The sequence below is a fragment of the Sporosarcina sp. P32b genome (assembly GCF_002743335.1).
GTDB lineage: Bacteria > Bacillota > Bacilli > Bacillales_A > Planococcaceae > Sporosarcina.
This window is the reverse complement of sequence record NZ_PDZB01000005.1, coordinates 1-56,551: the sequence shown is the minus strand read 5'-3', so window position 1 is coordinate 56,551 and position 56,551 is coordinate 1. Positions and strand designations below refer to the sequence as shown.

The following is a 56,551-nucleotide window of genomic DNA, read 5'->3' as shown; positions in this document are numbered from 1 at the left end:
CGGTCGTAATCAAGACGAGGACCAAAAACCGGATAGATATGAATATACCCATTCGCAGTCCTTCTTCATAAATTTTGATAAACTTCCACTCAAATATAATGGGACCTTCACGTGTGAAGAAAATATGTAATAGGAGAGTGAAAATGATCAAAAAGATGACCGGTTTTAACCCGTTGATCAAAAAATAAGGTCTGATTCTGGCAAGCGCAATGACAAATGCCGTGAATCCAAGCAAAATGGAATAGGACACTACGTTATTAGCCAAGAACACCGCTACGACGAACAGAAAGACAAAGAGCAATTTGGAACGCGGATCCATTCGATGCACAATGGAAGTACCAGGAATAAAACGGCCAATAATCATTTTTTCTAACATGGCCGCTCCTCATTTCTCGCAATGGCTTTTGCTAACTCTTGTGCCAATACGTCTTCTGTTAGTGCAATGCGATCAAAACGCTGTCCACTCATCTTTTCTATCTCTCGCTGAAAACGCACGGAACGCGGTACGCTGAGTCGAAATGAAAGAAGTTCCTCTTCCAGACTATATATATCTTCAGGCGTCCCTTCCATTACAGCTGTCCCCTCATGCATTACAAGGATCCGATCACTATAGCGTGCGGCATCTTCCATACTATGTGTAACGAGGATAGTCGTTAAATTCTCTGTTACGTGCAAATGATGGAATAACTCCATGATCTCTTTTCGACCTTTGGGATCCAACCCCGCTGTCGGCTCGTCAAGGACCAGGACAGATGGTTTGAATGCAAGGACACCTGCAATCGCAACACGCCGCATTTGACCTCCTGACAGCTCAAAAGGTGACTTCTGCAGTACATCCTCTGGTAGACCTAAAAGTTTCACTAGTTCATGTGCGCGAGCTCTTGCTACCTCTTTCGGCACGCCAAAATTTATAGGACCGAACATGATATCTTTTTCAACTGTTTCTTCAAATAACTGATGTTCAGGGAACTGAAACACAATTCCTACTTGATGTCGAACTTCCTTCATCTTCTTACCTTTGGTCTGTGCTGTAATCATCGTGTCACCAATTTTGACAATACCTTCAGACGGCTTAAGCAATCCATTCAAATGTAGTAATAAGGTCGATTTCCCTGAGCCCGTATGACCAATGATTGACGTATAAGAGCCGGAAGGAATCGTAGCTGTCACGTCCTGCAAGGCACGTTTCTCAAAGGGTGAATCTTTAGCATATAAGTATCCTACTTGCTGAAGTGATATGTCCACAATTCATTCACCAACTCTTCTTCTGTCATATGATTGCCTTGTAACTCTACACCAGCTGTTCTTAATAATTCAGAAACACGTAAAGCAAACGGCAGATCGAGCCCGACTTTTTCTAGCTCAGTACCTCGCTGAAAGATTTCCTGCGGTGAACCCACCATCAATACTTGTCCTTCATTCATAACCAATATACGATCTGCTAATAACACTTCTTCCAAGTCATGCGTAATGGATAACACAGTCAAGCCGATTTCAGAACGTAACTTCTTGACGATTTCAATGACTTCTTCCCGTCCCTGAGGATCCAGCATGGAAGTAGCTTCGTCTAAAATAAGCAATTCAGGGTGCAAAGCTAATGCGCCTGCAATCGCTACACGCTGCTTCTGACCGCCTGAAAGATGATGGGGCTCATGATTGATGTAATCCGTCATTTTCACCTGTTCTAGAGCCTCATGAACCCGTTTGACCATCATTTCATGTGGTACACCGTTGTTTTCAAGTGCAAATGCTACATCATCCTGCACAGTTGAACCGACGAACTGATTATCAGGATTTTGAAACACAATACCCATACGCGAACGTGTTTCCCAAAGATTCTCTTCTGATAGTCTTTCCGAGAAGAGATGTACTTCGCCTGATGAAGGAAACATTAAGCCGATCAACAACTTGGCTAACGTCGACTTACCAGAACCATTATGTCCTACAACTGCCAACCATTCTCCTTCATACAAGGTGAAAGATACATCAGTTAATGCTTTAGTTGACACAGTAGAAGATTCCTCTTCCTCCATATCGTAAGAAAACTCCACCTGGTGCATCGACGCTATTTCCTTCATCTGGACTCCTCCTCTTAGGTGGTATGGATCAATAAACATCTTATGTAATCAATTATTCTTATGTATAAAAAAAAAGCGCGTACCTCATCTAAGGAATGCGCCTTTGAAAACGAAAATGCCGGGTGCTCATGCCGACATCTCAGATGAGGTACGTAGAGCTAGACCAGTCGATTTCTCGCGGATCATAACACTCAGCTTTTATGTCGTATAAATCTCGTACTTGTAATAAGAGGGTGTGCTGTGCGTGACAGACACACCCTCGAAGTGTTGGAATTACACCAGTTCGATAATAACTACTGGTGCGCCATCGCCACGGCGAGGTCCCATTTTCATTATACGTGTATAACCGCCTTGGCGATCTGCATAACGTGGTGCTACTGTATCAAAAAGTTTTTGAAGTGCAAACACTGTTGCTTCTTCGCCTTCTGCGTTTTCAACAGTCACCGTTTCACGACGAATATATTCAGCCGCTTGACGACGTGCATGAAGATCTCCACGTTTTCCAAGAGTGATCATCTTTTCAACTACTTTACGTAATTCTTTCGCACGTGTTTCAGTTGTTTGGATGCGCTCATGAATAATTAGATCTGTCGTTAAGTCGCGAAGCATTGCTTTACGTTGTGAACTTGTGCGTCCAAGTTTTCTGTATCCCATTTGAAGTTACCCTCCTTCAATATATGTCAGTTATTCTTCAGAGCGTAACTCGAGGTTTAGCTCATCCAATTTAGCCTTCACTTCTTCAAGTGATTTACGGCCTAAGTTTCGCACTTTCATCATTTCGTCTTCAGACTTGTTAGCAAGTTCTAAAACAGTATTGATGCCTGCACGCTTCAAGCAGTTATAAGATCGGACAGAAAGATCAAGTTCTTCAATCGTCATTTCCAAAACTTTTTCTTTTTGGTCTTCTTCTTTTTCTACCATGATTTCTGCAGTTTGTGCTTCGTCAGTCATACCAACGAATATATTCAAATGCTCTGTAAGAATTTTAGCTCCAAGTGATACTGCCTCTTTAGGACCAATGCTTCCATCTGTCCATACATCGAGTGTCAACTTATCAAAGTTGGTACTTTGTCCGACGCGAGTGTTTTCAACTTGGAAGTTAACGCGTGATACAGGAGTGTAAATCGAGTCGATTGGAATCACACCAATCGCTAGATCCTCACGTTTGTTTTGATCGGAAGGAACATATCCGCGTCCACGTACAGCATACATACGCATACGTAAATGTCCATTTTTACCGAGAGTAGCAATCGGGAGATCTGGATTTAATACTTCAACATCACTATCATGTGTGATGTCTGCAGCTGTCACGACGCCTTCACCCTTCACATCGATCTCAATAACTTTCTCATCATCTGAGTAAATTTTGAGTGCTAGTTTCTTCACATTCAAAATAACTGTAGATACGTCTTCGACGACACCCTCAATTGTAGCGAATTCATGAAGTACACCATCGATTTGAATAGATGTCACAGCAGCTCCTGGTAATGAAGACAAGAGAATGCGGCGCAAGGAATTCCCTAGGGTATTTCCATATCCACGCTCTAACGGTTCGATAATAAACTTACCAAACTGTAAATCTTCGCCGATCGTTACTGTTTCAATCTTTGGTTTCTCAATCTCGATCATTTATTTACCCTCCTCAAAACGTCTCAATATTGGTTTAACCTTATTGAATTCACTGATAATAGATAGTCTATTTCAACAGTATTAACAAAAATTGTCTTTCTTAATCCAATAGATTCAAACCGATTATACGCGACGACGTTTTGGCGGGCGACAACCATTGTGTGGAACTGGAGTTACGTCTCTGATTGCAGTAACTTCAAGTCCAGCAGCTTGTAGTGAACGGATAGCCGCTTCACGACCAGCACCTGGGCCTTTAACTGTTACTTCCAATGATTTTAAACCGTGTTCCATTGCTGTTTTCGCTGCTGTTTCAGCAGCCATTTGTGCAGCAAATGGAGTGGATTTACGGGAACCTCTAAAGCCAAGTGCACCAGCGCTAGACCATGAAAGTGCATTACCGTGGCTATCCGTGATAGTTACGATAGTGTTATTGAACGTTGAACGGATATGTGCAATACCAGTTTCAATATTCTTTTTTACACGACGTTTACGAGTTTGTTGTTTACGTGCCATGTTGGAAAGAACCCTCCTTTACCTATTATTTTTTCTTGTTAGCCATTGTGCGTTTAGGACCCTTACGCGTACGTGCATTGTTTTTCGTGTTTTGTCCACGAACAGGCAATCCACGACGGTGACGGATTCCACGGTTACTACCGATTTCCATCAAACGCTTGATATTTAGAGAAGTTTCACGACGAAGATCTCCTTCTACTTTCAAGCCGTCAATTTGTTCACGAATCTTATCAAGTTCAGCGTCAGTTAAATCACGAACGCGAGTCTCTTGAGAAACATCAGCTGCAGTTAAAATTGATTGTGCAGTTGTTTTACCAATACCGAATATATATGTCAATGAAATGACAACGCGCTTATCGCGCGGAACGTCTACACCAGCAATACGTGCCATATAAGTTGTGCACCTCCTTGTGTTTTAGCCTTGTCTTTGTTTGTGCTTTGGATTTTCACAGATTACCATTACTCGGCCGCGTCTACGAATAACTTTACATTTTTCGCAGATCGGTTTTACAGATGGTCTTACTTTCATCCTACCCAACCTCCTTCAATATTTCGGGAGTGCAAAAGTTTATTTGAAACGGTATGTGATACGACCACGTGTTAAATCGTAAGGTGAAAGTTCCAATGTCACCTTGTCGCCTGGCAGAATACGAATAAAGTGCATACGAATTTTACCTGACACGTGTGCAAGCACAGTATGTCCGTTTTCTAACTCCACTTTAAACATCGCATTCGGCAACGTTTCAAGAACAGTTCCTTCTACCTCAATTACGTCGTCCTTCGCCATCAATCCTGTCTCCCTTCTATATCCAATAAAGGCTTTCACCATCGAGCGGCATCAGTTGCCTTCAAAAGGCTTCCTTCAACATATGTCCAGTTAGCATGAGTGATGTTCGAAAGACGTCTGCCACATTTCGCTGTTTCGCATAAATTGCGAATGAGATCCTTTATTGCCCTCATCGCAGTGCCAATTATTTATTATACTGCCATTGGCAATATAATGCATGTCGGAACTACCAAGGTATTAATGATAAACTCTCATTGATCTTATAACAGGAACTTAAAGCTTTTGCAGTTCGTTTTCATCCATTACTTTCCGAACAATGATGAAGATGTGCCCGAAAAGGATTGATTACTTTTTATCTTGTTGCAAAATTGCATCCAAGTCCTTGAATACAAGATTAATGTCCTGTTGACCATTAATTTTAGTCAATACACCTTTTTCGCCATAAAAGTCGAGTAAAGGAGCTGTCTGATTCATATTTACTTCCAGACGATTCATGACAGTTTCCGGATTATCATCTGCACGCTGGTAAAGTTCGCCGCCATCCTTATCACACACGTCTTCGACCTTTGGTGGGTTGAAGATTAAGTGATATGAAGTGCCACACACTTTACAAATACGTCGACCAGATAATCTTGCAACTAATTCTTCCGTATCGACTTCGATGTCCAATACGTACTCAATGCTTTTTCCTAAGTCCTTAAGTAAAGCATCTAGTGCTTCAGCTTGAGGAACGGTTCTAGGGAAGCCATCAAGCAGGAATCCATTGTCACAATCCGATTTGCTTAAACGCTCACGCACGATACCAATGGTAACTTCATCAGGAACTAATGCTCCTTGATCCATGAACGATTTTGCTTTAACTCCAAGTTCCGTGCCATCTTTGATGGCAGCACGGAACATATCGCCTGTAGAAATATGAGGGATTCCGTACTTCTCGACAATTTTGTCTGCTTGTGTACCTTTACCAGCACCAGGCAGACCCATTAATACGATATTCATACGTCCTTGCCCTCCATTTGTTTACAATAGGTCAGGCTATTGCTTTTTATTTCATAAAGCCTCTGTAATGTCTCTTCACTAATTGTGATTCTAATTGCTTCATTGATTCAAGGGCAACCCCTACTACGATGAGCAAGCTCGTTCCGCCGATTTGAGCGGATTGAGGCAAATTAGCCAAATTGATGAAGAAGATTGGCATAACCGCAACGACGGCAAGGAAAATCGAGCCGACGAACGTTAGTCTATACAGAGTACTTGTTAAGTACTTTTGAGTGTTTGCTCCTGGGCGAATTCCTGGGATATATGCACCTTGTTTTTTCAGATTGTCTGCCATATTTTCTGGATTCACTTGAATGAATGCATAGAAATACGTAAACGCGATAATAAGTGTGACATACAAAATCATACCAATCGGATTCGTATAATCGAAGATCCGAATAATAGTTTTAGTTACACTGTTCTCACCGAAAAACGGAGCGATTTGTTGTGGCGTGATGAAGAATGCCACCGCAAAGATTACCGGGATAACTCCTGCAGCATTCAATTTCAAAGGTAAATGTGTTTGTTGACTTGCAACAGACTGATTACGTCCTGATACACGTTTCGCATATTGAATCGGAATTTTCCGCAATGCTTCTTGGAAATAAATAACTCCGACTACAATGGCTACAATCACGATCAGTAGTAAGACCATCGTTGCAATTCTAATAAATAGTGCATCTCCAGCGTCTTGAATTTGCGTTACATACAACTGGTTAACAGCATTCGGAATACCGGCAACAATCCCTGCAAAGATAATGATGGAAATACCATTCCCAACACCTTTCGCAGTAATTTGTTCACCAAGCCATAGAAGGAAAGCTGTACCTGCAGTCAACACAATCGCAATTGTGATATAAGTGGATATGCTGTTGTCTTGAATCAGTGTGCCGCCAAATGTTTGGTTGAAACCAAACGACATGGCAAGTGCTTGAATAAAGGCAAGAACAATCGTGAAATATCTTGTGAATTGTGCAAGTTTACGTCTTCCGACGTCCCCTTGTTTTGACCACTCAGTAAACTTTGGAACAACATCCATCTGCAAGAGTTGTACAATGATGGACGCCGTGATATACGGCATAATCCCCATTGCAAAGATCGAGAAGTTGGATAGTGCTCCTCCACCAAATGTGTTCAAGAATCCGATAAACTGGTTATCAGATTGTTGTAAAGCAGTTGCATCAACGTTTGGAACCGGAACAAATGTCCCTAGTCTAAAAACGATGAGCACTAGGAGGGTGAAAATTATTTTAGACCGGATCTCCTTCACACGCATGAAATTAGAGATTGTCTGAAACATTATACCACCTCTGTTTGCCCGCCTGCTTTTTCAATTGCTTCTTTTGCAGAAGCGGAGAATTTGTTAGCACGTACTGTAATCTTCTTATCAAGTGTTCCGTTACCCAGAATCTTGATACCAGATTTAGCGTTGCTTACAACACCAGTTTCGATTAGCAATTCCGGTGTTACTTCCGTGCCTTCTTCGAAACGATTTAATGTGTCCAGATTAACGATGGCATAATCTTTACGATTGATGTTCGTGAATCCGCGCTTAGGAAGTCGTTGGAAAAGAGGAATTTGTCCACCTTCGAAACCAAGACGTACACCGCCGCCTGAACGAGCGTTTTGGCCGTCATGACCTCTACCAGAAGTCTTACCTGTTCCAGATCCAATCCCACGACCAACACGTTTGCGGTTTCTGCGAGATCCTTCAGCTGGTTTTAGCTCATGTAATTTCATCTTATCGGCACCTCCTTATTGTAAAATAGTACTTAAATTTCTTTAACGGTTACCAAGTGGCTAACTTTTGTGAGCATACCACGGATGGCATCGTTGCTTTGATGCTCAACTGTTTGATTTAACTTTCGAAGGCCTAATGCTTCAATTGTTTTACGTTGTGTTGGTTTAGAACCAATAACACTTTTCGTAAGGGTGACTTCAAGTTTGTTCGTCATTGTATTTCCCCCCTTAACCTAACAGTTCTTCTACGGATTTACCACGCAATTTGGCAATGTCTTCTGCGCGTTTCAAATTCTGCAACCCTTCGATTGTTGCACGTACCATATTGATTGGTGTGCTTGATCCAAGAGATTTAGAAAGAATATCCGTGATGCCTGCAAGTTCAAGTACCGCACGGACAGGTCCACCTGCGATAACACCAGTACCCGGAGCAGCTGGTTTGATGAGGATTTGTCCTGCACCAAAGCGTCCGATTACTTCATGTGGAGTTGTACCTTTGACCATTGGCACTACAATTAAGTTTTTCTTCGCATCTTCAATTGCTTTACGGATTGCATCTGGAACTTCTTGTGCTTTACCAGTACCAAAACCGACACGACCGTTTTTATCTCCGACTACGACAAGTGCAGTGAAGCGGAAACGACGTCCACCTTTTACAACTTTCGCAACGCGGTTGATCGTTACTACGCGTTCTTCGAACTCACTTTTGTTCTGATCATTACGACGCATGAAATATGTCCCTCCCTCTTAATTAAAATTCCAGACCATTTTCGCGTGCAGCGTCAGCTAATGCTTTTACACGGCCGTGGAAAAGATATCCGCCGCGGTCGAATACAACCGCTTTAACGTCTTTTTCAACAGCTTTCTTTGCAATAAGCTCGCCGACTTTAGCTGCAGATTCAGTGTTACCTGTAGATCCAGCCTCAACATCATTATCTCTTGTAGAAGCGCTAACGATTGTTACGCCATTCAAGTCATCAATCAATTGTGCATAGATGTGCTTGTTTGAACGGTAAACGTTTAGACGTGGACGCTCTGCAGTTCCGCTGATTTTCGTACGCACACGTGCGTGACGTTTTTTACGGACAGCGTTTTTATCTTGTTTCGTGATCATCGGAGTCACTCCTTCCAAATACCTCGGGCGGTATTATTTACCTGTTTTACCTTCTTTACGACGAACAATTTCGCCTTCATAACGGATACCTTTGCCTTTATACGGCTCTGGTGGACGTACTTGACGGATATTAGAAGCAAGAGCACCTACGTGTTCTTTGTTGTAACCGCGAACGATGATTTTCGTGTTCGCTGGAACTTCAACTTCTACACCCTCTTCTGGTGTGAATTCAACTGGATGTGAGTAACCTACGTTCAATACAAGTTTCTTCCCTTGCATAGAAGCACGATATCCAACCCCAACTAATTCAAGTGTGCGTTCAAATCCTGTAGATACTCCCACTACCATGTTGTTAAGAACAGAGCGTGTAGTACCGTGAATTGAACGGTGAGCTTTTGATTCAGAAGGACGAGTAAATGTAATTACATTGCCTTCGTGAGTGATCGTAATTTCTTTATCTAATTGTCTCGAAAGTTCACCTTTCGGACCTTTAACAGTAGCGAAGTTTGCATCTGAAATTGTTACAGTAACATTTTCAGGAACTTCGATCTGACGATTACCAATACGGGACATTCTATTGCACCTCCATTCAATTGTAGCTAATTACCAAACGTAAGCGACGACTTCTCCGCCGACTTGTTTAGCGCGGGCTTCTTTGTCTGTTAATACACCGTTTGATGTAGAAACTAGTGCAACACCTAAGCCGTTAAGTACTTTAGGAACTTCATTTGATTTAGCATATACACGAAGTCCTGGTTTAGAAATACGTTTCAAGCCATTGATAACACGTTCGTTATCTTGACCGTATTTTAGGAAAATGCGGATGATGCCTTGTTTGTTATCTTCCACGTATTCCACATCACGAACGAAACCTTCTCGTTTTAAGATCTCGGCGATTTCTTTCTTTACGTTTGAAGCAGGTACCTCAAGCTTCTCGTGGCGAACCATGTTCGCATTACGGATGCGTGTAAGCATATCTGCAATCGGATCACTCATTGTCATTTGAATTAACCTCCTTCCCTAATTAGGGGTTTACCAGCTGGCTTTTTTAACGCCAGGAAGTTGTCCCTTGTATGCAAGTTCGCGGAAACAAATACGGCAAAGTTTAAATTTGCGATATACTGAATGTGGACGACCACAACGTTCGCAGCGTGTATATTCTTGTACTTTGTACTTTGGCGTACGTTTCTGTTTAGCGATCATAGATTTCTTAGCCACGTTTTCGCCTCCCTATTATTTTACTTTTGGAATGGCATGCCACACTGAGCAAGCAACTCACGTGCTTCTTCATCAGTGTTAGCTGTCGTCACGATGACGATATCCATCCCTCGTACTTTTGATACTTTATCGAAGTCAATTTCAGGGAAAATAAGTTGCTCTTTCACACCTAGAGTGTAGTTACCGCGACCGTCAAACGCTTTTTTAGAAACGCCACGGAAGTCACGTACACGTGGTAATGAGATTGAAACTAATTTATCTAGGAATTCGTACATGCGCTCACCGCGAAGCGTTACTTTTGCTCCGATCGGCATTCCTTCACGTAAACGGAATCCTGCGATAGATTTTTTCGCTTTAGTAATGACTGGTTTTTGACCTGAAATAGTTGCAAGATCCTCAACAGCTGCATCAAGTGCTTTTGTATTTTGGACAGCATCACCAACACCCATGTTGATAACGATTTTATCTACTTTAGGAACCTGCATAACAGATGTATATTCAAACTTGCTCATTAGAGCAGGTGTGATTTCTTTAGAAAACTTCTCTTTCAAACGACTCATCAGTCGGACCTCCCTTCAATGCAATACTTACTTATCCAATGATTCACCGGATTTTTTTGCAATACGTACTTTTTTACCGTCTTCCATCTTGTAACCTACACGAGTCGGCTCGCCTGTTTTAGGATCGATTACCATCACGTTTGAGACATGTATTGTAGACTCTTGGCTTACAATTCCGCCCTGTGGGTTTTCTTGGTTCGGCTTTGTGTGTTTCTTGACGATATTAATACCTTCAACAAGCACACGGTCTTTTTTCGGATAAGCAGTTAGGATCACACCTGTTTTACCTTTATCTTTCCCAGAGATCACCATTACTTTGTCGCCTTTTTTAACGTGCATTTATCGCACCTCCTTGACTGGCTCTGTCATTAGAATTAAAGAACTTCTGGAGCAAGTGAAATGATTTTCATGAAGTTGTTGTCGCGTAGTTCGCGAGCAACTGGTCCGAAAATACGTGTTCCACGTGGCCCTTTATCATCACGGATAATAACGCAAGCATTCTCATCGAATGTAATGTATGAACCGTCTTTACGACGAACTCCACTTTTCGTACGAACGATGACCGCTTTAACAACGTCACCCTTCTTAACAACGCCACCTGGTGTTGCCTTCTTAACCGTAACAACAACTACGTCACCGATGTTAGCTACTTTACGACCTGATCCGCCTAGTACTTTAATAGTTAGTACTTCACGTGCACCAGAGTTGTCAGCAACTTTCATTCTACTTTCCTGTTGAATCATCGAGGTTACCTCCTTCCGAAATCTGAGTTAAAAACCTATTAGATGATGATCGCTTTTTCAACGACTTCTAGAAGACGGAAACGCTTAGTTGCTGATAATGGACGAGTTTCCATAATACGTACAACATCGCCGATTTTCGCTTCGTTTAGCTCATCATGAACTTTAAGTTTCTTAGAATACTTTACACGCTTACCGTATAAAGAATGTTTTTTGTATGTTTCTACCATTACCGTAACGGTTTTATCCATTTTATCGGAAACCACTCGGCCTGTGTATACTTTGCGCTGATTACGCTCAGTCATGGCTGCAACCTCCTTCATCAGTTATTTGCACTGATTTCTCTTTGTCGTATTACAGTTTTCATGCGCGCAATCGATTTGCGTACTTCACGGATGCGTGCAGTGTTTTCTAATTGACCTGTCGCTAACTGGAAGCGAAGGTTGAAAAGCTCTTCTTTAAGTGATTTCACTTTTTGCTCGATCTCTGCAGTTGTTAAGTCACGAATTTCATTAGCTTTCATTAGACTCACCACCAATTTCTTGTCGTTTTACAAACTTGCTTGTTACAGGAAGTTTGTGCGATGCAAGTCTAAGTGCCTCACGAGCAACCTCTTCTGAAACACCTGCAATTTCGAACATTACTCTACCAGGTTTCACAACTGCAACCCAGCCTTCTACAGCACCTTTACCGGAACCCATCCGGACTTCTAGAGGCTTTTTAGTATATGGTTTGTGCGGGAAAATATTGATCCATACTTTACCGCCACGTTTCATGTAACGAGTCATAGCAATACGAGCAGATTCAATCTGACGGTTAGTAATCCAACTTGCTTCTAGAGACTGAAGACCATACTCACCAAATTGAACTGTAGCGCCACCTTTTGTTTCACCACGCATTTTCCCACGGAATACACGACGATGTTTTACACGTTTAGGCATTAACATATTATTTGCCTCCTTCCCCAGAGTTCTTCTTAACTTTTACTGGAAGGACTTCACCACGATAAATCCATACCTTTACGCCAAGCTTACCATAAGTAGTATCAGCTTCAGCATGTGCATAATCTATATCTGCACGTAATGTATGAAGAGGGACAGTTCCTTCACTATAGTGTTCTGCACGAGCGATATCAGCACCGCCGAGACGACCAGACACTTGTGTTTTAATTCCTTTTGCGCCAGAACGAATAGTACGTTGAATCGCTTGTTTCTGAGCACGACGGAATGATACACGACTTTCTAATTGACGAGCGATTGATTCTGCGACTAATCTCGCATCCAAATCAGCACGCTTAATTTCTACGATGTTGATGTGTACACGCTTGCCTGTAATTTCGTTAAGTTGCTTACGAAGTGTTTCTACTTCGGAACCACCCTTACCGATAACCATACCTGGCTTTGCAGTGTGGATTGTAATGTTAACACGCTTAGCAGCACGCTCGATTTCAACTTTTGAAACTGAAGCTTCGATAAGACGTTTTTCGATGTATTCACGGATCTTTAAGTCTTCATGTAGTAAGGACGCATAATCTTTTTCCGCGTACCATTTTGAGTCCCAGTCACGGATGACGCCTACACGTAGTCCATTAGGATGTACTTTTTGGCCCACTAATTACCCCTCCTTCTTTTCAGATACCACTAATGTGATGTGGCTTGTACGTTTGTTGATCGCACTCGCACGACCTTGTGCACGTGGACGGAAACGTTTCATTGTTGGTCCTTCATCTACGAATACTTCACTGACGATTAAGTTCTCAGTATCCATTTCGTAGTTATGTTCAGCGTTTGCAATTGCTGATTTCAATAATTTTTCCACGACTGGAGATGCCGCTTTAGGCGTAAGTCGTAGAATAGCCATAGCTTCACCTATATTCTTGCCGCGGATAAGATCAACGACCAAACGAACTTTGCGAGAAGCAATACGGACTGTGCGTACAGATGCTTTAGCTTGTTGCATCAGGATAACCTCCTCTCAAATTAGCGTTTTGTTTTCTTATCGTCGGCACCATGGCCTCTGTATGTGCGTGTAGGTACGAATTCACCTAGTTTGTGACCTACCATATCTTCTGTTACATAAACAGGAACATGTTTACGTCCATCATATACTGCAATCGTCAATCCGATGAATGTCGGGAAGATTGTTGAACGGCGTGACCATGTTTTAATAACCTGTTTCTTTTCTGAGTCTTTTTGTGCGTCAACCTTTTTTAGTAAATGGTCATCTGCAAAAGGTCCTTTTTTCAAGCTGCGGCCCATTCTGGAACCTCCTTCCGAGTATGTACTACGGTCCATCTACTGAACCGCAGTGCAATAACATTATTTTTTACGACGGCGAACGATAAGTTTATCTGATTTATTGTTCTTCGTACGTGTCTTGAATCCAAGAGTTGGTTTACCCCAAGGAGTAACAGGACTTGGCATACCGATTGGCGTACGTCCTTCACCACCACCGTGTGGGTGATCGTTAGGGTTCATTACAGATCCACGTACACTTGGGCGTTTGCCTAACCAACGTGAACGACCTGCTTTACCAATGTTGATCAATTCGTGTTGCTCATTACCAACTTGACCGATTGTAGCACGGCAAGTAGCAAGGATCATACGAACTTCTCCTGATTGTAGACGAATGATGACATATTTGCCTTCACGTCCTAGTAGTTGAGCTGAAGTTCCTGCTGAACGAACTAATTGTCCGCCTTTGCCTGGCTTCATTTCAATGTTGTGAATCGTAGAACCCATAGGGATATTCTCTAGTGGTAGAGCATTTCCTACACGGATATCCGCTTCTGGTCCTGAAACGATTGTGGAACCTACTGTCAATCCTTTTGGAGCAAGGATATATCTTTTTTCTCCATCTGCATAATTGATTAATGCGATGTTTGCAGAACGGTTTGGATCATATTCGATCGTAGCAACGCGTCCTGGAATGCCATCTTTCCGACGTTGGAAATCGATGACGCGGTATTGGCGCTTGTGTCCTCCACCTTGGTGACGAACTGTCATTCTACCTTGGTTGTTACGTCCGCCTTTACGCTTGACTGGTTCAAGCAATGATTTTTCTGGTTTGCTTACTGTGATTTCTGCAAAATCAGAAGTAGTCATGTTACGACGTCCGTTGGAGGTAGCTTTGTACTTCTTAATCGCCATTTTGTGTTCCCTCCTTCATTTATTATGGTTTAATTACATTTCAAAAAGTTCGATATCTTTGGAATCAGTAGTTAGTGTAACAATTGCCTTACGACGCTTGTTTGTATAACCAGCATGTTTCCCCATACGCTTGAACTTACCTTTGTAGTTCATAACGTTGACTTTTGCTACTTCAACACCGAAGATTTCTTCGATAGCTTGTTTGACGTGAGTTTTGCTCGCGCGTGTATCGACTTCGAATGTATATTTTCTTAAATCTTCCATTTGTTCAGAAGAACGCTCGGTAATGACCGGACGTTTCAGAATATCACGTGCTTCCATTAACCAAGCACCTCCTCGACTTTTTCTATTGCTGCTTTTGTCATAACAAGCTGATCATGTCCGACTAAGTCTAAAACATTGATGCCACTTGCTGTAACAACACTGATTCCTTGAAGGTTTTGAGCAGATAGTGCTACTGTTTCTTCTTGGTCAGCTGTAACGAATAATGCTTTCTTCGTGATTGAAAGATCTTCAAGCACTTGTACAAAGCTTTTTGTTTTTGGTGCGTCAAATGCTAAGTTGTCTAGAACGATTAGTTCTTCAGCTGCTACTTTCGTAGAAAGAGCGGATAGAAGTGCTAAACGACGAACTTTCTTAGGCATTTTATAGCTGTAACTACGTGGTGATGGACCGAATACGATACCGCCTCCACGCCATTGTGGTGATCTAATTGAACCTTGACGAGCACGACCTGTACCCTTTTGACGCCATGGTTTACGACCGCCGCCTGCTACTTCCGCGCGGGTTTTAACCTTGTGGTTACCCTGACGTAAAGAAGCTTGTTGTTGAACAATTGCTTCAAATAATACTGCTTGATTTGGCTCGATTCCGAAGATCGCATCGTTTAATTCGATGTCACCAACAGCAGAGCCTGTTTGACTTACTACAGATACTTTAGGCATTCCTGTTTCCTCCTTCCTGTTTTACTCAGTTCCCTTTGATTGCGCTTCTCACTTGTACAAGTGATTTACGTGCTCCAGGAACGTTACCTTTTACTAATATCAAGTTGCGCTCTAGATCAACTCGTACGATTTCAACGTTTTGGATCGTGATGGTTTTGCCACCCATACGTCCAGGTAGTTTTTTGCCTTTGAATACGCGTTGTGCATCAACTGCTCCAAGTGAACCTGGTGCGCGATGGAAACGTGATCCGTGAGACATAGGTCCGCGTGAGTATCCGTGACGCTTGATAACCCCTTGGAAACCTTTACCTTTTGATTTTGCTGTAATGTCTACTACTTCGCCTTCTGCGAATGTATCGACTTTGACTTCCTGACCAACTTCGTATGCACTAACGTCAGCTCCGCGAACTTCGCGAATGAAGCGCTTAGGTGCAGTGTTAGCTTTTGCAACGTGGCCTTGTTCTGGCTTGTTTGAAAGCTTTTCACGTTTATCATCAAATCCTAGTTGGATTGACTCGTAGCCGTCTGTCTCGATTGTCTTCTTTTGAAGTACAACGTTTGGAGTAGCTTCAATCACTGTTACTGGGATTAGATCGCCGTTTTCAGCAAATATTTGCGTCATTCCGACTTTTCTTCCTAAGATTCCTTTGGTCATTAGTCACACCTCCTGTAATATTGTTTAATTTATGTTTTATAGTTTAATTTCGATGTCGACGCCTGATGGTAAATCAAGCTTCATTAGTGCATCCACCGTTTGTGGTGTTGGATTCACAATATCGATTAAACGTTTGTGCGTACGCATTTCAAATTGCTCACGTGAATCTTTGTATACGTGAACAGCACGCAATACCGTGTAAACTGATCTTTCAGTTGGCAACGGAATTGGACCTGAAACACTAGCTCCAGAACGTTTAGCCGTTTCAACAATCTTTTCAGCTGACTGATCGATCATTCTGTGATCGTAAGCTTTCAATCTAATACGAATCTTTTGTTTTGCCATTATTTTCCCTCCCTTTCGCCTATTTTCTAGACAATTCTCCACGAAAATTTTCCTTACACGCGCCATGGCAAAGCGGCCGGGTGTATCGGTAACCTCTCGCTTCATCGCAGTCAAAGACCAACATTCAACATTATACATAATATAAAAGGATTGTGCAACCCTTTTGAAGAAATTAGTTTAACTTTTAATCCGTTTACTATACTATCAGCTTTCTTTGTGTTTTGCACGTGATTCGAAGTCCAAGTAAAGATTTAATTTCTCTATTGTTTACTGAGCAATTAAAAATATATTCTATTACATAACTGCAATTATATACTTTTTCTAAAAACAAAAAATCCCGCCTCAAGGGCGGGATCAAAACAAATTATTTTGTGATTGTTGCTACAACGCCAGCTCCAACTGTACGTCCACCTTCACGGATTGAGAATTTAGTACCTTCTTCAATCGCGATAGGAGAAATAAGTTCAACTGTCATTTCAACGTTATCCCCAGGCATAACCATTTCTACGCCTTCAGGAAGTTGAATGATACCTGTTACGTCAGTTGTACGGAAGTAGAACTGAGGACGGTAGTTTGAGAAGAATGGAGTGTGACGTCCACCCTCTTCTTTTGATAGAACATACACTTCAGATTTGAACTGAGTGTGTGGAGTGATTGTTCCTGGCTTAGCAAGAACTTGTCCACGTTCGATATCTTCACGAGCTACACCACGAAGAAGAGCACCGATGTTGTCGCCAGCTTCTGCATAGTCAAGAAGTTTACGGAACATCTCTACACCAGTTACAGTAGTAGCTTTTGGTTCTTCAGCAAGACCGATGATGTCAACAACATCTCCGACTTTAACAACTCCACGCTCAACGCGGCCAGTTGCTACTGTACCACGACCTGTAATTGAGAATACGTCCTCAACAGGCATCATGAATGGCTTGTCAGTGTCACGAGTTGGTGTTGGGATATAGTCATCTACTGCTTGCATAAGTTCAAGGATTTTTTCTTCCCACTCTGGCTCTCCTTCAAGAGCTTTAAGTGCTGATCCTTTAATTACTGGAATATCATCACCAGGGAAATCGTAATCTGAAAGAAGTTCACGGATTTCCATTTCTACTAATTCAAGTAGTTCTTCGTCATCTACCATGTCACATTTGTTCATGAAGACAACTAGGTAAGGAACACCTACTTGACGTGAAAGAAGGATGTGCTCACGAGTTTGTGGCATTGGGCCATCAGCAGCAGATACTACTAGGATTCCGCCGTCCATTTGTGCAGCACCAGTGATCATGTTTTTAACATAGTCAGCGTGACCCGGGCAGTCAACGTGTGCATAGTGACGCTTGTCAGTTTCGTACTCAACGTGTGAAGTACTGATAGTAATTCCACGCTCTTTTTCTTCAGGTGCGTTATCAACGTCAGCGTATGACTTTGCTTCTCCACCTTGTGCTTTAGAAAGAACTGTTGCGATTGCAGCAGTCAAAGTTGTTTTACCATGGTCAACGTGACCAATTGTTCCTACGTTTGCGTGCTCCTTGGAGCGGTCGAATTTTTCTTTACCCATTTTAGAGGTCCTCCCTTTATTTAAAAAAATTAGTTTTTATAGTATGAAAGCCGAAAGCGTCCTCTCGACTATCCATATCTTACAAGTATTTTTTATAGGAAACAAGGATGAACTTTATTATTCACCTTTGTTTTTCTTGATTACTTCTTCTGCAATAGACTTTGGTAGCTCTTCATAGTGATCAAACACCATTGAGAATACTCCGCGGCCTTGTGTGTTTGAACGTAGAGATGTTGCATAACCGAACATTTCAGCAAGTGGAACCATTGCACGAACTACTTGTGCGTTACCACGAGCTTCCATACCTTCTACACGGCCACGGCGTGATGTAATATCACCCATGATATCGCCCATGTATTCTTCCGGAATGATAACTTCTACTCTCATAGTTGGTTCAAGGATTACAGGTTTACATTTTGATGCAGCATTTTTCAAAGCCATTGACGCAGCGATCTTAAATGCCATTTCGTTGGAGTCAACGTCATGGTAAGATCCGTCAAACAGGCGTGCTTTGACATCGATTAAAGGATATCCAGCCAAAATACCGTTATCTAGTGAATCACGAACTCCTGCTTCAACTGCTGGGATGTATTCACGAGGAACAGAACCACCAACAACGTTGTTTACGAACTCGAAACCTTTTCCTTCTTCGTTTGGACCAAATTCGATCCATACGTGACCAAACTGTCCACGTCCACCTGATTGACGAACGAATTTACCTTCGACTTCAGCTGACTCACGGAATGTTTCGCGGTAAGAAACTTGTGGTGCACCCACGTTTGCTTCCACTTTAAATTCACGGCGTAGACGGTCAACGATAATATCCAAGTGAAGTTCACCCATACCTGCAATGATTACTTCTCCTGTTTCTTGATCTGTATGCGCACGGAATGTTGGATCTTCTTCTTGTAACTTACCAAGAGCTTGGCCCATTTTATCCTGGTCCGCTTTTGTTTTAGGTTCGATTGCTACAGAGATAACTGGCTCTGGGAATACCATTGATTCAAGAATGATCAATGACTTCTCATCACATAGTGTATCTCCAGTAGTTGTATCTTTCAAACCTACAGCAGCAGCGATTTCACCCGCGTGTACTTCAGAAATCTCTTCACGGCTGTTAGCGTGCATTTGCAGGATACGTCCTACGCGCTCACGCTTGCCTTTTGTAGAGTTAGTTACATAAGAACCTGCTTGAAGAATACCAGAGTAAATACGGAAGAATGTAAGTTTACCTACATAAGGATCCGTCATAACTTTAAATGCTAGTGCTGAGAATGGCGCTTCGTCAGTCGACTCACGCACTTCATCTTCTTCAGTGTCAGGGTTGAAGCCCATCATTGGTGGTACATCAAGTGGTGATGGTAGGTAGTCTACTACCGCATCTAATACTAGTTGTACACCTTTGTTTTTGAAAGCAGTACCACAAACAACAGGATAGAATTCAACTGCCAACGTAGCTTTACGAATAGCCGTTGTAAGTTCTTCTATTGTAAGTTCTTCACCGCTAAGGTATTTTTCCATAAGATCTTCATCGAAATCTACAACAGCTTCGATTAGGCTCTCACGGTATTTTTTAGCTAGTTCAAGATGCTCAGCCGGAATTTCTTCCACTGTTGTATCTGTTCCTAGATCATTTGGATACATAGTTGCCTTCATTTCGATTAAGTCGATAATTCCTGAGAAGTTATCTTCCGCGCCGATTGGCAATTGGATTGGGTGTGCGTTCGCTTGTAGGCGGTCACGTAGTGTACCTACTGAATAAAGGAAGTCAGCACCTGTTTTATCCATTTTGTTTACGAATACGAGACGTGGTACTTTGTAGTTTGTCGCCTGGCGCCAAACTGTCTCTGTTTGTGGTTCAACACCTGATTGTGCATCAAGTACCGCTACAGCACCATCCAATACACGAAGTGAACGTTCAACTTCAACTGTGAAGTCTACGTGTCCCGGTGTATCGATGATGTTTACGCGGTGACCTTTCCATGCTGCTGTTGTTGCAGCAGAAGTAATCGTGATTCCACGTTCTTGTTCTTGCTCCATCCAGTCCATTTGTGATGCACCTTCGTGCGTCTCACCAATTTTGTGGATTTTACCTGTGTAAAAAAGGATCCGCTCTGTTGTCGTTGTCTTACCAGCGTCAATGTGAGCCATGATACCAATGTTACGAGTATTCTCTAATGAGAACTCTCTAGCCATTTTGTAATCTCCTTCCGTTTCGGATTACTGCTGTTGTTTATCCGACCTTACCAGCGATAGTGAGCGAATGCTCTGTTGGCTTCAGCCATTTTGTGCATTTCTTCACGGCGTTTAACAGAAGCACCTGTGTTGTTTGATGCATCAAGAATTTCGTTCGCTAGACGTTCTTCCATTGTCTTCTCTCCACGTGTACGTGAATAGTTTACAAGGTAACGAAGGCCTAGAGTAGAACGACGTTCAGGGCGTACTTCAACCGGTACTTGATAGTTAGCTCCACCTACACGGCGAGCGCGCACTTCAAGAACTGGCATTACATTATTTAAAGCTGCTTCGAATACTTCGATTGGCTCTTGTCCAGAACGTTCTTTAACAATTTCGAACGCTCCATAAAGAATTTTTTGAGAAGTACCTTTTTTACCGTCTACCATCATTTTGTTGATAAGGCGGCTTACAAGCTTGGAATTATAAATCGGATCAGGTAGTACATCACGTTTTGTTACAGGACCTTTACGAGGCATAATTAGTTCCTCCTTTCAATATTGTTAGTTTTGTATTACTTCTTAACTTTAGGCTTTTTAGCTCCATACATTGAACGGCTTTGCATACGGCCAGTAACTCCAGCTGTATCAAGTGCCCCACGTACGATATGGTAACGAACACCCGGTAAGTCTTTTACGCGTCCTCCGCGGATTAGTACCACACTGTGTTCTTGCAAGTTGTGGCCTTCACCTGGAATATATGCGTTTACTTCCAATGTATTAGTTAAACGAACACGAGCATACTTACGTAGTGCCGAGTTTGGCTTCTTAGGAGTCATAGTACCAACACGTGTACAAACACCTCTTTTTTGTGGTGAGTTCACGTTTGTCATAGACTTTTTAAAGCTGTTATAGCTTTTTCCTAGAGCCGGTGACTTAGAATTTTCCGTTTTCGATTTACGAGGTTTACGGACTAATTGATTAATTGTAGGCATCAGGTTGTTCCTCCTTCCGAGCTTTTTATAATACCACACACCCAGGTGGTTCATTTTTAAGTAAAAACAAAGTTTTTGTGCGTGCACACACAAAAACGGGTGACAGTAACTCCAGAGATCTCTGCTTACTGTTATTTTATAATGATGATTGCTTATCGCCTTGCACTTATTCGAAAGAACATTTTTCTTTCCGAAAAGTTAACGGTCAACAACTATCAACCTTTTGTATATTATCATCTCTACAATGACTTGTCAACAATTTTAAGAAAACAAACGGGAACGATGTCCCGTTTATTTTTATTCAGCTGTAATAGTTTCTTCTACCCCATCATGTTGCATCTTGATTTGGCGGTATCTCTGCATTCCAGTACCTGCAGGGACCAATTTCCCGATAATGACGTTTTCTTTCAGACCTAGCAACTCATCTGTTTTACCTTTGATAGCTGCATCTGTAAGAACTCTTGTTGTTTCTTGGAACGATGCCGCAGACAAGAATGATTCTGTTTCAAGTGAAGCTTTCGTAATTCCGAGAATTACAGGACGTGAAGTAGCTGGGACTTTACCCGCTAACAACACTTTTGCATTCGCTTCAGAGAATTGGTGGATATCCAGTAATGAACCTGGAAGAAGATCAGTGTCTCCTGCTTCAATTACCCGAACTTTACGAAGCATTTGACGTACCATCACTTCAACGTGCTTATCACCGATCTCTACACCTTGCATACGGTAAACTTTTTGAACTTCTTTCAACAGATACTCTTGTACAGTTGAAACGTCCTTTACTACGATCAATTGTTTAGGATCAATAGAACCTTCGGTAATAGTTTGCCCACGCTCAACCACATCGCCTACTTCTACGCTTAAACGCGCATTGTACAACGTAGGGTATTTACGTGTTTCTACTTCACCTTCAATAGTGATCTCTTTTAAACCTTCACGGATTTCATCAATTTCAATTACAGTACCAGCAATTTCAGAAATAACCGCTACACCTTTCGGATTCCGAGATTCGAAAATCTCTTGAATACGCGGAAGACCTTGTGTAATATCATCTCCGGCAACTCCACCTGTGTGGAATGTACGCATCGTTAACTGCGTTCCTGGTTCACCGATAGATTGTGCCGCAATGATTCCCACTGCTTCCCCTACTTCTACCGTTTCTCCAGTAGCTAAGTTGATACCGTAACATTTTTTACATACGCCGTGTTTCGTATTACATGTAAACGCAGAACGAATCGTTACTTCTTCGATACCGGCTTGAATTACTATGTTCGCTATGTCCGCAGTAATTAATCCGTTTTTCGCAAGAATAACTTCGCCCGTTTCCGGATGTTTGATCGTCTTCTTCGTGTGACGACCTTCAATACGTTCAAGCAATGTTTCAATCATTTCATTACCTTCTGTTAAAGCAGTGATAGCAAGACCGCGGTCAGTTCCACAATCTTCTTCACGAACAATAACATCTTGTGCCACATCTACGAGACGACGAGTCAAGTAACCTGAGTCGGCAGTCTTCAATGCTGTATCGGCAAGACCTTTACGCGCACCGTGTGTAGAGATAAAGTATTCGAGTACTGTCAGACCTTCACGGAAGGAAGATTTGATCGGAAGTTCGATAATCCGTCCAGCCGGGTTGGCCATTAGTCCACGCATACCAGCAAGCTGTGTAAAGTTCGATGCGTTACCACGGGCTCCAGAGTCACTCATCATGAAGATTGGGTTTTCGATATCCAATGAATCCATTAGCTTATTCTGGATGACGTCCTTCGCATGGCTCCAATAAGAGATAACACGATCGTAACGCTCTTCTTCGGTAATCAAACCGCGTCGGAACTGCTGCGTGACTTTATCCACTTTTTCTTGCGCTTCATGAAGGATTTCTGCTTTATTCGGCAAGACCACGATATCAGAAATACCGATTGTAATTCCAGCACGAGTAGAATATTTAAATCCTAGGTTTTTCATTCTATCCAACATTCTAGAAGTTTCTGTAATGTGGAAGCGGCGGAAGATTTCCGCGATAATTTCCCCAAGGATTGCTTTTTTAAATGGTGTGATCAGTTCTGCTTCTTGCAAGTGCTCCTTAACATTAACTGTGCCGTCGATGAAATACTTTCCAGGCGTTTCCACTTGTAAGTTGTAATTCGTCGGTTCGTTGATGTACGGGAACGTCTCAGGTAGAATCTCGTTGAATATGATTTTACCTACCGTCGTTAACAATAGCTGACTATTTTGCTTATCCGTAAATGTAGGATTCTTAATACTACCTGCCTGAACCGCGATGCGGGAATGCAAGTGAACATGTCCTGTTTGATACGCAATTAACGCTTCATTCGGATCACTGAACACAGAACCTTCTCCAGCTGCGTTTTTACGCTCGACTGTTAAGTAATAGTTTCCAAGCACCATATCCTGTGAAGGAGTTACAACCGGCTTCCCATCTTTCGGGTTCAAAATGTTTTGAGCAGCTAGCATCAATAGACGTGCTTCAGCTTGTGCTTCAGCAGATAGCGGTACGTGAACAGCCATTTGGTCACCATCGAAGTCAGCGTTATAAGCTGTACATACGAGCGGGTGTAACGTAATAGCGCGACCTTCAACCAGTATCGGCTCGAACGCCTGGATTCCCAGACGGTGAAGCGTCGGTGCCCGGTTAAGAAGTACTGGATGTTCTTTAATAACGTCTTCTAATACATCCCATACTTCGGAATGAAGACGTTCAATCTTACGTTTCGCACTCTTAATGTTATGCGCCAAGTTGCGTTCTACTAATTCTTTCATAACAAACGGCTTAAATAGCTCGATCGCCATTTCCTTAGGTAGACCACATTGATACATTTTCAAGTTAGGACCTACTACGATAACCGAACGACCAGAATAGTCTACGCGTTTACCAAGTAAGTTCTGACGGAAGCGCCCTTGCTTACCTTTCAGCATATGAGAAAGGGATTTCAACGGACGGTTACCTGGACCTGTTACAGGTCTTCCGCGACGACCATTGTCTACAAGTGCATCTACTGCTTCTTGAAGCATACGCTTCTCGTTCTGAACGATAATGCCAGGCGCTCCTAGATCCAATAGTCGCTTTAGGCGGTTGTTCCGGTTAATAACCCTACGATAAAGATCATTCAAATCGGATGTCGCAAAACGTCCTCCGTCTAGCTGTACCATCGGACGCAATTCGGGAGGGATAACAGGAAGTACTTCCAATACCATCCATTCCGGACGATTTCCGGAGTTACGGAAAGATTCCACAACTTCCAGACGTCGGATTGCGCGTGTACGACGCTGACCTTGTACTGTTTTCAACTCTTCTTTTAATGAATCTGTTTCTTTATCCAAGTCGATTGCACGAAGTAGTTGCTCGATTGCTTCAGCACCCATTGCTGCTTGGAACTTAGAACCATACTTTTCACGGTATAAACGGTACTCTTTTTCAGAAAGCAACTGCTTGCGCTCAAGTGGCGTATCTGCCGGTTCGACAACTACGTAAGACGCGAAGTAGATAATCTCTTCCAACGCACGTGGCGTCATGTCTAGGATCAAGCCCATACGGCTAGGAATTCCTTTGAAGTACCAAATATGTGTAACAGGTGCTGCAAGCTCGATGTGACCCATTCGTTCACGACGTACTTTTTGACGCGTGACTTCTACGCCACAACGATCACAAACAACGCCCTTGTAACGAACCCGCTTGTATTTACCACAGTGACATTCCCAGTCCTTTGTCGGACCGAAAATTCTCTCACAGAATAATCCGTCTTTCTCTGGCTTTAGTGTACGGTAATTGATCGTTTCAGGCTTTTTCACTTCTCCATATGACCAAGAACGAATCTTGTCAGGTGAAGCAAGGCCGATTTTCATATACTCAAAATTATTAACATCTATCAAGGAGCCAACCTCCCTTTAGTCTAATCGCCATAACGGCTTATCAATCAACTTAACTTGTAGTAGCGCATTCACGTAAGACGTTCTTCTTACTGAATAGAATAGAAGAGGGTGCTCGAAGCCCTCTTCTATTCGTTTTTGTTTGTTTATTTATATTACAGATCAGTGCTTTTCGCTTGTAGTTTAGGCGATCGGTTGATCTTCTTTCATCAAGTTCAATGCGTCAGTTGGTTGCATATCTTCTTCGTCATCTAGATCGCGAAGCTCAATTTCTTCAAAGTCTTCCGTCAACATTTTAACGTCTAATCCTAAACTCTGAAGTTCTTTGATTAGTACTTTAAATGATTCTGGTACACCCGGTTGAGGAACGCTATCGCCTTTGACGATCGCTTCGTATGTTTTCACACGACCTACGACGTCATCAGATTTGACTGTTAAGATTTCTTGCAATGTATAAGCGGCACCGTATGCTTCCAGTGCCCACACTTCCATTTCCCCGAAACGCTGTCCACCGAACTGGGCTTTACCGCCAAGTGGTTGCTGTGTAACGAGTGAGTATGGTCCAGTAGAACGTGCGTGTAACTTATCATCTACCATGTGGGCAAGTTTGATCAAGTACATAACGCCTACTGATACGCGGTTATCAAATGGTTCACCTGAACGACCATCGTATAGCATTGTTTTACCGTCACGGTTCATACCCGCTTCTTCCATTGTAGCCCAAACATCTTCCTCGTTTGCACCGTCAAATACAGGAGAAGCTGTGTGAATACCTAGACTACGTGCAGCCATACCAAGGTGCATTTCAAGGACCTGTCCGATATTCATACGTGATGGAACACCTAGTGGATTCAACATGACATCGATCGGCGTACCATCTGGAAGGAACGGCATTTCTGATTCAGGTAAAATTCGGGAAATAACACCCTTGTTACCATGACGTCCTGCCATCTTATCCCCGACAGAGATTTTACGCTTCTGTACGATATATACACGTACTAACTGGTTTACTCCAGGAGACAACTCATCTCCATCTTCACGGTTAAAGACTTTCACATCTAGAACGATTCCACCTGCTCCGTGAGGTACACGTAATGAAGTGTCACGGACTTCGCGCGCTTTCTCCCCGAAGATTGCATGTAGAAGACGTTCTTCCGCAGTCAATTCTGTAACTCCCTTAGGCGTTACTTTACCGACCAAGATATCACCATCGCGCACTTCAGCACCAATACGGATAATTCCTCTGTCATCCAAGTTGCGCAATGCATCTTCTCCGACGTTTGGAATATCACGCGTGATTTCCTCTGGTCCAAGCTTTGTATCACGTGCTTCCGACTCATATTCTTCGATATGAACAGATGTGAATACATCATCTTTCACCAGACGCTCACTCATGATAATCGCATCCTCATAGTTGTAACCATCCCATGTCATGAATGCAGTTAGAACGTTACGGCCAAGCGCAAGTTCTCCTTGTTCCATTGATGGTCCGTCCGCAAGAATATCAAGCGGTTTTACACGGTCGCCAACTTTTACAATCGGACGTTGGTTATAACAAGTTCCCTGGTTCGAACGAATGAATTTAGATAAACGGCAAACGACAAGGTCACCCTTCACTTCTTTACCGCCCACTTCTTCAATACGACGAATACGAATTTCCTTTGCTTCTACGTGTTCTACGATACCGTGGTGTTTAGAAACAACAGCCGCACCTGAATCACGCGCAGAGATATGTTCCATACCAGTACCAACAAATGGCGCTTCAGGATTCAATAAAGGAACTGCTTGACGTTGCATATTCGCACCCATCAAAGCGCGGTTAGAGTCATCGTTTTCTAAGAACGGGATACATGCAGTAGCTGCTGAAACCACTTGCTTAGGTGAAACGTCCATATAGTCAATTTGCTCGCGGCGGAATACAGTGTTATCCCCTTGGAAACGCCCTACCACGCCTTCATTCGTAAATGATCCGTCTTCATCAAGCAGTGAGTTCGCTTGTGCTACTACATAGTTATCTTCAATATCAGCTGTCAGATAATCAATTTGTGCAGTAACACGACCCGTTTCAGGATCTACTTTACGATAAGGAGTCTCAATGAAACCAAATCGATTCACTTTCGCAAATGTAGACAACGAGTTAATGAGTCCAATGTTCGGCCCCTCAGGCGTTTCAATTGGACACATACGACCATAGTGAGAGTAGTGAACGTCACGAACTTCCATTCCTGCTCGTTCACGTGTCAAACCACCAGGTCCTAGTGCAGATAGACGACGCTTATGCGTCAATTCAGCCAATGGATTTGTTTGGTCCATGAACTGAGATAGCTGCGAGCTTCCGAAAAACTCCTTAATAGATGCGATAACAGGACGGATATTGATCAGTTGTTGTGGCACTATAGATTGCGTGTCATTGATAGACATTCTCTCTTTAACCACACGCTCCATACGAGAAAGACCGATACGGAATTGGTTTTGAAGTAATTCACCAACAGAACGCAAACGACGATTTCCAAGATGGTCAATATCATCTGTGTTTCCTACACCATGCAAGAGGTTAAAGAAATAACTGACAGAAGCAACGATATCTGACGGGGTAATATGTTTAATAGACTCGTCTACTTCAGCGTTAGATATAACATTAATCACTTGTTTTTCTTCACTTTTCGGTGCGTAAATCTTTAGCGTCTGGATAACCATTGGCTCTTCCAATATAGACCCTACATGTTCGATCGACTCAGAATTGATACCTTGAGATAAAAATGGTAGTAATTTATCTAATGTACGTCGGTCGATCAGCTGGTCTTTTTCCACTAAAATCTCGCCTGTTTCAGGGTCGACAAGTGTCTCAGCAGCTGTTTGATTAAACAGTCGATTTTGCAAGTGGAGCTTTTTATTCATTTTATAGCGACCGACATTCGCTAAATCATAGCGCTTCGGATCGAAGAATCGTGAATACAAAAGACTTCTTGCGCTGTCTAGTGTTGGTGGCTCACCTGGACGAAGTCGCTCATAGATCTCAAGCATCGCCTTTTCTGAAGTCTCGGTATTATCTTTCTCTAATGAATTCCGTAAATATTCATTATCACCGATTAAATCGATAATTTCTTGATCGGTAGAGAAGCCTAATGCACGCAATAAAACAGTGATTGGCAACTTACGAGTACGGTCGATACGGACATGTACTACGTCTTTTGCATCTGTTTCATACTCAAGCCACGCTCCGCGGTTCGGAATAACAGTAGCGCCAAATCCACGCTTACCATTTTTGTCCGTCTTATCATTGTAGTAAACACTTGGCGATCGAACGAGCTGTGAAACGATAACACGCTCCGCTCCGTTAATAATGAATGTTCCGTTTTCTGTCATAAGCGGGAAATCTCCCATGAAAACGTCTTGTTCCTTCACATCGCCGGTTTCTTGATTATGAAGACGTACTTTTACACGAAGTGGTGCGGCATATGTCACATCGCGCTCTTTTGATTCGTCAACCGGATATTTTGGTTCGCCCAGTTTGTAATCGATAAATTCCAAGGACAAGTTACCTGTGAAATCCTGGATAGGAGAAATATCCCGGAACATTTCACGTAGCCCCTCTTCTAAGAACCACTCATAAGATGCCGTTTGAATTTCAATTAAATTCGGCAAATCGAGTACTTCCTTGATTCGCGCGAAACTTCTACGCTGACGATGTTGACCATACTGAACTAAATGACCTGTCAACTCATTCACCCCTCATTAAGACAATATTAGTTTTTTGCAAAATCAGAAATTCCGCTGTGACTTCGAAAAAACAAAAAGAAAACGAGTTCCGACAAGAGCTCATTTTCGATTTCACAATCTTTATCCAAACATCAATATACCTTTTCCTCTACTACATCACACAAAAGGGCATACAGCTGCAATATAAATATTTATGCATTTAATAATGCTACTACATGAAATTGATCCTGTCAATCTTTTTTAGCCACCAAAATAAAGTAGCCTTTTTTCTTGGCAACCGTATCCACGTTACCAAACAACTTCTTCAAGTAATCCATCGTAGATGGAGCTCCTTGTTTCTTTTGAATGACAACCCATAGTTCTCCACCTGAAGCCATTTTTTCATAAGCACCGTCGTAGAATGAAAAGACCGTTTGCTTACCCGCTCTTATGGGAGGATTTGTTATAATTGCAGCAAAGTCATTTGATCGGACATGATCGACTCCACTACTTTCATAAATTTGTATATTAGTGATCTGGTTTTGCTGGGCATTAGTTTTAGAAAGAGCCAACGCGCGCTCGTTCACGTCAACCATATGGACAAGCCGTTCAGGGAAATCCGATGCAATAGACAACGCAATCGGTCCATAGCCGCAACCTATTTCCAAGAAGTCTCCCCCAATGGATGGTTCTTTAAACGTTTCAGCTAGCAATTTTGATCCTTCATCTATACTACCTTTACTGAATACACCAGCATCTGTTGTGAATGAAAAGACTTTGTTACGAATCTCAGCCTTCCATTGCTTGGGGGCACTTGAAACTTGTGGGGTTTTTGAGTAATAATGCTCTCCCATACATACACCTCCTGCGTAGAGTTACAATATCTGTATATGAAGAAAAAAGCCCGTCAAATAGACGGGCTTTTCTCAGGGAAGTAGAAATTACTTAACTTCTACAGATGCGCCAACTTCTTCAAGTTTAGCTTTCATTTCTTCTGCTTCTTCTTTAGTTGCTGCTTCTTTAACAGCTTTAGGAGCTTCGTCTACAAGAGCTTTAGCTTCTTTCAATCCTAGGCCAGTGATTTCACGAACAGCTTTGATAACTTTGATCTTCTGATCTCCAGCTGATGCAAGGATTACGTCGAATTCAGTTTGCTCTTCAGCTGCTTCTGCAACTGCTCCGGCTGCTGCAACTGGTGCTGCTGCTGTTACGCCGAATTCTTCTTCGATTGCTTTAACAAGGTCGTTTAGTTCAAGAACTGTCATTTCTTTGATTGCGTCTAAAATTTGTGCGTTAGTCATTTTAAGTTCCTCCTGGAAAGTTGTATTTAACCGGCTAGTTTTTTCCGGTCATAGTCAAAATGCGAAATTAAGCACCTTGCTCTTCTTTTTGTTCTGCAACTGCTTTTGTAGCAAGTGCAAAGTTTCGTACTGGCGCTTGAAGAACGCTGAGTAGCATAGACAATAGACCATCGCGAGACGGTAGAGTAGCCAATGCTTTCATTTCTTCAGCTGATGCGACGTTTCCTTCGATCACACCTGCTTTAATTTCAAGCTTTTCATTCTTTTTAGCGAAATCATTTAAGATTTTAGCTGGCGCTACTACGTCTTCTGTAGAGAAAGCGATAGCGTTTGGACCTGTAAGGTTTTCGTTCAAACTTTCTAGTCCTGCAACTACTGTCGCACGACGCACCATAGAGTTTTTATAAACTTTGAACTCGATGCCCGCTTCACGTAGTTGTTTACGCAATTCTGTTACTTGTGAAACCGTTAGACCACGGTAATCGACAACCACTACAGATGCTGCTGATTGCAACTTCTCAGCGACTTCCGATACGACCGCTTGTTTAGCTTCTAAAATTTTGCTCATGTTGACACCTCCTGGTAATTAGGGTCACTTATACCGATATAAAAAGCCCTCAATGTCTAAGACATGAGGGCAGAAAAGTCGTCATCTTTAAAAAAGAGCGTCTTGTCCTCGGCAGGAGCATTAAGTGGCAAGCCACACCTGCTGTCTTCGGTACAAATGGTTATCATCATAACAAGCGTAATCTTAACAGATCACTTTATGCTTGTCAATTATTTTTTAACAGCAACGCTTGACGGATCTACTTTAACAGCAGGACCCATAGTTGTCGTAACGTTTACCGATTTCATGAATGTTCCTTTTGATGAAGCTGGTTTAGCTTTTTGAATCGTTTCAAAGATAGTCAAGAAGTTTTCTTCCAACTTCTCGTTAGTGAAAGATGCTTTCCCGATCGGAGCGTGGATAATTCCAGCTTTGTCCGCGCGGTATTCAACTTTACCTGCTTTGATTTCTTCAATAGCCTTTGTTACGTCGAATGTTACAGTACCTGTTTTCGGGTTCGGCATAAGACCTTTTGGTCCAAGAACGCGACCGATCTTACCAACTTCGCCCATCATGTCAGGTGTAGCAACGATTACGTCGAAATCGAACCAACCTTGTTGAATTTTAGCAATTAGTTCTGCGTCGCCTACGTAGTCCGCGCCTGCAGCTTCTGCTTCTTTAACTTTTTCGCCTTTAGCGAATACTAATACACGCTGAGTTTTACCAGTACCGTTTGGAAGAACTACCGCTCCACGGATTTGCTGATCATTTTTACGAGTATCAATACCAAGACGGAAAGCTACTTCAACTGTTGCATCAAAATTAGTAGTAGTTGTCTTTTTAGCAAGTTCAATTGCTTCTTTCGCAGTGTACGTAGCAGTACGATCTACAAGCTTCGCTGCATCTACGAATTTTTTACCTCTTTTAGCCATCAGAATTTTCCTCCTCATTTGTGGTTTTAACGGATTAAACCTCCCACTTAATGAAGGCCGCGAATCACATTCGACCGCAGCCTTCACCTTGAAACAATTGCTGTATTATGAAAAACCAAAATCAGTCTTCGATTTTGAATCCCATACTGCGAGCAGTACCTTCGACCATTGCCATCGCCGCTTCAACTGACGCCGCGTTTAAGTCTGGCATCTTTTGTTCTGCGATTTCTCTAACTTTATCACGCTTAACTGTAGCAACTTTGTTTTTATTAGGCTCACCTGAACCCTTTTGAACGTTTGCTGCAACCTTCAGCAATACTGCTGCTGGCGGAGTTTTTGTGATAAATGTAAATGAACGGTCCTCGAATACTGAGATTTCAACTGGAATAATAAGACCAGCTTGATCTGCTGTACGAGCGTTAAATTCTTTACAGAATCCCATAATGTTAACACCTGCTTGACCTAATGCCGGCCCTACTGGTGGTGCTGGATTTGCTTTACCAGCTGGAATTTGCAATTTCACTACTTTAGTAACTTTTTTAGCCACGAGACACACCTCCTTAAGTCCGTGATGTGGTAATTGGGTTGCCCCTCCCACTCAAATATGTGCCTGCCGACGATGTCGGTAGAATTGGTTAATCCGTACAGACTAAGTCTGACCTTTGAAATGATACCACCATTACACAGATTTGGCAAGCGGAAAATTCCCATTACCCATCAATCCATTTTTTCTACTTGGTCGAATGAAAGCTCCATCTTCGTTTCGCGTCCAAACATATCAACACTTACAACGACTTTGCCTTTATCCATTTCTATCTCTTCCACTTTACCTTCAAAGTGAGCAAACGGCCCTTCAAGCACCGTTACACTTTCACCCACTCCGAAATCGATATCTACGCGTTGTTCTTTCATACCCATTTGTTTCAGGATGAACTCTACTTCTTCCGGCAACAACGGGGTAGGCTTCGCTCCGCCACCTGATGAACCGATAAATCCAGTAACACCCGGCGTATTACGAACAACATACCAAGAGTCATCTGTCATGATCAATTCAACCAAAACATAACCTGGGAACGTTTTACGCATAACCGTTTTCTTTTTACCATCTTTAATATCTGTCTCTTCTTCTTCCGGAATGACTACACGGAATATCTTATCTGACATGCCCATTGTCTCGACACGTTTTTCAAGATTTGCCTTTACTTTGTTCTCATACCCCGAGTACGTATGCACAACATACCAATTTTTATCCATTTCCATGACATTGAGGACTGCGCGTCCGTCCCTCCCTTAAATTAAAGCTGAAAAAACCCGTTTATTCATCAAAACGGGATATTCTCACGCTATTCATACTTTCTTTATTAAAGACCTGTATACCATTTCATTACTCCAGAGATACCTAGATCCACTACGAAGAAATAGACAGCCATGAATATGACCGTCGAAATAACGACTACAGTATACTTCGTTAATTCTTTACGTTTCGGCCAGCTGACTTTCCGCATTTCCGAAACGACTTTTTTCAAAAAATCGGTAATCTTGCCCATTCTTCTCCAACCCTTCCGAATGACATAGCGTTCTGAACACGAACTCTATGTAACTGGTCAAATGGTTTGCTTATGCAATGTATGCGCATTGCAATGACTGCAAAACTTTTTTATACTCATTCTTCCCTCACGGCTGTTGTTGCCGGCAGGTAAAGAATAGTTTCGCGAACCACATATCTCACAGCTTAAAGTTATTTTTTTTGACATTTCAATTCACCTAATTCAAGACAATAGTCTTGCTAAAGAGTACCATTTAACCAGCGACATGTCAATTTACTTTCGATATGTTTAGCGTACCAGATCCATTGCCATCGAGTGTTCCAGTTTGCGTTTTATCCGTTGCAAAGCATTATCTATCGATTTCACTTGACGATTCAGCACTTCAGAAATTTCGCGATAGGATTGACCTTCTAAGTACAATGTTAATACTTCTTTTTCCAATCCACTCAACACTTTATTCATCTCTTCTTCCATGAATGTAAAGTTTTCTTTATGGATTATCAAGTCTTCCGGGTCATCTAATGTAGAGCCCGATATAATATCCAGCAACGTTCGCTCTTGATCTTCATCGTACATCGGCTTGTCCAACGAAATAGACGTATTAAGCGGAATATGTTTTTGGCGCGTAGCAGTTTTGATAGCTGTAATAATTTGTCGCGTAATACACAGCTCCGCGAAGACTTTAAATGAGCTCAATCTATCAGGACGGAAATCACGTATCGCTTTATAGAGGCCGATCATTCCTTCTTGCATAATATCTTCACGATCTCCACCAATAATGAAATATGTTCTTGCTTTCATTCGAACAATCGGCTGAAATTTAGTAATTAAATGATCTAATACATCCGAATTCCCTAGATGGATCAATTCCACCATCTCTTCATCAGTTAGTTTAGAAAATTCGTTTTTACTCTTAACATTTTCCATGTCCCGCACCAACCTCTCCACCCCAGAGTACTAATTGGTTTTATATGTCAGTATAGACGCGGTAATTTTCCACGTCAACTACTCATTTTCCACCACGTCTCATTTTTTCGAATTCCGCTGCCACTTCATCCGTCAGAGGAATTTTTGATAGAGGGCGTTGTTCTAATGACTTTTTTAACCTTTGCGCAATTACACGATCCACTTCTTTCATAGCAATTTCCAACTCTCGTGCAGAGATACGAAGCGCACCTTGGGCAAACACTACCCATTGTTCTACAAGATCGGAAGTAGCTACATGAATTTGCGTCAAGCGATTGGATAATTCGGATACCAATTTTTCAATCCGTTCATCCGCTGTTTCGTTCTCTCTTGTAAAGACGACTTCCACGCGGTATTGTTTTTTTCGTTTTTCGATACCCGGTACTAAGTGGGCATCAAATATCACGATAACACGCCATCCCCTGTTCGCCTGGAATTCCGCCATCCGCTCGATGAGTCGATCACGCGCTTGCGCAAAATCTTCTTGTTTCAGTTGTTGCAGTTCAGGCCACGCACCGATGATGTTGTATCCATCAACGAGCAGCACATCTTTCTTCATGATGTAGCCTGAGCGGATTGACGCTTTCGTAGAACTTCATACATCAACAACGCTGCCGCTACCGAAGCATTTAAAGATGTAACTTTTCCAACCATCGGCAAACTATAAAGGAAATCGCATCTCTCACGTAAAATGCGTGACATTCCTTTTCCTTCACTACCAATAATGACAGCTAAAGGTAACGTAGCATCCATATGGCGATAATCCGTGGAGTTGGATGCATCTGTTCCCGCAATCCAAACCCCTTGTTTCTTAAGCTCGTCCACAGTTTGAGACAAATTGTTCACGCGCACAACCGGTATATGTTCAATCGCACCTGTTGACGCTTTCGCCACTACACCTGTCAAACCAACAGCACGTCTCTTCGGAATGATAATGCCATGAACCCCTGAAGCATCAGCTGTTCGTAAGATAGATCCCAAGTTATGCGGATCTTCTAGCTCATCAAGAATGATGAAGAAGGGATCTTCTTGTCTCTCTTTAGCAATTGCAAATAAGTCCTCCAGCTCCGCATAATCATAAGCAGCAACCGAAGCGAGAATCCCTTGGTGACTCAGATCTGTCATACCATCTAGTTTCTGCTTCGGCGCTGTCTGCACAACTACTCCCGCTTCTTTAGCTAGCTTCATAATTTCACCGATACTTTTTTTATTAACGCCTTCTGCCACCCAAATTTTATTCAGTTGTCTGCCTGAACGCAACGCCTCCACAACAGGGTTTCTTCCACCAATCAACTCAACTTCTAACTCTGTCATACTTTCTCCTCCTCAGGATGCTCCACCAGTCGAATCGCCGTCTCGATTAGTTCAGCGAGACGCTCTTGCCGATCCAATAAATGTACATACCCGAGAACCGCTTCGAATGCAGAGCTATAATTATACGTTGTCACATCAGTGTTCTTAGGGACGGATCCCGCTTTCGCATTGCGGCCACGGCGCATTACCGCCAATTCTTCTTCCGTGAGAATTTGTTGATCTCTCATTGTTAGGATAATTCGCGCCTGCGCTTTTGCAGAAACAAAGCGCGTAGCTTCCTTATGCAAAATTTGTGGTTTTACTCGCCCACAGCGTAGTAAATGCTCTCTGACCGCCGTTTCATATACAGCATCTCCCATGTAAGCAAGAGCAAGTGCATTGAGCTGTTTGACGTCTATTTCACGTAAATTCTCCACACCATTACCCTCTTTTCCAGCGAGTGCCTTGCGCTGTATCTTCTAAAATGATTCCTCGCGCTTTTAGTTCATCACGAATTTCATCCGAACGCGCAAAATCACGGTTCTTTCGAGCGTCAAGACGCTCTTGGATCAACGCATCAATTTCGTTATCGACTAATTCATCCGCACTATCAAATGGTACTCCGAGTACACCCATTAATTGATCCAAGGCATCGATGAATTGCTGGAGCACGTGACGATCTGTATTTTTCTCAAGCAAGTAAACGTTCGCCTGTTTGGATAGTTCAAAAATGGCTGCAATTGCATTTGCCGTATTGAAGTCATCGTCCATCGATTTCTCAAATGCATTAATTTGTTCTTTAATCTTATTTAACCATGACTCGGAATTTTCCGCCAGGTCTGCCGAAATCGTTAGACGATGCTGCAAGTTGCTGTATGCTGTCTGGATACGTTCCAACCCATTTGCCGCACTCTCCACAAGTTCTTGCGCAAAGTTAACCGGATGGCGATAGTGCACGGATAACATAAAGAATCTAAGTACCTTCGGATCGATTTGCTTACGAATATCATGTACTAAAATGAAATTCCCTAAAGACTTCGACATTTTCTCGTTATCGATATTGATATAACCATTATGCATCCAATAGTTGGCGAAGGTTTTACCCGTAGCCGCCTCAGACTGTGCGATTTCATTTTCATGGTGTGGGAATGTTAAGTCTTGCCCTCCTGCATGAATATCGATTGTGTCACCGAGAAGTTGTTTGGCCATTACCGAACATTCGATATGCCAACCCGGACGACCTTTGCCCCACGGACTATCCCACGAGATTTCACCCTCTTTTGCCGATTTCCAAAGTGCGAAATCAAGAGGATCTGTTTTGATTGAGTTTTCTTCCACCCGTGCACCCACTTTTAATTCATCAATAGATTGGTGTGAAAGTTTTCCGTACCCTTCAAATTGACGTGTACGGAAATAGACATCTCCTTGAGATTCGTAGGCAAATCCTTTATCGATAAGCACTTGAATGAAATCCACAATGTCATCAATATGTTCAGTTACGCGAGGATGCGCTGTCGCTACTTCACAACCAAGAGCACTGACATCTTCATGATAAGCGGCGATGAAACGCTCAGTTAATTCTCCGACCTCTTCATTCAACTCATTCGCTGCTTTAATGATTTTGTCGTCTACGTCCGTGAAGTTCGAGACGTAATTTACTTCATATCCGCGATATTCCAAATAGCGACGAATCGTATCAAATGCAATCACAGGACGAGCGTTACCGATATGAATATAGTTATAAACGGTTGGTCCACAGACATACATCTTGACCTTTCCTTCTTCTATTGGAACAAACCTTTCTTTCTTACGTGTCAATGTATTATAAAGTTGAATGCTCATGTAAATCACCCTTTTTTCCATTCTCGGTTTCCAACTGCTCAGTACGCAGCTTCAACTCCTGAATTTGCTTTTCTAATCGTTTAATTTCATCCGCAATAGGATCTTGCGTAGAATGATCCAATTTATTCTTCACACGTACACCATTTGAAATAACGATTTTCCCTGGTATTCCAACCACTGTAGAGTTGGGCGGCACTTCTTTCAAGATGACCGAACCCGCTCCTACCTTACTATTCTCACCAATCGTAATGGAACCAAGTACTTTGGCACCGGACGCAACTAATACATTATCACAGAGCGTCGGATGTCGCTTCCCGCCTTCTTTTCCTGTTCCCCCTAGTGTAACACCTTGATAAAGTGTTACATCGTCGCCAATTTCACATGTTTCCCCTATCACTACGCCCATTCCATGATCAATGAAAAGACGTCTGCCTATCACGGCTCCGGGATGAATCTCGATACCCGTGAAAAACCTGCTAACTTGCGATACGATACGAGCCAAAAACCGAAGATTACGCTTATAAAACACATGCGCGATACGGTGCATCCAAATCGCATGCAACCCCGAATACGTTAAGACTACTTCAATGGTACTGCGGGCTGCCGGATCTTGATCGAAAATACAACGAATATCTTCTTTCATACGTTTGAACAATGAACTTCCCCCTTTTTCTGCTTTCACATGACGGCGATTTCCACTATAGAAAAATTTCTTGAGATAAAAAAAAGCGCCCCCGTCACTCATGATGACAGAGACGCATTAAATGCGTGGTTCCACTCCGCTTGAGAACGTAATTGTTCCCCGCTTAATGTCTTTAACGCAGACTATACGTATGGCCTACTAACAGTTTCGGCTCATCGCTCAAAGGTGCATTTCGATAGTGAACGACTCAGGTCATTTCCAGCCTAGATGACCCTCTCTACAGAGTATCCACTATGTACTTTCCTTCTCGACGCTTTCCATATGACAATTTCATATTAGGTTCATTTTACAGAAATTCATTGAAATGTCAATATTGTTTATTTTGCAAATTTTCCAACGCGTTGAATGATTTTTTCTTTACCAATCAGTGCAATTGCATCCGGTAGTTCAGGACCTGACGTCTGTCCAGTTGCTACAACACGTACTGGCATGAATAAGTTCTTACCTTTATGTCCCGTTTCTTTTTGAACTGCTTTAATTGCCGCTTTAATAGATGGTGCATCAAAAGTTTCTAATTCTTCTAGCTGCTTCTTAAGTGACGTCATCACTTCAGGTACTTGTTCACTAGCCAAAATTTCCGATGCTGTTTCATCATATTCCAATGTGTCGTGGAAGAACTGGGCAGATAACTCAACAATTTCAGCGCCAAAGCTCAATTGACCGTGGTATAGCGCGATCAAATCGTGTACCCATGTTTGTTCTTCAGCAGACATATTTTCCGAAACCAGTTCAGCTGCTTGTAGATGAGGCAATGTTAATTCAATGACTTCTTCTAATGACAACTTTTTTATATATTGGTTATTCATCCACGTCAGTTTATCCGTGTCGAACATGGAAGGTGATTTCGACAAGCGAGACTCATCGAATTGTTTCACGAGTTCGTCATGAGAGAAAATCTCCTCTTCTCCGACAGGCGACCAACCAAGTAAAGCGAAGAAATTAAACATCGCTTCTGGCAAATACCCTAAATCCTTATATTGTGTAATGAATTGAATGATTGATTCATCACGTTTTGAAAGCTTTTTACGTTCTTCGTTGACGATTAGCGTCATATGACCAAATCGTGGGTGGTCCCAACCGAATACGTCAAACACCATTAGTTGCTTCGGTGTATTCGTCAAGTGCTCTTCTCCACGGAAAACATGCGAGATTTTCATCAAATGATCATCGACTACTACAGCAAAGTTATACGTTGGAATACCATTTGTCTTAACCATAACCCAGTCACCAATGTCTTTTGATTCGAATGTGACTTCACCGCGCACAAGGTCATCGATTGTATACGTAACGTCTTCAGGAACACGCATGCGGATATTGTAAGATTTTCCTGCTTCTTCATTTTGCGCAACTTGTTCCGCTGTCAAATGGCGGCAAGTTCCATCATACATAGGCGCTGCGATTCCCGCTTCTTTCTGCGCGTCACGCTTTGCTTCAAGCTCTTCAGGAGTACAGAAACATTTATAGGCATTTCCATTTTCAAGCATTTCATCTGCATACTTCTTATATAAATCCAGACGTTCCATTTGACGATACGGCCCGTATTCTCCGCCAATATCAATTGATTCGTCATGATGGATACCGAGCCACGTTAAGTTTTCAAGTTGTGATAGTTCTCCACTTTCAATATTTCGTGCAGTATCCGTATCTTCAATACGAACAATGAATTTCCCGTCATAGTGACGAGCGAATAAATAGTTGAATAACGCGGTCCGCGCTCCACCAATATGTAGTTGGCCTGTTGGACTCGGTGCATAACGCACACGTACTTCTTGTGTCATAATATTTACCTCTCCGTTTCGAATTGATTACGTTCTTATATAATTTCCTATCTATTTTAACACTCTAGAAGATGTTTTGAAAGTTACTGGTTTTTCATCAGTAAAATCGTTGCCATCGCTGCGATTCCTTCTTCACGCCCAGGGAAGCCTAGACGTTCCGTAGTCGTAGCTTTCACATTCACTTGCGACAGATCTGCTTCAAGCAATTCTGCCACGCGCTCACGAATGTCTCCAATATAAGGTGCCATTTTCGGACGTTGCGCAATAATCGTACAATCAATATTACCTAAACGATAGCCTTCGTCTTTTACCATCGCCCATACTTTCTCCAATAAAATAGCAGAATCGGCGTCTTTGAACGCATCATCCGTATCTGGGAAATGTGTGCCAATATCCACTTTACCAATCGCACCAAGTGCAGCGTCTGTTACTGTGTGTAATAGCACATCCGCATCAGAGTGACCGATTAATCCTTTTGTGTGCGGAATGGTTATGCCTCCGATAATGAGTGGTCTACCTTCTTCAAATGCATGTACATCAAAACCCTGTCCAATTCGAAACATGTGATTATTCCTCCTACTTTCTTCTTGCCAGTAAGATTTCGCCTATCGCAAGATCTTCCTGGGTTGTCATCTTTACATTGTCATATGAGCCTTCCACTACTTGAACTTCGTGACCAATACGCTCCACTAACATGGATTCATCCGTGCCGAGGAAACCTTCTTGAATAGCAGAGTCAGACGCTGCTTTCAGCAATTTATATTGAAATGCCTGTGGCGTTTGTACAAGCCATAACTTTTCACGATCTAATGTTTCTTTCACAGTACCATCTTCCGCGTACTTAATTGTATCTTTCGCCTTAACCGCCGCTATAGCTGCTCCTTTTTCATTCGCAGTACGCACCAGTTCTGTAATGACTGTTGAATTCAAGAAGGGTCTAGCCGCGTCATGGACGAGAACAATACCTTCCCCTTTATAAGCAGAGATACAAGCCGCAACACTGTTTTGACGCTCACCACCGCCCTTTACAAAAGTAATAGGTTTCGCGTGTTGATGCTGTTCAAGAATCCCTTCAATCACGGCTTGCTCTTCAGGCTTTACAGCCATAATGACTTCTTCACAATTGGGGTCTTCTTGAAAGACACTTACTGTATGATACAAAATTGAATGCTCCCCAATTTTCAGGAAGAGTTTATTTTGTCCAGCACCCATTCGTTTGCCGCTTCCCGCAGCAGGAATCATCACTGTATATTTCACATTTGTCACTCTGCTTTCTATGCTGGTTATCGACCTTTGGGTTTCGCAAAAATCATTCGTCCTGCAGATGTTTGCAATACACTTGTTACTACAACGTCAATGGCATCTCCGATATGAGACCGACCATCTTCTATTACGATCATTGTGCCATCATCTAAGTATGCAACACCTTGATTATGCTCTTTGCCATCCTTGATCACGACGACGTGCATTTCTTCACCCGGAATAACTACCGGTTTTACTGCGTTTGCGAGATCGTTTATATTTAAAACTGCGACGCCATGTAAATCTGATACTTTATTTAAGTTAAAATCATTCGTTACAACTAAACCATTCATTTTCTTCGCCAATTTAACTAACTTCAAATCCACTTCAGCTACATTCGGAATATCTTCGTCCGTAATGAGTACTTGAGGACCGTCATCATTTTGTAAACGCTTTAGAATATCTAAGCCACGTCTACCTTTTGTTCGCTTCAACGTGTCAGATGAATCGGCAATATGCTGTAGTTCTGTCAGTACAAACTGAGGTACCACTAAAATCCCTTGTAAAAATCCTGTCCCCACTATATCCGCAATACGTCCATCGATAATGACACTAGTATCCAATAATTTATATACATCTTTTTGTGGTGGAGTAACGACTGGTTCTGCGGATTCTTTCTTTTTCGCTGTTGTTAAGCGTAAATTAGAAAATGCATTAATGAACTCTTCCCACTTTTTAAAACCTACCTGGAAACCTAAATAGCCGAGAAGAATAGACAATAAAACAGGCACAACAGAAGATACTACCGGAAAACCAATCGCACTTAGTCCGAAACTGAATAAAAATGCAACGATTAATCCCACGACTAACCCAATTGTACCGAATAACAAATCCATAATCGGTGCTTTCAGGAGTCTTTCTTCAATCCATTTAATGAAATTGACAATCGGCTCGGTTAAAAATAGGCTTAATAAAAATAGAATGATAGCTCCTATGATTGCCTCCACATAAGGATTTTCTATGATGGGGCGTGATGTAAACTCAAACATAGCGAATAAGTACGGTAAAAATAAAACACCGAGAGTTCCTCCGATTAATAAGAATGAAACTTGGACTACTCTTTTCAACATATTCTTCCACCTCCTTTTCCTTCCTAATAGTATACAACGAATTATGCTTAGCCGCTTAGGTTAAGTGAGGAATTTCTGAAAATTCCTCACTTCTCCTACTAGGACTATCTAGATAGCGGGAAAGTTTCTTACCTTCCTTCTCATCCAGTCATGTAAATAGATGTTATCTGAATGCCATTCCCAACGCTTCCGTTATCGTTTCAACACCTACTACTTCAATTCCAGCCGGAACATCCCAGCCACCCAGATTAGATGATGGAATGATAATGCGATCAAAACCGAGCTTCGCCGCTTCCGTGACACGTTGTTCTATTCTAGATACCCTTCTAACCTCTCCTGTTAACCCTACTTCACCAACAAAACAATCCCGCGCCCCTACAGCCGTGTCGCGATAACTAGAAACAATACTCAGCAAGACCGCTAAATCAATGGCCGGCTCATCCAGCTTAACGCCGCCCGCAACCTTAATATACGCATCTTGTGTCTGTAATAGCATCCCTGCACGTTTTTCCAATACCGCCATCAATAGCTGGACGCGGTTTTGATCCAATCCCGTTGCCATGCGCTTCGGATAATTGAAACTGGATGCCGTCATCAATGCCTGAATTTCAACAAGTATAGGACGTGTACCTTCCATAGAAGCAACAATGGTCGAGCCCGCTCCACCTTGTGATCTCTCACGCAAGAACATTTCTGATGGATTTAAGACTTCCTTTAATCCAGCTTGCAACATTTCAAAAATAGCAATTTCATTGGTAGAACCAAAGCGGTTTTTCACACTTCGTAAAATACGGTATGTGTGGTGACGTTCACCTTCAAAATACAGCACTGTATCCACCATATGCTCAAGCAATCGTGGTCCTGCAATTTGTCCTTCTTTTGTTACGTGACCTACGAGGAATATAGCAATATTTTGCGTTTTAGCTATACGCATAAGTTCCGCGGTACATTCACGCACTTGCGAGACACTTCCAGGTGCTGATGATACTTCAGGATGATGAACAGTCTGAATGGAGTCCACCACCACAAATCGCGGTTTCACTTCATCCACAGTTTCATTAATCATGGCGAGATCGGTTTCGGCATAAATATATAACTCATCCGACTTCACACCTAATCGTTCTGCACGTAACTTTGTTTGCTTGATCGATTCCTCACCTGATATATACAGTACGCGCTGTTGTTGATTTGCAAGTAGCGATGATACTTGAAGCAACAATGTAGATTTTCCGATACCTGGATCTCCACCGATTAATATGAGCGAGCCTGGAACAATTCCTCCTCCAAGTACGCGGTTTAATTCTTCTAATTCCGTTTTGACACGCGGCTCCTCAGCCATTTCCACCTGACTGATCGGCAAAGCTTTCTGTTTCACTCTTTCGCCATGTTGAAATGCGGCACGCGGTCCTTTTTGTACAATCTCTACTTCTTCATCCATTGTGTTCCATTCTCCACAACCAGGACAACGGCCCATCCACTTAGCAGACTCATATCCACAAGAACGGCACATGAACTTTGATTTACGCTTAGCCATACACTCTCTCCTTATTTAAAAATACGAAAAGGACAGCCCGCTGCGCTTTTTAAAAACTAAGCGAGCGAGCTATCCGGTTGATCATATTATTATTTTTCTGCTGCTACTACTGTTTGTTTCTCCGTGCGTACGATAAATTTATCATCCTCTACGTCAACGATTACTTTTTCACCCATCAGAACTTTACCTTCAAGTAACTCTTCAGATAAACGATCTTCTACATGCTTTTGTAATGCACGACGTAATGGACGAGCTCCGTATTCAGGATCATATCCCTCTTCCGTGATCTTATCTTTAGCAGATTCAGTTAACACCAATTCGATGTCCTGTTCAGCCAAGCGCTTAGAAAGTTCATCACTCATCAAGCTGACAATTTCACGCAAGTGTTCTTTCTCCAATGAATGGAAGACAATCATGTCATCCACACGGTTCAAGAACTCCGGTCGGAATGTTTTCTTCAATTCCGCAAGCATTTTTTCCTTCATGTCATCGTAATCGGATTCGCCGTCTTGAATATTAAAGCCAACATAGCGGTTTTTCTTCAATTCCGTCGCTCCAACGTTCGAAGTCATGATAATTACTGTGTTACGGAAATCAACTGTACGCCCTTTAGAATCCGTTAAGCGTCCGTCTTCTAATACCTGCAATAAGATATTGAAAACGTCTGGATGCGCTTTTTCAATTTCATCAAGTAGTACAACTGAGTACGGCTTACGGCGAACTTTCTCCGTTAACTGGCCGCCTTCTTCATACCCTACATAGCCTGGAGGTGATCCGACTAGACGAGATGTAGAATGTTTCTCCATATATTCGGACATATCGATACGAATCATCGCATCTTCATCGCCGAACATCACTTCCGCTAACGCACGGCCCAGTTCAGTTTTACCTACACCAGTCGGGCCGAGGAAAATGAATGAACCAATAGGACGTTTCGGATCTTTCAATCCTGCACGTGCACGACGGATGGCTTTCGAAATAGATAACACTGCTTCTTTTTGGCCAATGACGCGTTGATGCAAAATTTCTTCCATGTTCAGCAATTTAGCTGACTCTGTCTCCGCAATCTTGTCAACAGGAATTCCTGTCCACATCGCCACAACAGATGCGATATCATTTACTGTCACTTCGGACTCAGTTTGCCCTTGTTTCTCTTTCCAAGCTGCTTTAGTTGTTTCTAATTCTTCCTTCATCTTCTGCTCTTTATCACGATAAGAAGCTGCCTTTTCAAATTCTTGGCTTTGCACGGCTGCATTCTTCTCGGAACGGATTGCTTCAAGCTTCACCTCGAGCTCTTTCAAGTTAGGAGGCGTTGTATACGAACGTAAACGCACTTTCGATCCAGCTTCGTCAATTAAGTCAATCGCTTTATCCGGTAAGAAACGGTCCGAGATATAACGATCAGACATCTTCGCTGCTGCTTCCACTGCTTCATCCGTAATCTTCACACGGTGATGCGCTTCGTAACGGTCACGCAAGCCTTTAATGATTTGAATTGTTTCGTCTACAGACGGCTCATCAACTTGAATCGGTTGGAAACGTCGTTCAAGTGCTGCGTCTTTTTCAATATATTTACGGTATTCGTCAAGTGTTGTAGCACCAATACATTGTAGTTCACCGCGTGCAAGTGATGGCTTCAAGATATTGGATGCATCGATAGCACCTTCTGCCCCACCCGCACCAATCAACGTGTGCAATTCATCGATGAATAAAATAATGTTACCCGCTTGACGGATTTCTTCCATTACCTTCTTCATTCTATCTTCGAACTCACCGCGATATTTTGTGCCTGCGACGACTGTACCCATATCTAGTGTCATAACACGTTTGTCACGCAATATTTCAGGCACTTCGTTACTTACAACTTGCTGTGCCAAACCTTCTGCGATCGCCGTTTTACCTACACCCGGTTCACCAATCAACACTGGATTGTTTTTCGTACGACGTGCCAACACTTCAATCACACGTGTAATTTCTTTACTTCGTCCAATTACCGGATCCAGCGTACCTTCACGTGCGATTTCAGTTAAATCACGCGCCAAGCCATCTAATGTTGGCGTGGCTGCTGTTGCAGAATTCGCTGGGTTGCCAACAGAACTTTCATCATTACCAAGCAATTGAAGTACTTGTTGGCGAGCTTTGTTCAAGCTAACACCGGCGTTATTCAGAACGCGTGCCGCCACACCTTCTCCTTCTCGAATCAAAGCCAATAAAATATGCTCAGTGCCGATATAAGAATGTCCTAATTTACGAGACTCATCAACAGATAATTCGATAACGCGTTTTGCGCGAGGAGTATAATGAACGATCGGACCCACATCTTTAGAGCCTACACCTACTAGAATTTCTACTTCTCGTTCAATAGTATCTGCATTCACGCTAATCGCTTCAAGAGCTTTTGCCGCGATGCCGCCACCTTCACGAATCAACCCAAGTAAAATATGCTCAGTACCAATAGATTCATGTTTTAAACGAATAGCCTCTTCTTGAGCCAGTTGTAAAACTTTTTGTGCGCGTTGTGTAAATCGATTAAACATCATATTCATTCCCCTCTTCCTTCATCAGTGGACTATATTCTATGTTATGCAAAATAACGCATCAATGCTTTGTTTCCTATAACTATATATATTCATGTCAGTTCGCGATACAACCTAATTCGCATATTGACTTTGACTATCTTTGATTAATTATAAATGCTATGAGGCTTTCTTGCAAAAACTTTGCTCATAACTGATCACTGTCCTATTCTTGTGCAGAAGATCTCTCTATACCAAGCCGATCCCGGAATAATTGTGCACGAAGTATATCTCGTTCATCAGATGTTAATTCCGCTTCCGCATATTGTTGGAGAAATCCTGGTTGCATGAAAACCATCAATTCATTCAAGACGGTCATATCAATATTTTCAATGATACCTAAATCAATACCCAAACGGACATCAGACAAACATTTTGCCGCTTCTGCTGACGGCAAGATCCGCGAATGAGTCAATGTACCAAGTGCCCTAAATAATCTATTCTCCAAGTGAACTTCCGACTTAGCCAATAATAATTCACGAGATTTCTTTTCATGCGCAATCAGGCGCTTAGAGATACTTTCCAGATCTTTCAAGATTTCCTCTTCTGATTTGCCAAGTGTGATTTGATTGGAAACTTGATAAATATTACCGAGTGCTTCACTGCCCTCTCCATAACTTCCACGTACAACCATCCCAAGCCTGGATATCGCAGGAATAATTCGCTCGATTTGCTTAGTGATGGTTAATGCAGGTAAATGCATCATGACAGACGCGCGCATTCCCGTACCTGTGTTGGATGGACAACTTGTTAAATAGCCGAATGTTTCATCGAAAGCATAGTTCAAATTCACTTCTAGCTCGCTATCTACTCGATCAGCATGTTCGTACGCCTGATCTATTTGAAAGCCTGGATAAATACATTGAATGCGAATATGATCTTCTTCATTCACCATAATACTAATTTTTTCGTCTTCCGACAGCAAAACCGATCCATGTTTTTCAGGATTGATCAACTGCGGACTGACTAAATGTTTCTCAACTAAAATTTGTCTTTCCAGTGGTGATAAATCTTCCATTGTCGTGCCTGTAAAGTGGTGATCTTGCATCGTCTCGACCGCTTGATTCAACGCTTCGCTTACGCGGTTTGCATCTTCCTGCGAAGCACTTATTGGAAATAGATGATCACGCAAATTACGAGCCAGCCTGATCCTTGTGGATAAGACGATATCAGCATGCTCACCTTCCGCTACCATCCAGCCTGTGAGTTCCTGTTTGATGAATTTTTCAAATGACATGTTGATCATCACCCCCATCGGACAGTTGCTCTTTCACTTGGTTCGCCTCATCACGTAAAGTGGCCGCTTCTTCAAAACGTTCATTTTCTACGGCTTCCCGCATTTTTGTACGGATATCTTCAAGCTTTTTCTTTAAAGCAAATCGTTCATTAAGTGAAACAGGGATTTTTCCACGGTGCTGAGTATGTCCATTATGCAATTTCGCAAACACTCGTGGTAGCTGCCCCCTAAATGTTTCGTAACATTCTGCACAGCCAAACTTTCCGATATCAAGGAAACGATGGAAGGTCAAATCGCAATTCGGACATTTTGGACCATCCGGCAATCTCTCATCGGCTTTTTGTTCTGAAAATAATTCTGATCCGCCCAACCAGTGTGCTAGAAATTGTTGAATGGATAACGGCTCCTGATCCGGACTAAAAGAAAATGTTTGTGAGTAAAACGCACATTTATCACATAAATGACGCTCTGTTACACCATTAGATGTTTCTTGTTTAAACACTACAGTAGCTGGTCGTTCCTTACAGTTTTCACAAAGCATGGAGATTCACCTCATTCTATCTCTTCATAAATTAATGTAACTAACATAGCGCGAAGAATACGCGAACGTAATGCATCCCGCTCAGGTAACATATAACGCAAAGTAGCACGGCCCACTGCGGCAAGCATCAGCTTAGCCTCACGTTCTGTAATGACTTCTTCTTCAATTAAACGGATAATGACATCTTCCGCCATTGTAGAGGATGCTTCACTTTCTAAAATCCCCAACGCTTGTTCAAGTAAGTCCTTTCGGGAGTTCGTACGCACCCTGTAAATCCGTATGTAGCCTCCGCCCCCCCGCTTAGACTCTACGGCGTAGCCTCTTTCGACGGTAAACCGGGTTTTGATCACGTAGTTGATCTGTGATGGTACGCATTGGAATTTCTCAGCAATCTCGTTTCTTTTGATTTCAATAGAAGCACTATCTTCCTCTTCTATAATCGACTTCAAATATCCTTCTATAATGTCAGAAATATTACGCATCTCGTCACCTCGTTTCGCTCGTTCATCTAGTTGACTTTGACTATCTTTGACTTGATTGTATCGCAGAAATTAGGCGGGATGCAATTCATTTGTTTATATGTATACCTTATTACGTTGAAAGGAAACCTGTTGCTAGGTTGTCACATTAGGCTATTGATTATTCAATGAATCACCAGACAAAAAAACTAGGTGAGTTGGTAAGCACCGTTGATCGACGCTCTAGATGGATACTTTCCACTTACGATTACCTACTATACTCTTCTTACATAGAATACTGTCTGAATAATAAAAGACCGAAGAACAGATCCTTCTAGCGGATTGTCTTCAGTCATAGTGTATACAAACTCTTTCTTCTTTTCTCTTTATATAGTGATAGGTTCTTTGCGTAACGGTTCGAGGTCGACTTCGAAGCCCATATCTTCAAGCATTTTTTGATCTTGATCATTTTCTTGACCAGCTGTTGTGAGATAATCGCCGATGAAGATAGAGTTTGCGGCGTAGAGGCCTAGTGGTTGAAGACTTCTAAGATTAACTTCACGTCCACCGGAGATGCGAATTTCTTTGCTAGGGTTGATATAGCGGAATAGACACAGGACTTTCAAACAGTAGCGTGGGTCCAGTTCTGATGTTCCTTCTAACGGTGTTCCATCCACCGCGTGCAGGAAGTTTACAGGTATGGAATCTGCGTCCAATTCGCGTAAGCTACGCGCCATAGAGATGATGTCTTGCTTTGTTTCACGCATGCCGACAATGACGCCTGAACATGGAGATATGCCTGCTTCTTTAGCCAATCCTACAGTGTTAACACGATCATCGTATGTATGCGATGTCGTTATACTTTCGTGATGCTCTGCGGATGTGTTTAAGTTGTGGTTGTAGCGATCTACTCCCGCCTCTTTCAAACGAGTTGCTTGTCCAGGTTTCAAAATACCTAAGCAAGCACATACCGTCATTCCTTTGTGTTTTTCTTTAATCTGTTTAACAGAGTCAATAACTATGTCCAGTTCACTTTCACGCGGTCCCCGTCCGCTCGCTACGATGCAATAGGTACCAGCTTTATTAGCAGCAGCACGTTCTGCACCTTCTAGTATTTCTTCCGATTTCATCATCGCATACTTTTCGACAGGCGCTTTTGAAATGATGGATTGTGCGCAATAACCACAGTTCTCCGGACATAATCCTGATTTCGTATTGATAATCATATTCAACTTTACTTTATTTCCGAAGTAATGCGATCGAATCGAGTATGTTGCGTGCAATAGTAATAGTAAATCCTCGTCTGGGCTATTCAATATTGCGAGTGCTTCCTCGTCAGTTACTCCATGCCCTTCCAGCACTTGAGTAGCTAGTTTTTGGTAATTCATTATAGTGTACGCCTCACTTTCAAGTGTTTTGACATTCTAAACGCGAATATGCCTGACAGTACAGCTAGAATTAGATCTTTTGGCAGCGGAGGCATCATCCATAACCATGCAATTTTGTAGGTAAACACGTCGGGTGCAGCAGCCCACATCTTGTACGCAACATACATCCAGCTCGTACCTAGTATGTAGTTGATTGCCGTAGCAACTAGTGCCGCGGTTATAAAAGCAGGCAGAGTCTTATTTCGCTCGACAATTTTTCCAGCTACATAAGCGATTAGAATAAAGGTGAGAATAAAGCCAAACGTCGGACTTAAGATTTGACCGAAACCGCCTGAAAATTTAGCGAAGACGGGCGCACCTGCTAGTCCTATTAACATATAGACCGTCATAGACAACGCACCTAGACGGCTACCAAGTAATAGTCCTGATAAGATCGCGAAAAACGTTTGCAATGTAATGGGTACCCCACCAACTACTAAAAATGGCACGAAGGATGTAATATTTGCTCCAATCATCATTAATGATGCAAACATCCCGCTGTATACAATAGTTAATGCACTGAACCTACTTACCGGTCGTCTCTCTGTCGCTATTGCCATCATGTCACCTCTTTTTATATTAGTTACCATAAAAATAATAACGGTTAACTCATAATACGTCAACACTATTTATTTTTAAGTTAACCTTAAAAAGTGAATAAAAAAAAGACTGCAGCACAAATGCTGACAGCCTACTTCTTTTCATCAATCTGTTCTTCTTTTTCTTTACGGAATAAAACGCTTGAGATTAAACCACTGAATATAGCAGCCGCAATTGTAATGTACACACGCATATCATAAGCAACTTCTTCATAACTGTTACCTATCATGATCCAAGCAAGTGTACCTACAAGAACAGCGATTGGAAATGAGTATTTAAAGAATCGCATAATTCCTCACCTTTTCGAGTTGTTTCTTTGATTTTAGCATATATACCACAATTTCTCTATGCACTAACCCTGCACTATGAACTTCACCAAACGTTCACTTGACGATATCTAACAAAGCCGCTATGATGTGGTTAGAATAATCTAAATAGTTGAATAAGAAACATATCTTATCAAGAGAAGCCGAGGGACTGGCCCGACGACGCTTCAGCAACCAGCCATTTTGGCAAGGTGCTACTTCCAGCAGTCTGTCAAATTGGCACTCTGAAAAGATGAGAGGGAACTAGTCATTGAGATTACAAAGCCTTCTAATACACTTGAAGGCTTTTTTTGATTAGAAAAAGCAAAGGGGAGATGGAGTTATGTCATTGCTAGAGAAACTACAAACGAACGTCTTAACGGCTGATGGTGCAATGGGGACGATTTTATATTCTTACGGAATTGATTATTGCTATGAAGAACTAAACATAGAGAAGCCTGAAATTATAGAGCAAATTCACCAAGACTACATCTCGGCCGGTGCAGATATCATACAAACGAATACTTACAGCGCTAATGCGAATAAATTAGCTCGCTACGGCTTAGAAAGTCATGTGACGGAATTCAATAAGGCCGCCATTCAAATCGCAAAACGCGCAGCCGCACCTGGGGGACAATTTGTTCTAGGAACAATTGGTGGCGTGCGCGGAATACGTAAAAGTGATGCTACATTGGATGAAATAGAAAAAGTCGTACTAGAACAAGCCAATGCATTATTGGCAGGTGATCCAGATGGTCTTCTACTAGAGACATATTACGACTTCGAGGAGTTATCATCTGTAGTTACCACGTTAAAGAAAATCACAGATGTTCCATTGATCGCACAAGTGTCTATGCATGATCCTGGCGTATTACAGAACGGACTATCATTAAATGATGCACTTCATCAACTTGAATCGCTTGGAGCAGATATCGTAGGCGTTAACTGTCGCTTGGGCCCTTACCACACGATTCAAGCATTTGATAACGTAACATTACCTGAAAAAGCATTTTTATCGGCATATCCAAACGCCAGTCTATTAGATGTAGAAGACGGACGTATAGTCTATGAGTCAGAAGCAGAATACTTCGGACGCGCTGCTGTATTACTTCGCGATCAAGGCGTTCGGTTGATCGGTGGATGTTGCGGAACAACACCTAAGCATATTAAAGCAGCCAAAACACAGTTAGCGCGACTAGCACCTATCACAAAAAAAGTCGTGCAACCGACAAAACCTATCGTGATTCATGAAGCGGGACCTACAAAACATCAACCTCTTCACGAAAAAGCCAAAACAGAGCGAACGGTAATTGTAGAGCTAGATACACCTCGCCACTTGGAAACAGAAGAGTATATTAAGGGCGCAAATGTGTTATATGACGCAGGCGTTGACGCTATAACAATGGCAGATAATTCACTTGCCTCCCCTCGTATCAGCAACATGGCGATGGGCTCGATCGTTAAGATGCAACATAATATCCGCCCGCTTGTACATTTAACGTGCCGTGATCATAATCTTATCGGCCTACAATCACATTTGATGGGGCTCGATGCATTAGGCATTCACGATATCCTAGCCGTAACAGGCGATCCGACAAAAGTTGGCGACTTCCCTGGCGCTACAAGCGTCTACGATGTTTCCAGCATGGAGTTATTACAATTGATTAAGAAATTGAATGAAGGCATTTCATTCTCCGGTAAGCCATTACGCAAGAAGGCCAACTTCTCTATTTCAGCAGCTTTCAATCCGAACGTACGTGTAATCGATCGAGCTGTACAACGACTTGAGAAGAAAATTGAAGCGGGCGCAGACTATTTCATCACGCAGCCAGTTTACACGAAAGAAAAGATTATCGATGTATATGAAGCTACAAAACACTTGGATACACCTATCTTCATCGGTATCATGCCATTGACAAATATACGAAATGCAGAGTTCCTACATCACGAAGTGCCGGGCATCAAGCTTTCAGAAGATGTATTGGAAAGGATGCGTGAATGTGGAGAAGACCGTGAAAGATCAACTCAAACAGGACTGGAAATCGCAAAAGAATTGATTGATACTGCAGCTCAGTATTTTAATGGGCTGTATCTCATCACACCATTCCTTCGTTACGATATGACATTAGAGTTGTATGAGTATATTAAGGAAATAGACCAGCAGAAGGAGAGGGAATTAACACATGCAGAGACATCCTATTGAAGAACAACTAGACAAACGAATCCTTATTATTGATGGTGCGATGGGGACGATGCTGCAAGCGGAAGATTTCTCAACGGAAGACTTTGGTGGAGAAGAATACGATGGATGTAACGAATACATGAGCGTTTTACGCCCAGACATTTTAGAGAAAATTCACGATGAGTACTTAGAAGCTGGTGCCGATATTATTTGTACGAATACATTTGGTGGTACCCCCCTTGTATTGAATGAATTTTCACTTGGTCATCGTGCGGATGAAATTAATGCAAAGTCTGTGGAAATTGCAAAAAAGAGTGCAGCAAAGTTCTCCACACCAGACTGGCCACGTTTTGTCGCAGGCGCAATCGGGCCTACGACAAAGACGCTTTCCGTTACTGGCGGCATTACATTTGATGAACTATCTCATGACTTCTACATTCAAGCAAAGGCACTTGTCGAAGCAGGTAGTGACTTGATTCTAATGGAAACGAGTCAGGATATGCTGAACGTTAAAGCCGGAACGATCGGTATTAAAAAAGCGTTCGAAGAGCTTGGACGCGAAATCCCTATTATGATTTCAGGCACAATCGAACCTATGGGTACAACACTTGCAGGACAAAGTATTGAAGCATTCTATATTTCCATTGAACACGTTCAACCTCTTTCGGTTGGGTTGAACTGCGCAACAGGACCTGAATTTATGACAGACCATCTACGCTCATTATCAGAATTAGCGACAGGCTATGTTACATGCTATCCAAACGCTGGATTGCCCGACGCAGAAGGACATTACCATGAATCACCCGAGTCCCTATCAAAAAAGCTCGTAGGCTTTGCCGAGAAAGGCTGGTTGAATATGGTTGGCGGGTGCTGCGGTACGACGCCCGACCATATTCGCGCAATTAGGGAAGCAGTGAAAGATCTAAAGCCCCGTCAAATGGCGGAGCCTCATGGTCATGCAGTTTCAGGTATTGAACCCTTACTCTATGACGATACTATGCGTCCTCTATTAATTGGTGAACGCACAAACGTTATTGGTTCGCGTAAATTCAAGCAGCTTATAGTAGAAGAGAAATTTGAAGAAGCTTCTGAAATCGCACGTGCACAAGTAAAACGCGGAGCGCACGTATTGGATATTTGTCTTGCGAATCCCGACCGCGATGAATTGCATGATATGACTCGATTCATGCAAGAAGTAGTGAAGAAAGTTAAAGTCCCTCTAGTCATTGACTCGACAGATGAAAATGTTATTGCAGAAGCGCTGAAATTCTCACAAGGTAAAGCGATCATCAACTCCATTAACCTGGAAGATGGTGAAGAACGCTTTGACGCGGTACTTCCTTTAGTTAAAAAGTATGGAGCGGCTGTTGTGGTCGGAACGATTGATGAAATCGGAATGGCTGTAACGAGAGAGCGCAAACTTGAAGTTGCGTTACGTTCATATGATTTACTCGTCAATAAATGGCAAATCCCGCCTGAAGATATCATTTTTGATCCACTCGTCTTCCCTGTCGGCACAGGCGATGAGCAATACATCGGCTCTGCGGTAGAAACGATCGAAGGTATTCGGTTAATCAAAGAAAAACTTCCACGCACCCTAACGACTCTAGGTGTCAGTAACGTCTCGTTCGGACTACCTTCTGTTGGTCGTGAAGTATTAAATGCCGTGTACTTGTATCACTGTACACAAGCAGGTCTCGATTATGCGATTATAAATACAGAAAAACTTGAACGTTATGCTACTATTCCAGAGGCTGAAGTAAAGCTGGCAGACGATTTACTGTTTTCCACAACGGATGACACACTGGCAGCATTCGCAGACTTTTATCGCGGTAAGAAAAAAGAGAAAACAGAAGATGATCTACCAAAAACTGTAGCTGAACGACTTGCATACTATATAGTCGAAGGTACAAAAGAAGGGTTAATTCCCGACTTGGATGCCGCTTTAAAAACATATGACGAACCTCTTGATATCATCAATGGTCCACTCATGACAGGGATGGCTGAAGTCGGCCGTCTATTCAATGATAATCAGCTAATCGTAGCAGAAGTTCTACAAAGCGCCGGAGTCATGAAAGCTTCCGTTTCCTATCTTGAGCAGTTCATGGAGAAAAAAGAAGACGATTCGGGTAAAGGTAAAATTATCCTAGCTACAGTTAAGGGCGATGTGCATGATATCGGGAAAAACTTAGTAGAAATCATATTAAGCAATAATGGATTTAAAGTAATCGATATCGGAATCAAAGTAACCCCCGCCGCTTTGATTGAAGTAATCCGTAAAGAAAAGCCAGATATTGTAGGACTGTCCGGATTACTCGTTAAGTCTGCACAACAAATGGTCTTGACTGCCCAAGACTTCAAGGCAGCGGGTATTGATACGCCTATAATGGTTGGCGGAGCAGCGTTGACAAGACGCTTCACCGAAACTAAAATTGCATCTGAATATGATGGTCCAGTAATTTTCGCTAAGGATGCGATGCAAGGGCTTGATTTGGCAAACCGTCTACAAAGTGAAGGCAAAGAAGAACTACTTGAAGAATTAGTGCAAAGTATCGAAAAACGCGAAGCCAATGACGCGATTAAAGCAAGTCGCGGAGCTGTGGCAGTTGCGGTCAAGCCGCGTCCAGTAAAAACAGTACGCACCGATGTTCCAGTATTCGTACCCACAGATTTACGTAGACGTGTCGTAAAAGATTATTCTGTCGCCCACTTACATCCTTATGTAAATATGCGCACACTGATCGGTCACCACTTAGGCTTGCGTGGAAATGTCGATAAAATGCTTGAACGAAAAGATGAACGTGCAGTACAACTTCATGATATGGTCACCGAGTTCTTGAAGTCCGATAAAATGAAAGCTTCCGGCGTTTATCAATTCTTCCCTGCCCAAGCAGATGGCGATGACGTAATCATTTACGATCCGGAAGACTCGAAAACTGAAATCGAACGCTTCACGTTCCCACGTCAAGACAAGGAACCGTTCCTTTGCTTAGCTGACTACTTGAAAACAGTAGATAGTGGCGAGATGGACTACGTCGCTTTCATGCAAGTAACTGCCGGCAAAGGCGTTCGTGATTATGCGAACGAATTGAAAGCTGAAGGAAAGTTCCTAGAAAGCCATGCATTCCAGTCAACTGCTTTGGAACTCGCAGAAGGCTTTGCTGAACGGATTCACCAAGAAATTCGTGACCAATGGGGATTCCCTGATCCAACAGACTTCACCATGCTCGAACGTTTCGCAGCCAAATACCAAGGCCAACGATTCTCATTCGGCTACCCAGCATGTCCGAACCTAGAAGACCAAGCCAAACTCTTCCGCCTCATCAGACCCGAAGAGCACGGAGTTATTCTGACCGAAGAATTCATGATGGAACCAGAAGCATCCGTATCCGCAATGGTCTTCGCACACCCCGACGCGCGATACTTTAATGCATAACATTTAATGCTGAAAGCGCCGCATAGACTCGACAGGCGTTGGAGGAACTACCACAAAGGCGCCCTTTGCCTTTTTGGTAGTTCTGAAACGTCCCGAGAGTCTGGCGCTTGAAGCTGGATAACATTTAATGCTGAAAGCGCCGTATAGACTCGACAG

The 56,551-nt window shown here is 42.4% G+C and carries 66 protein-coding genes, 1 riboswitch and 2 other annotated features (1 of these 69 cut by a window edge); of the genes, 2 read left to right on the top strand and 64 right to left on the bottom strand.

What is annotated here, in order from left to right; all coding sequences use genetic code 11:
- From CSV64_RS05740 to CSV64_RS05425, 64 genes are all read right to left on the bottom strand, one after another.
- On the bottom strand, positions 1-376 hold the start of the coding sequence (locus tag CSV64_RS05740) for an energy-coupling factor transporter transmembrane component T family protein (protein ID WP_099633811.1). The gene continues 422 nt to the left of window position 1, outside the view; only the first 376 of its 798 coding nucleotides appear in the window; it begins with the start codon at positions 374-376; its stop codon lies beyond the left edge, outside the window.
- Positions 370-1,245: an energy-coupling factor ABC transporter ATP-binding protein gene (locus CSV64_RS05735; RefSeq protein ID WP_099633810.1), complete on the bottom strand. Its 876-nt coding sequence runs from the start codon at positions 1,243-1,245 to the stop codon at positions 370-372. The genes CSV64_RS05740 and CSV64_RS05735 overlap by 7 nt, the downstream gene beginning before the upstream one ends.
- Positions 1,221-2,078, bottom strand: a complete 858-nt coding sequence (locus CSV64_RS05730) for an energy-coupling factor ABC transporter ATP-binding protein (RefSeq protein ID WP_099633809.1) — start codon at positions 2,076-2,078, stop codon at positions 1,221-1,223. Before CSV64_RS05730 ends, CSV64_RS05735 begins: the two co-directional genes overlap by 25 nt.
- A 273-nt stretch (positions 2,079-2,351) precedes the next feature.
- On the bottom strand, positions 2,352-2,732 hold the full coding sequence (gene rplQ, locus CSV64_RS05725) for a 50S ribosomal protein L17 (RefSeq protein WP_099633808.1): 381 nt from the start codon (positions 2,730-2,732) through the stop codon (positions 2,352-2,354).
- Between the two features lie 30 nt (positions 2,733-2,762).
- Positions 2,763-3,707 carry a DNA-directed RNA polymerase subunit alpha gene (locus CSV64_RS05720; protein WP_099633807.1) on the bottom strand — a complete coding sequence of 315 codons (945 nt, stop codon included), beginning with the start codon at positions 3,705-3,707 and terminating at the stop codon, positions 2,763-2,765.
- Positions 3,708-3,830: 123 nt separating this feature from the next.
- Positions 3,831-4,220 (bottom strand): 30S ribosomal protein S11, encoded by a 390-nt coding sequence (rpsK, locus tag CSV64_RS05715; protein WP_009499031.1) that lies wholly within the window; start codon positions 4,218-4,220, stop codon positions 3,831-3,833.
- A gap of 25 nt (positions 4,221-4,245) precedes the next feature.
- Entirely contained in the window at positions 4,246-4,611 is a 366-nt protein-coding gene (gene rpsM / locus CSV64_RS05710; protein WP_085132003.1) for a 30S ribosomal protein S13, read from the bottom strand.
- 24 nt (positions 4,612-4,635) lie between these two features.
- The gene (gene rpmJ / locus CSV64_RS05705; RefSeq protein WP_076758849.1) at positions 4,636-4,749 is read right to left on the bottom strand and encodes a 50S ribosomal protein L36; all 114 of its coding nucleotides are present in this window, start codon (positions 4,747-4,749) and stop codon (positions 4,636-4,638) included.
- Between the two features lie 39 nt (positions 4,750-4,788).
- Positions 4,789-5,007, bottom strand: coding sequence for a translation initiation factor IF-1 (gene infA, locus CSV64_RS05700; protein WP_029053257.1), 219 nt, complete (start codon positions 5,005-5,007; stop codon positions 4,789-4,791).
- A 345-nt stretch (positions 5,008-5,352) separates the two neighbouring features.
- On the bottom strand, positions 5,353-6,006 hold the full coding sequence (locus tag CSV64_RS05695; RefSeq protein ID WP_099633806.1) for an adenylate kinase: 654 nt from the start codon (positions 6,004-6,006) through the stop codon (positions 5,353-5,355).
- Positions 6,007-6,052: 46 nt separating this feature from the next.
- On the bottom strand, positions 6,053-7,345 hold the full coding sequence (gene secY, locus CSV64_RS05690; protein WP_099630544.1) for a preprotein translocase subunit SecY: 1,293 nt from the start codon (positions 7,343-7,345) through the stop codon (positions 6,053-6,055).
- Complete coding sequence (rplO, locus tag CSV64_RS05685; RefSeq protein ID WP_083034249.1) at positions 7,345-7,785, bottom strand: 50S ribosomal protein L15; 441 nt, start codon at positions 7,783-7,785, stop codon at positions 7,345-7,347. Before rplO ends, secY begins: the two co-directional genes overlap by 1 nt.
- Positions 7,786-7,817: 32 nt before the next feature.
- A complete protein-coding gene (gene rpmD, locus CSV64_RS05680) occupies positions 7,818-8,000 on the bottom strand; it encodes a 50S ribosomal protein L30 (protein ID WP_083034250.1) in 183 nt (60 codons plus the stop codon).
- 13 nt (positions 8,001-8,013) lie between these two features.
- Entirely contained in the window at positions 8,014-8,514 is a 501-nt protein-coding gene (gene rpsE / locus CSV64_RS05675; protein WP_083034251.1) for a 30S ribosomal protein S5, read from the bottom strand.
- Between the two features lie 22 nt (positions 8,515-8,536).
- On the bottom strand, positions 8,537-8,899 hold the full coding sequence (gene rplR, locus CSV64_RS05670; protein WP_029053263.1) for a 50S ribosomal protein L18: 363 nt from the start codon (positions 8,897-8,899) through the stop codon (positions 8,537-8,539).
- 33 nt (positions 8,900-8,932) lie between these two features.
- Positions 8,933-9,472: a 50S ribosomal protein L6 gene (rplF, locus tag CSV64_RS05665; protein ID WP_099633805.1), complete on the bottom strand. Its 540-nt coding sequence runs from the start codon at positions 9,470-9,472 to the stop codon at positions 8,933-8,935.
- A gap of 30 nt (positions 9,473-9,502) precedes the next feature.
- On the bottom strand, positions 9,503-9,901 hold the full coding sequence (gene rpsH, locus CSV64_RS05660) for a 30S ribosomal protein S8 (protein WP_029053265.1): 399 nt from the start codon (positions 9,899-9,901) through the stop codon (positions 9,503-9,505).
- Positions 9,902-9,931: 30 nt separating this feature from the next.
- Complete coding sequence (locus CSV64_RS05655) at positions 9,932-10,117, bottom strand: type Z 30S ribosomal protein S14 (RefSeq protein WP_008298870.1); 186 nt, start codon at positions 10,115-10,117, stop codon at positions 9,932-9,934.
- A gap of 20 nt (positions 10,118-10,137) precedes the next feature.
- Positions 10,138-10,677 carry a 50S ribosomal protein L5 gene (gene rplE / locus CSV64_RS05650; RefSeq protein WP_029053266.1) on the bottom strand — a complete coding sequence of 180 codons (540 nt, stop codon included), beginning with the start codon at positions 10,675-10,677 and terminating at the stop codon, positions 10,138-10,140.
- A gap of 27 nt (positions 10,678-10,704) precedes the next feature.
- Positions 10,705-11,016 carry a 50S ribosomal protein L24 gene (gene rplX, locus CSV64_RS05645; RefSeq protein WP_029053267.1) on the bottom strand — a complete coding sequence of 104 codons (312 nt, stop codon included), beginning with the start codon at positions 11,014-11,016 and terminating at the stop codon, positions 10,705-10,707.
- Positions 11,017-11,051: 35 nt separating this feature from the next.
- Positions 11,052-11,420: a 50S ribosomal protein L14 gene (gene rplN, locus CSV64_RS05640; protein WP_081243203.1), complete on the bottom strand. Its 369-nt coding sequence runs from the start codon at positions 11,418-11,420 to the stop codon at positions 11,052-11,054.
- Between the two features lie 38 nt (positions 11,421-11,458).
- Positions 11,459-11,722 carry a 30S ribosomal protein S17 gene (rpsQ, locus tag CSV64_RS05635; RefSeq protein ID WP_029053269.1) on the bottom strand — a complete coding sequence of 88 codons (264 nt, stop codon included), beginning with the start codon at positions 11,720-11,722 and terminating at the stop codon, positions 11,459-11,461.
- A gap of 17 nt (positions 11,723-11,739) precedes the next feature.
- A complete protein-coding gene (rpmC, locus tag CSV64_RS05630; protein ID WP_025783856.1) occupies positions 11,740-11,940 on the bottom strand; it encodes a 50S ribosomal protein L29 in 201 nt (66 codons plus the stop codon).
- Positions 11,930-12,364 (bottom strand): 50S ribosomal protein L16, encoded by a 435-nt coding sequence (gene rplP, locus CSV64_RS05625; RefSeq protein WP_099633804.1) that lies wholly within the window; start codon positions 12,362-12,364, stop codon positions 11,930-11,932. The genes rpmC and rplP overlap by 11 nt, the downstream gene beginning before the upstream one ends.
- 1 nt (position 12,365) lies before the next feature.
- On the bottom strand, positions 12,366-13,028 hold the full coding sequence (rpsC, locus tag CSV64_RS05620) for a 30S ribosomal protein S3 (RefSeq protein WP_029053271.1): 663 nt from the start codon (positions 13,026-13,028) through the stop codon (positions 12,366-12,368).
- 3 nt (positions 13,029-13,031) lie between these two features.
- Positions 13,032-13,376 carry a 50S ribosomal protein L22 gene (rplV, locus tag CSV64_RS05615; RefSeq protein WP_037561627.1) on the bottom strand — a complete coding sequence of 115 codons (345 nt, stop codon included), beginning with the start codon at positions 13,374-13,376 and terminating at the stop codon, positions 13,032-13,034.
- Between the two features lie 20 nt (positions 13,377-13,396).
- Positions 13,397-13,675 carry a 30S ribosomal protein S19 gene (gene rpsS / locus CSV64_RS05610; RefSeq protein ID WP_085132011.1) on the bottom strand — a complete coding sequence of 93 codons (279 nt, stop codon included), beginning with the start codon at positions 13,673-13,675 and terminating at the stop codon, positions 13,397-13,399.
- Positions 13,676-13,735: 60 nt separating this feature from the next.
- Positions 13,736-14,566 (bottom strand): 50S ribosomal protein L2, encoded by an 831-nt coding sequence (rplB, locus tag CSV64_RS05605; RefSeq protein ID WP_099633803.1) that lies wholly within the window; start codon positions 14,564-14,566, stop codon positions 13,736-13,738.
- A gap of 33 nt (positions 14,567-14,599) precedes the next feature.
- On the bottom strand, positions 14,600-14,887 hold the full coding sequence (rplW, locus tag CSV64_RS05600; RefSeq protein ID WP_099633802.1) for a 50S ribosomal protein L23: 288 nt from the start codon (positions 14,885-14,887) through the stop codon (positions 14,600-14,602).
- Positions 14,887-15,510, bottom strand: coding sequence for a 50S ribosomal protein L4 (gene rplD, locus CSV64_RS05595; protein WP_099633801.1), 624 nt, complete (start codon positions 15,508-15,510; stop codon positions 14,887-14,889). The genes rplW and rplD overlap by 1 nt, the downstream gene beginning before the upstream one ends.
- Before the next feature lie 25 nt (positions 15,511-15,535).
- Positions 15,536-16,165: a 50S ribosomal protein L3 gene (rplC, locus tag CSV64_RS05590; RefSeq protein ID WP_099633800.1), complete on the bottom strand. Its 630-nt coding sequence runs from the start codon at positions 16,163-16,165 to the stop codon at positions 15,536-15,538.
- A gap of 36 nt (positions 16,166-16,201) precedes the next feature.
- On the bottom strand, positions 16,202-16,510 hold the full coding sequence (gene rpsJ, locus CSV64_RS05585) for a 30S ribosomal protein S10 (protein WP_085427465.1): 309 nt from the start codon (positions 16,508-16,510) through the stop codon (positions 16,202-16,204).
- Positions 16,511-16,874: 364 nt separating this feature from the next.
- Positions 16,875-18,062, bottom strand: a complete 1,188-nt coding sequence (gene tuf / locus CSV64_RS05580) for an elongation factor Tu (protein ID WP_099633799.1) — start codon at positions 18,060-18,062, stop codon at positions 16,875-16,877.
- A 117-nt stretch (positions 18,063-18,179) separates the two neighbouring features.
- Positions 18,180-20,258, bottom strand: a complete 2,079-nt coding sequence (fusA, locus tag CSV64_RS05575) for an elongation factor G (RefSeq protein WP_099633798.1) — start codon at positions 20,256-20,258, stop codon at positions 18,180-18,182.
- A gap of 47 nt (positions 20,259-20,305) precedes the next feature.
- Positions 20,306-20,776: a 30S ribosomal protein S7 gene (gene rpsG / locus CSV64_RS05570; RefSeq protein ID WP_029053281.1), complete on the bottom strand. Its 471-nt coding sequence runs from the start codon at positions 20,774-20,776 to the stop codon at positions 20,306-20,308.
- Positions 20,777-20,811: 35 nt separating this feature from the next.
- Positions 20,812-21,231: a 30S ribosomal protein S12 gene (gene rpsL, locus CSV64_RS05565; protein WP_085132019.1), complete on the bottom strand. Its 420-nt coding sequence runs from the start codon at positions 21,229-21,231 to the stop codon at positions 20,812-20,814.
- 297 nt (positions 21,232-21,528) lie between these two features.
- The gene (rpoC, locus tag CSV64_RS05560) at positions 21,529-25,122 is read right to left on the bottom strand and encodes a DNA-directed RNA polymerase subunit beta' (protein WP_099633797.1); all 3,594 of its coding nucleotides are present in this window, start codon (positions 25,120-25,122) and stop codon (positions 21,529-21,531) included.
- A gap of 180 nt (positions 25,123-25,302) precedes the next feature.
- The gene (gene rpoB, locus CSV64_RS05555; RefSeq protein ID WP_199168427.1) at positions 25,303-28,848 is read right to left on the bottom strand and encodes a DNA-directed RNA polymerase subunit beta; all 3,546 of its coding nucleotides are present in this window, start codon (positions 28,846-28,848) and stop codon (positions 25,303-25,305) included.
- A gap of 221 nt (positions 28,849-29,069) precedes the next feature.
- Positions 29,070-29,672: a class I SAM-dependent methyltransferase gene (locus CSV64_RS05550; RefSeq protein WP_099633795.1), complete on the bottom strand. Its 603-nt coding sequence runs from the start codon at positions 29,670-29,672 to the stop codon at positions 29,070-29,072.
- An 87-nt stretch (positions 29,673-29,759) separates the two neighbouring features.
- The gene (rplL, locus tag CSV64_RS05545) at positions 29,760-30,119 is read right to left on the bottom strand and encodes a 50S ribosomal protein L7/L12 (RefSeq protein WP_085427471.1); all 360 of its coding nucleotides are present in this window, start codon (positions 30,117-30,119) and stop codon (positions 29,760-29,762) included.
- A 67-nt stretch (positions 30,120-30,186) separates the two neighbouring features.
- Positions 30,187-30,687: a 50S ribosomal protein L10 gene (gene rplJ / locus CSV64_RS05540; protein WP_099633794.1), complete on the bottom strand. Its 501-nt coding sequence runs from the start codon at positions 30,685-30,687 to the stop codon at positions 30,187-30,189.
- 30 nt (positions 30,688-30,717) lie between these two features.
- Positions 30,718-30,856: a sequence feature (ribosomal protein L10 leader region), on the bottom strand.
- Between the two features lie 40 nt (positions 30,857-30,896).
- Positions 30,897-31,598, bottom strand: coding sequence for a 50S ribosomal protein L1 (gene rplA / locus CSV64_RS05535; protein WP_099633793.1), 702 nt, complete (start codon positions 31,596-31,598; stop codon positions 30,897-30,899).
- A gap of 121 nt (positions 31,599-31,719) precedes the next feature.
- Entirely contained in the window at positions 31,720-32,145 is a 426-nt protein-coding gene (gene rplK / locus CSV64_RS05530; RefSeq protein ID WP_029053289.1) for a 50S ribosomal protein L11, read from the bottom strand.
- Between the two features lie 170 nt (positions 32,146-32,315).
- Positions 32,316-32,852 carry a transcription termination/antitermination protein NusG gene (gene nusG, locus CSV64_RS05525; RefSeq protein ID WP_099630597.1) on the bottom strand — a complete coding sequence of 179 codons (537 nt, stop codon included), beginning with the start codon at positions 32,850-32,852 and terminating at the stop codon, positions 32,316-32,318.
- 107 nt (positions 32,853-32,959) lie between these two features.
- Positions 32,960-33,145, bottom strand: coding sequence for a preprotein translocase subunit SecE (secE, locus tag CSV64_RS05520; protein WP_085132026.1), 186 nt, complete (start codon positions 33,143-33,145; stop codon positions 32,960-32,962).
- Between the two features lie 57 nt (positions 33,146-33,202).
- Positions 33,203-33,352 carry a 50S ribosomal protein L33 gene (gene rpmG, locus CSV64_RS05515; protein ID WP_099633792.1) on the bottom strand — a complete coding sequence of 50 codons (150 nt, stop codon included), beginning with the start codon at positions 33,350-33,352 and terminating at the stop codon, positions 33,203-33,205.
- 81 nt (positions 33,353-33,433) lie between these two features.
- On the bottom strand, positions 33,434-34,072 hold the full coding sequence (sigH, locus tag CSV64_RS05510; RefSeq protein WP_099633791.1) for an RNA polymerase sporulation sigma factor SigH: 639 nt from the start codon (positions 34,070-34,072) through the stop codon (positions 33,434-33,436).
- A gap of 82 nt (positions 34,073-34,154) precedes the next feature.
- Positions 34,155-34,670, bottom strand: a complete 516-nt coding sequence (locus CSV64_RS05505; protein ID WP_099633790.1) for an NYN domain-containing protein — start codon at positions 34,668-34,670, stop codon at positions 34,155-34,157.
- Entirely contained in the window at positions 34,667-35,425 is a 759-nt protein-coding gene (rlmB, locus tag CSV64_RS05500) for a 23S rRNA (guanosine(2251)-2'-O)-methyltransferase RlmB (protein WP_099633789.1), read from the bottom strand. The genes CSV64_RS05505 and rlmB overlap by 4 nt, the downstream gene beginning before the upstream one ends.
- Positions 35,422-35,841 carry a Mini-ribonuclease 3 gene (locus CSV64_RS05495; protein WP_099633788.1) on the bottom strand — a complete coding sequence of 140 codons (420 nt, stop codon included), beginning with the start codon at positions 35,839-35,841 and terminating at the stop codon, positions 35,422-35,424. The genes rlmB and CSV64_RS05495 overlap by 4 nt, the downstream gene beginning before the upstream one ends.
- A 4-nt stretch (positions 35,842-35,845) precedes the next feature.
- Complete coding sequence (gene cysS / locus CSV64_RS05490; RefSeq protein ID WP_099633787.1) at positions 35,846-37,246, bottom strand: cysteine--tRNA ligase; 1,401 nt, start codon at positions 37,244-37,246, stop codon at positions 35,846-35,848.
- On the bottom strand, positions 37,227-37,901 hold the full coding sequence (gene cysE, locus CSV64_RS05485; protein ID WP_099633786.1) for a serine O-acetyltransferase: 675 nt from the start codon (positions 37,899-37,901) through the stop codon (positions 37,227-37,229). The genes cysS and cysE overlap by 20 nt, the downstream gene beginning before the upstream one ends.
- Before the next feature lie 93 nt (positions 37,902-37,994).
- Positions 37,995-38,209, bottom strand: a binding site (T-box leader).
- 57 nt (positions 38,210-38,266) lie between these two features.
- Entirely contained in the window at positions 38,267-39,727 is a 1,461-nt protein-coding gene (gene gltX / locus CSV64_RS05480) for a glutamate--tRNA ligase (RefSeq protein ID WP_099633785.1), read from the bottom strand.
- A gap of 83 nt (positions 39,728-39,810) precedes the next feature.
- Positions 39,811-40,290: a 2-C-methyl-D-erythritol 2,4-cyclodiphosphate synthase gene (gene ispF / locus CSV64_RS05475; protein WP_099633784.1), complete on the bottom strand. Its 480-nt coding sequence runs from the start codon at positions 40,288-40,290 to the stop codon at positions 39,811-39,813.
- Between the two features lie 13 nt (positions 40,291-40,303).
- On the bottom strand, positions 40,304-40,984 hold the full coding sequence (ispD, locus tag CSV64_RS05470) for a 2-C-methyl-D-erythritol 4-phosphate cytidylyltransferase (protein ID WP_099633783.1): 681 nt from the start codon (positions 40,982-40,984) through the stop codon (positions 40,304-40,306).
- Between the two features lie 26 nt (positions 40,985-41,010).
- The gene (locus CSV64_RS05465) at positions 41,011-42,099 is read right to left on the bottom strand and encodes a PIN/TRAM domain-containing protein (protein WP_099633782.1); all 1,089 of its coding nucleotides are present in this window, start codon (positions 42,097-42,099) and stop codon (positions 41,011-41,013) included.
- A gap of 163 nt (positions 42,100-42,262) precedes the next feature.
- Complete coding sequence (radA, locus tag CSV64_RS05460) at positions 42,263-43,633, bottom strand: DNA repair protein RadA (RefSeq protein WP_099633781.1); 1,371 nt, start codon at positions 43,631-43,633, stop codon at positions 42,263-42,265.
- Positions 43,634-43,722: 89 nt separating this feature from the next.
- Positions 43,723-46,173: an ATP-dependent Clp protease ATP-binding subunit gene (locus CSV64_RS05455; protein ID WP_099633780.1), complete on the bottom strand. Its 2,451-nt coding sequence runs from the start codon at positions 46,171-46,173 to the stop codon at positions 43,723-43,725.
- 202 nt (positions 46,174-46,375) lie between these two features.
- Positions 46,376-47,446: a protein-arginine kinase McsB gene (mcsB, locus tag CSV64_RS05450; protein WP_099633779.1), complete on the bottom strand. Its 1,071-nt coding sequence runs from the start codon at positions 47,444-47,446 to the stop codon at positions 46,376-46,378.
- Positions 47,436-47,987: a UvrB/UvrC motif-containing protein gene (locus CSV64_RS05445; RefSeq protein ID WP_099633778.1), complete on the bottom strand. Its 552-nt coding sequence runs from the start codon at positions 47,985-47,987 to the stop codon at positions 47,436-47,438. Before CSV64_RS05445 ends, mcsB begins: the two co-directional genes overlap by 11 nt.
- An 11-nt stretch (positions 47,988-47,998) precedes the next feature.
- Complete coding sequence (locus tag CSV64_RS05440; protein WP_099633777.1) at positions 47,999-48,469, bottom strand: CtsR family transcriptional regulator; 471 nt, start codon at positions 48,467-48,469, stop codon at positions 47,999-48,001.
- A 362-nt stretch (positions 48,470-48,831) separates the two neighbouring features.
- The gene (gene bioB / locus CSV64_RS05435) at positions 48,832-49,833 is read right to left on the bottom strand and encodes a biotin synthase BioB (RefSeq protein ID WP_099633776.1); all 1,002 of its coding nucleotides are present in this window, start codon (positions 49,831-49,833) and stop codon (positions 48,832-48,834) included.
- Positions 49,833-50,435 carry a biotin transporter BioY gene (locus CSV64_RS05430; protein ID WP_099633775.1) on the bottom strand — a complete coding sequence of 201 codons (603 nt, stop codon included), beginning with the start codon at positions 50,433-50,435 and terminating at the stop codon, positions 49,833-49,835. Before CSV64_RS05430 ends, bioB begins: the two co-directional genes overlap by 1 nt.
- 128 nt (positions 50,436-50,563) lie before the next feature.
- Positions 50,564-50,761 (bottom strand): hypothetical protein, encoded by a 198-nt coding sequence (locus tag CSV64_RS05425; RefSeq protein ID WP_085132042.1) that lies wholly within the window; start codon positions 50,759-50,761, stop codon positions 50,564-50,566.
- Between the two features lie 164 nt (positions 50,762-50,925).
- A riboswitch (SAM riboswitch) is annotated at positions 50,926-51,037 on the top strand.
- A gap of 83 nt (positions 51,038-51,120) precedes the next feature.
- Here CSV64_RS05425 and CSV64_RS05420 point away from each other — a divergent pair.
- Together CSV64_RS05420 and metH are read left to right on the top strand one after the other, a co-directional pair.
- The gene (locus CSV64_RS05420) at positions 51,121-52,980 is read left to right on the top strand and encodes a bifunctional homocysteine S-methyltransferase/methylenetetrahydrofolate reductase (RefSeq protein ID WP_099633774.1); all 1,860 of its coding nucleotides are present in this window, start codon (positions 51,121-51,123) and stop codon (positions 52,978-52,980) included.
- Positions 52,961-56,395, top strand: a complete 3,435-nt coding sequence (metH, locus tag CSV64_RS05415; protein WP_099633773.1) for a methionine synthase — start codon at positions 52,961-52,963, stop codon at positions 56,393-56,395. The genes CSV64_RS05420 and metH overlap by 20 nt, the downstream gene beginning before the upstream one ends.
- The last annotated feature ends 156 nt before the right edge of the window (positions 56,396-56,551 follow it).

What these genes read in the sequence shown, in the direction of transcription:
- fusA (WP_099633798.1), bottom strand. Translation starts at nt 20,258, where the DNA reads ATGGCTAGAGAGTTCTCATTAGAGAATACTCGTAACATTGGTATCATG.
- mcsB (WP_099633779.1), bottom strand. Translation starts at nt 47,446, where the DNA reads ATGTCATTTGAAAAATTCATCAAACAGGAACTCACAGGCTGGATGGTA.
- radA (WP_099633781.1), bottom strand. Translation starts at nt 43,633, where the DNA reads ATGGCTAAGCGTAAATCAAAGTTCATGTGCCGTTCTTGTGGATATGAG.
- rplD (WP_099633801.1), bottom strand. Translation starts at nt 15,510, where the DNA reads ATGCCTAAAGTATCTGTAGTAAGTCAAACAGGCTCTGCTGTTGGTGAC.
- rpsJ (WP_085427465.1), bottom strand. Translation starts at nt 16,510, where the DNA reads ATGGCAAAACAAAAGATTCGTATTAGATTGAAAGCTTACGATCACAGA.
- CSV64_RS05445 (WP_099633778.1), bottom strand. Translation starts at nt 47,987, where the DNA reads ATGCTTTGTGAAAACTGTAAGGAACGACCAGCTACTGTAGTGTTTAAA.
- CSV64_RS05455 (WP_099633780.1), bottom strand. Translation starts at nt 46,173, where the DNA reads ATGATGTTTAATCGATTTACACAACGCGCACAAAAAGTTTTACAACTG.
- rplW (WP_099633802.1), bottom strand. Translation starts at nt 14,887, where the DNA reads ATGGAAGCACGTGATATTCTGAAACGTCCGGTCATTACCGAGCGTTCT.
- infA (WP_029053257.1), bottom strand. Translation starts at nt 5,007, where the DNA reads ATGGCGAAGGACGACGTAATTGAGGTAGAAGGAACTGTTCTTGAAACG.
- gltX (WP_099633785.1), bottom strand. Translation starts at nt 39,727, where the DNA reads ATGACACAAGAAGTACGTGTGCGTTATGCACCGAGTCCAACAGGCCAA.
- rpsS (WP_085132011.1), bottom strand. Translation starts at nt 13,675, where the DNA reads ATGGGCCGCAGCTTGAAAAAAGGACCTTTTGCAGATGACCATTTACTA.
- secY (WP_099630544.1), bottom strand. Translation starts at nt 7,345, where the DNA reads ATGTTTCAGACAATCTCTAATTTCATGCGTGTGAAGGAGATCCGGTCT.
- CSV64_RS05425 (WP_085132042.1), bottom strand. Translation starts at nt 50,761, where the DNA reads ATGCGATTCTTTAAATACTCATTTCCAATCGCTGTTCTTGTAGGTACA.
- rplC (WP_099633800.1), bottom strand. Translation starts at nt 16,165, where the DNA reads ATGACCAAAGGAATCTTAGGAAGAAAAGTCGGAATGACGCAAATATTT.
- rplV (WP_037561627.1), bottom strand. Translation starts at nt 13,376, where the DNA reads ATGCAACAAGCTAAAGCATCTGTACGCACAGTCCGTATTGCTTCTCGC.
- rplN (WP_081243203.1), bottom strand. Translation starts at nt 11,420, where the DNA reads ATGATTCAACAGGAAAGTAGAATGAAAGTTGCTGACAACTCTGGTGCA.
- CSV64_RS05420 (WP_099633774.1), top strand. Translation starts at nt 51,121, where the DNA reads ATGTCATTGCTAGAGAAACTACAAACGAACGTCTTAACGGCTGATGGT.
- cysS (WP_099633787.1), bottom strand. Translation starts at nt 37,246, where the DNA reads ATGAGCATTCAACTTTATAATACATTGACACGTAAGAAAGAAAGGTTT.
- rpmC (WP_025783856.1), bottom strand. Translation starts at nt 11,940, where the DNA reads ATGAAAGCTAATGAAATTCGTGACTTAACAACTGCAGAGATCGAGCAA.
- rplE (WP_029053266.1), bottom strand. Translation starts at nt 10,677, where the DNA reads ATGAGTCGTTTGAAAGAGAAGTTTTCTAAAGAAATCACACCTGCTCTA.
- bioB (WP_099633776.1), bottom strand. Translation starts at nt 49,833, where the DNA reads ATGAATTACCAAAAACTAGCTACTCAAGTGCTGGAAGGGCATGGAGTA.
- rplR (WP_029053263.1), bottom strand. Translation starts at nt 8,899, where the DNA reads ATGATCACGAAACAAGATAAAAACGCTGTCCGTAAAAAACGTCACGCA.
- rplF (WP_099633805.1), bottom strand. Translation starts at nt 9,472, where the DNA reads ATGTCCCGTATTGGTAATCGTCAGATCGAAGTTCCTGAAAATGTTACT.
- CSV64_RS05440 (WP_099633777.1), bottom strand. Translation starts at nt 48,469, where the DNA reads ATGCGTAATATTTCTGACATTATAGAAGGATATTTGAAGTCGATTATA.
- CSV64_RS05505 (WP_099633790.1), bottom strand. Translation starts at nt 34,670, where the DNA reads ATGAAGAAAGATGTGCTGCTCGTTGATGGATACAACATCATCGGTGCG.
- CSV64_RS05550 (WP_099633795.1), bottom strand. Translation starts at nt 29,672, where the DNA reads ATGGGAGAGCATTATTACTCAAAAACCCCACAAGTTTCAAGTGCCCCC.
- rplQ (WP_099633808.1), bottom strand. Translation starts at nt 2,732, where the DNA reads ATGGGATACAGAAAACTTGGACGCACAAGTTCACAACGTAAAGCAATG.
- tuf (WP_099633799.1), bottom strand. Translation starts at nt 18,062, where the DNA reads ATGGGTAAAGAAAAATTCGACCGCTCCAAGGAGCACGCAAACGTAGGA.
- rpsK (WP_009499031.1), bottom strand. Translation starts at nt 4,220, where the DNA reads ATGGCACGTAAACAACAAACTCGTAAACGTCGTGTAAAAAAGAATATT.
- CSV64_RS05430 (WP_099633775.1), bottom strand. Translation starts at nt 50,435, where the DNA reads ATGATGGCAATAGCGACAGAGAGACGACCGGTAAGTAGGTTCAGTGCA.
- CSV64_RS05465 (WP_099633782.1), bottom strand. Translation starts at nt 42,099, where the DNA reads ATGTTGAAAAGAGTAGTCCAAGTTTCATTCTTATTAATCGGAGGAACT.
- ispF (WP_099633784.1), bottom strand. Translation starts at nt 40,290, where the DNA reads ATGTTTCGAATTGGACAGGGTTTTGATGTACATGCATTTGAAGAAGGT.
- secE (WP_085132026.1), bottom strand. Translation starts at nt 33,145, where the DNA reads ATGGGCAAGATTACCGATTTTTTGAAAAAAGTCGTTTCGGAAATGCGG.
- metH (WP_099633773.1), top strand. Translation starts at nt 52,961, where the DNA reads ATGCAGAGACATCCTATTGAAGAACAACTAGACAAACGAATCCTTATT.
- rpsG (WP_029053281.1), bottom strand. Translation starts at nt 20,776, where the DNA reads ATGCCTCGTAAAGGTCCTGTAACAAAACGTGATGTACTACCTGATCCG.
- rpmJ (WP_076758849.1), bottom strand. Translation starts at nt 4,749, where the DNA reads ATGAAAGTAAGACCATCTGTAAAACCGATCTGCGAAAAATGTAAAGTT.
- rplJ (WP_099633794.1), bottom strand. Translation starts at nt 30,687, where the DNA reads ATGAGCAAAATTTTAGAAGCTAAACAAGCGGTCGTATCGGAAGTCGCT.
- CSV64_RS05695 (WP_099633806.1), bottom strand. Translation starts at nt 6,006, where the DNA reads ATGAATATCGTATTAATGGGTCTGCCTGGTGCTGGTAAAGGTACACAA.
- nusG (WP_099630597.1), bottom strand. Translation starts at nt 32,852, where the DNA reads ATGGATAAAAATTGGTATGTTGTGCATACGTACTCGGGGTATGAGAAC.
- CSV64_RS05720 (WP_099633807.1), bottom strand. Translation starts at nt 3,707, where the DNA reads ATGATCGAGATTGAGAAACCAAAGATTGAAACAGTAACGATCGGCGAA.
- rplB (WP_099633803.1), bottom strand. Translation starts at nt 14,566, where the DNA reads ATGGCGATTAAGAAGTACAAAGCTACCTCCAACGGACGTCGTAACATG.
- rpmG (WP_099633792.1), bottom strand. Translation starts at nt 33,352, where the DNA reads ATGTCAAAAAAAATAACTTTAAGCTGTGAGATATGTGGTTCGCGAAAC.
- rplP (WP_099633804.1), bottom strand. Translation starts at nt 12,364, where the DNA reads ATGTTAATGCCTAAACGTGTAAAACATCGTCGTGTATTCCGTGGGAAA.
- rplA (WP_099633793.1), bottom strand. Translation starts at nt 31,598, where the DNA reads ATGGCTAAAAGAGGTAAAAAATTCGTAGATGCAGCGAAGCTTGTAGAT.
- rlmB (WP_099633789.1), bottom strand. Translation starts at nt 35,425, where the DNA reads ATGACAGAGTTAGAAGTTGAGTTGATTGGTGGAAGAAACCCTGTTGTG.
- rpsL (WP_085132019.1), bottom strand. Translation starts at nt 21,231, where the DNA reads ATGCCTACAATTAATCAATTAGTCCGTAAACCTCGTAAATCGAAAACG.
- rpsM (WP_085132003.1), bottom strand. Translation starts at nt 4,611, where the DNA reads ATGGCACGTATTGCTGGTGTAGACGTTCCGCGCGATAAGCGCGTTGTC.
- rpsH (WP_029053265.1), bottom strand. Translation starts at nt 9,901, where the DNA reads ATGACAATGAGTGATCCGATTGCAGATATGCTTACACGCATCCGTAAT.
- rplL (WP_085427471.1), bottom strand. Translation starts at nt 30,119, where the DNA reads ATGACTAACGCACAAATTTTAGACGCAATCAAAGAAATGACAGTTCTT.
- rpmD (WP_083034250.1), bottom strand. Translation starts at nt 8,000, where the DNA reads ATGACGAACAAACTTGAAGTCACCCTTACGAAAAGTGTTATTGGTTCT.
- sigH (WP_099633791.1), bottom strand. Translation starts at nt 34,072, where the DNA reads ATGGAAAATGTTAAGAGTAAAAACGAATTTTCTAAACTAACTGATGAA.
- rplO (WP_083034249.1), bottom strand. Translation starts at nt 7,785, where the DNA reads ATGAAATTACATGAGCTAAAACCAGCTGAAGGATCTCGCAGAAACCGC.
- rpsE (WP_083034251.1), bottom strand. Translation starts at nt 8,514, where the DNA reads ATGCGTCGTAATGATCAGAACAAAAGTGAGTTCGAAGAACGCGTAGTA.
- rpsQ (WP_029053269.1), bottom strand. Translation starts at nt 11,722, where the DNA reads ATGACTGAGCGTAATCAGCGCAAAGTATACACAGGCCGAGTGGTTTCC.
- CSV64_RS05730 (WP_099633809.1), bottom strand. Translation starts at nt 2,078, where the DNA reads ATGAAGGAAATAGCGTCGATGCACCAGGTGGAGTTTTCTTACGATATG.
- rplX (WP_029053267.1), bottom strand. Translation starts at nt 11,016, where the DNA reads ATGCACGTTAAAAAAGGCGACAAAGTAATGGTGATCTCTGGGAAAGAT.